At 71.1% G+C, this 41,401-nt stretch carries 41 protein-coding genes and 1 pseudogene (1 of these 42 only partly in view); 26 read left to right on the forward strand and 16 right to left on the reverse strand.

Translation table 11 applies throughout. The annotated features are described in order from the left end of the window. A protein-coding gene (locus tag AB0M59_RS40875) for a kelch repeat-containing protein (protein WP_364626615.1) crosses the window boundary here: on the reverse strand, positions 1-507 show its 5' portion. Its footprint begins 405 nt before the window's first position; the window shows 507 of its 912 coding nt (coding positions 1-507); its start codon is at positions 505-507; its stop codon lies beyond the left edge, outside the window. Between the two features lie 353 nt (positions 508-860). Between AB0M59_RS40875 and AB0M59_RS40880 the strand changes: the two genes are divergently transcribed. The 8 genes from AB0M59_RS40880 to AB0M59_RS40915 all read left to right on the forward strand — a co-directional run bounded on the left by AB0M59_RS40880 (position 861) and on the right by AB0M59_RS40915 (position 8,468). Then, complete coding sequence (locus AB0M59_RS40880; protein WP_364626618.1) at positions 861-1,835, forward strand: ABC transporter substrate-binding protein; 975 nt, start codon at positions 861-863, stop codon at positions 1,833-1,835. 276 nt (positions 1,836-2,111) lie between these two features. Further along, positions 2,112-2,918 carry an ABC transporter ATP-binding protein gene (locus tag AB0M59_RS40885; protein ID WP_364626620.1) on the forward strand — a complete coding sequence of 269 codons (807 nt, stop codon included), beginning with the start codon at positions 2,112-2,114 and terminating at the stop codon, positions 2,916-2,918. Further along, a complete protein-coding gene (locus AB0M59_RS40890; protein ID WP_364626623.1) occupies positions 2,911-3,618 on the forward strand; it encodes an ABC transporter ATP-binding protein in 708 nt (235 codons plus the stop codon). The genes AB0M59_RS40885 and AB0M59_RS40890 overlap by 8 nt, the downstream gene beginning before the upstream one ends. Positions 3,619-3,649: 31 nt before the next feature. After that, entirely contained in the window at positions 3,650-4,501 is an 852-nt protein-coding gene (locus AB0M59_RS40895) for a branched-chain amino acid ABC transporter permease (RefSeq protein WP_364626626.1), read from the forward strand. Then, positions 4,498-5,568, forward strand: a complete 1,071-nt coding sequence (locus AB0M59_RS40900; protein WP_364626629.1) for a branched-chain amino acid ABC transporter permease — start codon at positions 4,498-4,500, stop codon at positions 5,566-5,568. The genes AB0M59_RS40895 and AB0M59_RS40900 overlap by 4 nt, the downstream gene beginning before the upstream one ends. Next, positions 5,555-6,868, forward strand: a complete 1,314-nt coding sequence (locus tag AB0M59_RS40905; RefSeq protein WP_364626631.1) for an ABC transporter substrate-binding protein — start codon at positions 5,555-5,557, stop codon at positions 6,866-6,868. Before AB0M59_RS40900 ends, AB0M59_RS40905 begins: the two co-directional genes overlap by 14 nt. A gap of 61 nt (positions 6,869-6,929) precedes the next feature. After that, positions 6,930-7,496, forward strand: a complete 567-nt coding sequence (locus AB0M59_RS40910; protein ID WP_364626634.1) for a TetR/AcrR family transcriptional regulator — start codon at positions 6,930-6,932, stop codon at positions 7,494-7,496. Between the two features lie 21 nt (positions 7,497-7,517). After that, a complete protein-coding gene (locus AB0M59_RS40915; protein ID WP_364626637.1) occupies positions 7,518-8,468 on the forward strand; it encodes a helix-turn-helix domain-containing protein in 951 nt (316 codons plus the stop codon). 60 nt (positions 8,469-8,528) lie between these two features. Here the strand turns inward: AB0M59_RS40915 and AB0M59_RS40920 are convergent, their stop codons facing one another. Continuing rightward, the gene (locus tag AB0M59_RS40920; protein WP_364626640.1) at positions 8,529-9,011 is read right to left on the reverse strand and encodes a hypothetical protein; all 483 of its coding nucleotides are present in this window, start codon (positions 9,009-9,011) and stop codon (positions 8,529-8,531) included. Between the two features lie 191 nt (positions 9,012-9,202). Here AB0M59_RS40920 and AB0M59_RS40925 point away from each other — a divergent pair, with 191 nt between their 5' ends. Beyond that, positions 9,203-10,279 carry an MFS transporter gene (locus AB0M59_RS40925; protein WP_364626642.1) on the forward strand — a complete coding sequence of 359 codons (1,077 nt, stop codon included), beginning with the start codon at positions 9,203-9,205 and terminating at the stop codon, positions 10,277-10,279. Here the strand turns inward: AB0M59_RS40925 and AB0M59_RS40930 are convergent. From AB0M59_RS40930 to AB0M59_RS40940, 3 genes are all read right to left on the reverse strand, one after another. Beyond that, positions 10,209-10,400: a hypothetical protein gene (locus tag AB0M59_RS40930; protein WP_364626645.1), complete on the reverse strand. Its 192-nt coding sequence runs from the start codon at positions 10,398-10,400 to the stop codon at positions 10,209-10,211. The two genes, AB0M59_RS40925 and AB0M59_RS40930, sit on opposite strands and share 71 nt — an antisense overlap. Before the next feature lie 71 nt (positions 10,401-10,471). Continuing rightward, positions 10,472-11,128, reverse strand: coding sequence for a response regulator transcription factor (locus AB0M59_RS40935; protein ID WP_364626648.1), 657 nt, complete (start codon positions 11,126-11,128; stop codon positions 10,472-10,474). Continuing rightward, positions 11,116-12,315: a sensor histidine kinase gene (locus tag AB0M59_RS40940; RefSeq protein ID WP_364626651.1), complete on the reverse strand. Its 1,200-nt coding sequence runs from the start codon at positions 12,313-12,315 to the stop codon at positions 11,116-11,118. Before AB0M59_RS40940 ends, AB0M59_RS40935 begins: the two co-directional genes overlap by 13 nt. Before the next feature lie 125 nt (positions 12,316-12,440). On the opposite strand from AB0M59_RS40940, the gene AB0M59_RS40945 reads away from it, so the two are divergent. Together AB0M59_RS40945 and AB0M59_RS40950 are read left to right on the forward strand one after the other, a co-directional pair. Next, on the forward strand, positions 12,441-13,175 hold the full coding sequence (locus tag AB0M59_RS40945) for an ABC transporter ATP-binding protein (protein ID WP_364626654.1): 735 nt from the start codon (positions 12,441-12,443) through the stop codon (positions 13,173-13,175). Next, positions 13,169-15,706, forward strand: a complete 2,538-nt coding sequence (locus AB0M59_RS40950) for an ABC transporter permease (RefSeq protein ID WP_364626657.1) — start codon at positions 13,169-13,171, stop codon at positions 15,704-15,706. Before AB0M59_RS40945 ends, AB0M59_RS40950 begins: the two co-directional genes overlap by 7 nt. Before the next feature lie 35 nt (positions 15,707-15,741). On the opposite strand, the gene AB0M59_RS40955 is transcribed toward AB0M59_RS40950, so the two are convergent. Then, a complete protein-coding gene (locus AB0M59_RS40955; RefSeq protein ID WP_364626660.1) occupies positions 15,742-16,071 on the reverse strand; it encodes a hypothetical protein in 330 nt (109 codons plus the stop codon). An 86-nt stretch (positions 16,072-16,157) separates the two neighbouring features. Next, positions 16,158-16,925 (reverse strand): hypothetical protein, encoded by a 768-nt coding sequence (locus AB0M59_RS40960; protein WP_364626663.1) that lies wholly within the window; start codon positions 16,923-16,925, stop codon positions 16,158-16,160. Positions 16,926-17,103: 178 nt separating this feature from the next. On the opposite strand from AB0M59_RS40960, the gene AB0M59_RS40965 reads away from it, so the two are divergent. After that, positions 17,104-17,763, forward strand: a complete 660-nt coding sequence (locus tag AB0M59_RS40965; protein WP_364626666.1) for a glycoside hydrolase family 11 protein — start codon at positions 17,104-17,106, stop codon at positions 17,761-17,763. Positions 17,764-17,765: 2 nt separating this feature from the next. After that, on the forward strand, positions 17,766-18,419 hold the full coding sequence (locus tag AB0M59_RS40970) for a polysaccharide deacetylase family protein (protein WP_364626669.1): 654 nt from the start codon (positions 17,766-17,768) through the stop codon (positions 18,417-18,419). On the opposite strand, the gene AB0M59_RS40975 is transcribed toward AB0M59_RS40970, so the two are convergent. Beyond that, complete coding sequence (locus AB0M59_RS40975) at positions 18,416-19,096, reverse strand: hypothetical protein (protein ID WP_364626672.1); 681 nt, start codon at positions 19,094-19,096, stop codon at positions 18,416-18,418. The two genes, AB0M59_RS40970 and AB0M59_RS40975, sit on opposite strands and share 4 nt — an antisense overlap. Before the next feature lie 50 nt (positions 19,097-19,146). Here AB0M59_RS40975 and AB0M59_RS40980 point away from each other — a divergent pair, with 50 nt between their 5' ends. Then, entirely contained in the window at positions 19,147-19,818 is a 672-nt protein-coding gene (locus AB0M59_RS40980; RefSeq protein WP_364626674.1) for a response regulator transcription factor, read from the forward strand. Between the two features lie 41 nt (positions 19,819-19,859). On the opposite strand, the gene AB0M59_RS40985 is transcribed toward AB0M59_RS40980, so the two are convergent. Further along, positions 19,860-20,045, reverse strand: a complete 186-nt coding sequence (locus AB0M59_RS40985) for a hypothetical protein (RefSeq protein WP_364626677.1) — start codon at positions 20,043-20,045, stop codon at positions 19,860-19,862. Between the two features lie 286 nt (positions 20,046-20,331). Here AB0M59_RS40985 and AB0M59_RS40990 point away from each other — a divergent pair, with 286 nt between their 5' ends. The 3 genes from AB0M59_RS40990 to AB0M59_RS41000 are packed head-to-tail and all read left to right on the forward strand — an operon-like array spanning position 20,332 to position 25,345. Beyond that, a complete protein-coding gene (locus AB0M59_RS40990) occupies positions 20,332-21,261 on the forward strand; it encodes an ABC transporter ATP-binding protein (RefSeq protein ID WP_364626680.1) in 930 nt (309 codons plus the stop codon). Then, entirely contained in the window at positions 21,258-22,598 is a 1,341-nt protein-coding gene (locus AB0M59_RS40995; RefSeq protein WP_364626683.1) for an ABC transporter permease, read from the forward strand. The genes AB0M59_RS40990 and AB0M59_RS40995 overlap by 4 nt, the downstream gene beginning before the upstream one ends. A 5-nt stretch (positions 22,599-22,603) precedes the next feature. Beyond that, positions 22,604-25,345 (forward strand): alkaline phosphatase family protein, encoded by a 2,742-nt coding sequence (locus AB0M59_RS41000; RefSeq protein ID WP_364626685.1) that lies wholly within the window; start codon positions 22,604-22,606, stop codon positions 25,343-25,345. 43 nt (positions 25,346-25,388) lie between these two features. Here AB0M59_RS41000 and AB0M59_RS41005 read toward each other — a convergent pair whose 3' ends face one another. Together AB0M59_RS41005 and AB0M59_RS41010 are read right to left on the reverse strand one after the other, a co-directional pair. Further along, positions 25,389-26,759, reverse strand: a complete 1,371-nt coding sequence (locus AB0M59_RS41005; RefSeq protein ID WP_364626687.1) for an FAD-linked oxidase C-terminal domain-containing protein — start codon at positions 26,757-26,759, stop codon at positions 25,389-25,391. Positions 26,760-26,840: 81 nt separating this feature from the next. Further along, positions 26,841-28,220: an FAD-dependent oxidoreductase gene (locus AB0M59_RS41010; RefSeq protein ID WP_364626688.1), complete on the reverse strand. Its 1,380-nt coding sequence runs from the start codon at positions 28,218-28,220 to the stop codon at positions 26,841-26,843. A gap of 24 nt (positions 28,221-28,244) precedes the next feature. Between AB0M59_RS41010 and AB0M59_RS41015 the strand changes: the two genes are divergently transcribed. The 3 genes and pseudogenes from AB0M59_RS41015 to AB0M59_RS41025 form a co-directional block, all read left to right on the forward strand. Then, a complete protein-coding gene (locus tag AB0M59_RS41015; RefSeq protein ID WP_364626690.1) occupies positions 28,245-29,201 on the forward strand; it encodes an AraC family transcriptional regulator in 957 nt (318 codons plus the stop codon). 156 nt (positions 29,202-29,357) lie between these two features. After that, on the forward strand, positions 29,358-29,732 hold the full coding sequence (locus AB0M59_RS41020) for an STAS domain-containing protein (protein WP_364626692.1): 375 nt from the start codon (positions 29,358-29,360) through the stop codon (positions 29,730-29,732). 19 nt (positions 29,733-29,751) lie between these two features. Beyond that, positions 29,752-30,708 (forward strand): annotated as a pseudogene (locus AB0M59_RS41025) (DUF222 domain-containing protein); the annotation flags it as partial. A 349-nt stretch (positions 30,709-31,057) separates the two neighbouring features. On the opposite strand, the gene AB0M59_RS41030 reads toward AB0M59_RS41025, so the two are convergent. Beyond that, a complete protein-coding gene (locus AB0M59_RS41030; RefSeq protein ID WP_364626694.1) occupies positions 31,058-31,459 on the reverse strand; it encodes an ATP-binding protein in 402 nt (133 codons plus the stop codon). Between the two features lie 177 nt (positions 31,460-31,636). Here AB0M59_RS41030 and AB0M59_RS41035 point away from each other — a divergent pair, with 177 nt between their 5' ends. Genes AB0M59_RS41035 through AB0M59_RS41045 form a run of 3 tightly spaced genes read left to right on the forward strand, consistent with a single transcriptional unit; the run spans position 31,637 to position 34,153 of the window. Next, positions 31,637-32,398: an alpha/beta fold hydrolase gene (locus AB0M59_RS41035; RefSeq protein WP_364626696.1), complete on the forward strand. Its 762-nt coding sequence runs from the start codon at positions 31,637-31,639 to the stop codon at positions 32,396-32,398. Positions 32,399-32,447: 49 nt separating this feature from the next. Beyond that, positions 32,448-33,971, forward strand: a complete 1,524-nt coding sequence (locus tag AB0M59_RS41040) for an acyl-CoA carboxylase subunit beta (RefSeq protein ID WP_364626713.1) — start codon at positions 32,448-32,450, stop codon at positions 33,969-33,971. Continuing rightward, positions 33,971-34,153 (forward strand): acyl-CoA carboxylase epsilon subunit, encoded by a 183-nt coding sequence (locus AB0M59_RS41045; protein WP_364626698.1) that lies wholly within the window; start codon positions 33,971-33,973, stop codon positions 34,151-34,153. Before AB0M59_RS41040 ends, AB0M59_RS41045 begins: the two co-directional genes overlap by 1 nt. Positions 34,154-34,209: 56 nt before the next feature. Here the strand turns inward: AB0M59_RS41045 and AB0M59_RS41050 are convergent, their stop codons facing one another. Genes AB0M59_RS41050 through AB0M59_RS41060 form a run of 3 tightly spaced genes read right to left on the reverse strand, consistent with a single transcriptional unit; the run spans position 34,210 to position 37,258 of the window. Continuing rightward, on the reverse strand, positions 34,210-34,863 hold the full coding sequence (locus AB0M59_RS41050; protein WP_364626699.1) for a response regulator transcription factor: 654 nt from the start codon (positions 34,861-34,863) through the stop codon (positions 34,210-34,212). Between the two features lie 17 nt (positions 34,864-34,880). Beyond that, positions 34,881-36,005, reverse strand: coding sequence for a sensor domain-containing protein (locus tag AB0M59_RS41055; protein WP_364626700.1), 1,125 nt, complete (start codon positions 36,003-36,005; stop codon positions 34,881-34,883). Further along, a complete protein-coding gene (locus AB0M59_RS41060; RefSeq protein WP_364626702.1) occupies positions 35,996-37,258 on the reverse strand; it encodes a nucleotide disphospho-sugar-binding domain-containing protein in 1,263 nt (420 codons plus the stop codon). Before AB0M59_RS41060 ends, AB0M59_RS41055 begins: the two co-directional genes overlap by 10 nt. 281 nt (positions 37,259-37,539) lie before the next feature. On the opposite strand from AB0M59_RS41060, the gene AB0M59_RS41065 reads away from it, so the two are divergent. Together AB0M59_RS41065 and AB0M59_RS41070 are read left to right on the forward strand one after the other, a co-directional pair. After that, the gene (locus AB0M59_RS41065) at positions 37,540-38,490 is read left to right on the forward strand and encodes a proline iminopeptidase-family hydrolase (protein ID WP_364626704.1); all 951 of its coding nucleotides are present in this window, start codon (positions 37,540-37,542) and stop codon (positions 38,488-38,490) included. Next, positions 38,483-39,442, forward strand: a complete 960-nt coding sequence (locus AB0M59_RS41070; RefSeq protein ID WP_364626706.1) for an ACP S-malonyltransferase — start codon at positions 38,483-38,485, stop codon at positions 39,440-39,442. The genes AB0M59_RS41065 and AB0M59_RS41070 overlap by 8 nt, the downstream gene beginning before the upstream one ends. Here the strand turns inward: AB0M59_RS41070 and AB0M59_RS41075 are convergent. Continuing rightward, entirely contained in the window at positions 39,435-39,680 is a 246-nt protein-coding gene (locus AB0M59_RS41075) for a phosphopantetheine-binding protein (protein WP_364626708.1), read from the reverse strand. The two genes, AB0M59_RS41070 and AB0M59_RS41075, sit on opposite strands and share 8 nt — an antisense overlap. A gap of 130 nt (positions 39,681-39,810) precedes the next feature. Here AB0M59_RS41075 and AB0M59_RS41080 point away from each other — a divergent pair, with 130 nt between their 5' ends. Then, positions 39,811-41,286, forward strand: a complete 1,476-nt coding sequence (locus AB0M59_RS41080) for an AMP-binding protein (protein WP_364626710.1) — start codon at positions 39,811-39,813, stop codon at positions 41,284-41,286. Positions 41,287-41,401: the final 115 nt, after the last annotated feature.

Below are 41,401 nucleotides of genomic sequence, written 5' to 3' on the forward strand. Positions count from 1 at the left end.
GATGAGCCGGAACCGGGCCCGCGGGGTGAGCATCGGGGCCACCGGCGCCCAGTGCCGCCCGGCCGGGTCGAAGACGAACACCGCGTCCGTGGCGTGTTCCTCGACATCGCTGTCCCCGACGAAACCGCCTGCCACGTAGAGCTTTCCGCCCAGTCCGGCCGCCGAGGCCGCGCCGAGCGGCACGGGCAGCGGCGGGCTCGGCCGCCATTCGTCGGCCGCCGGGTCGTACACCTCGACGACGTCGGTGGTCCGCTCGTCCGCGGTGATCCCGGCGGCGGCGTAGACCAGCCCGCCGACCACCCCGGCCGCGTGGTTCCCGCGCGGGGTCGGCATCGGGCTCACGTAGCGCCAGGCGCCGCTGCCCGTGAGCTTGCGGGTCTCCACCGAGCCGAAGCCCACGTTCCCGTCGGTGCCGCCGAGCACGAAGACGTCGTCCCCCACGGTCGCCACCTCGTGGGCGAACCTGGGCGACAGCATCGGCGGCCGGTACTTCCACGACACGTTCATCGTCACCCCTCCATTCCGCTCCGCCAGAGTCTCCGAAGACGATCTGTTTGTTACTGCTCCGGCCGAAATCGGTTTTTCGCCACCCACGGCCCGCGGGCGATGCCTTTCCCGATGGGTCATCCGCTGTAGTGCGCTCGGCTGAATGGCGTAGGTTGATCACGCTGTGTACCGGCGTCTCGTGGGTTTGTTTCCCCTGGTGATCACCGCGCGGTCAGTGGATTACCCGTTTGAACAGCGTTCAGGCTTTCCCGAATCGATATTTGCGGACGCGGAAATCGTCATCTACAGTCCGGCGCATCGCGGCTGAACGAGCCGGATTTCCGTGGTTTGTAGATTCTTCTGCGAGGAGTGGCATGCCCAAACGCGCCTCGACCCGCCGGTTCGCCGTGCTCGCGCTCGTCCTCGCGCTGGTGAGCGCGTGCAGCCAGCGCGGCGGGTCCGGATCCGGCGGCGCCGTCGAAAAGCCGGCGATCCGGGTCGCGATCTTCTCCGCCGTCGACCTCGCCACCTTCTGGCTGGCGCAGGAAGGCGGCTACTTCAAGGTCGAAGGGCTCGACGTGCAGGCCGACGCCGGGGCCAGCGGCCAGGAGGCGCTGACCCGGATGACGAACGGCCAGGACGACCTCGCGCTGTCCACCTACACCCTGTTCTTCCTGGCGAAGAACAACGGCGCCGACCTGAAGCTGATCGCGGACGCCACCTCGGCGAGCCCGCGCAGCAACGAGCTGGTCACCGTGCCGAACTCGCCGGTCAAGACGGTGACCGACCTGAACGGCAAGCGGATCGCCATCAGCTCGAAGAACGCCGCCTCGGACGTGCTGACCCGGTCGGTGCTGCGCGACCACGGGGTCGGCTTCGACAAGGTGCAGTGGGTGCCGATGCCGTTGCCGGACATGGGGACCGCGCTGGCGCAGGGGCGCATCGACGCCGCCTACCAGCCGGAACCGTTCCTCACCCAGTCGGCCAAGGTCGCCGGCGCGTACCCGGTCATCGACGCCGCCAGCGGCAGCACGCAGTCCTTCCCGCTCACCGGCTTCGGCGCGACGGCGAAGTGGGTCCAGGCCCACCCGAAGACGATGCTCGCGTTCCAGCGCGCGATGCTCAACGCCACGCGCGCCGCGGTCGACCGCGCGCGGATCGAACCGCTCGTCGTCCGCAACGCCAAAGTGGACCAGGACATCGCGAGCCTGATGGTGATGCCCGCGTTCGGGTCCACCCTGGACGCTCGCCGCATCCAGCGGGTGCCGGACCTGTTGCAGCAGCTGGGCGTCGTCCAGACGAAGCTCGACGCTTCCTCGATGATCGCGCCGCAGGCCAGCACGGGCTGACGCGGGACGACCGCTGGGGCTGAAGGGGCCTTTCCTCGCATCTGGTGCGAGGAAAGGCCCCTTCGCTGCGTGAGATGAGACGAAGGTGCCCTTCAGCGCGTCGGTGACCATTCCCCTGGCGTGCGGGTTTCGCGAAATTCACGGACCGGTCACGAAGATCCGGTTTCCGGTGGTTCGCACCTTGACACGACCGGCGCCGCGCCCCACCCTCTTCATACCGACCGCGCGGTACGGCCTGGTCCACATGGTGGGACGGGAGAGACGGGAGAGTCGACGATGACACTTCTTGATGAAGCTCTGCCCGGTGAGGACCTGCTCGTGGTCGACGGCCTCACCGTGCGGTTCGGCGGGCTCACCGCGCTCAACGACGTCCGGATGAGCGTCGACGCCGGCACCGTCGTCGGGGTCATCGGGCCCAACGGCGCCGGGAAGACCACGCTGTTCAACGTCATCTGCGGCTTCGTCCGGCCCCAGTCCGGCCGGGTGCTGTGGCGCGGTGAACCCCTGGTCCGGCAGCGTCCCGAACACCTCGCCGGTCTCGGGATCGTCCGCACCCTGCAGGGCCTCGGCCTCTTCGCCGGGCTGACCGTCCTGGAAAACGTGATGGCCGGGGCGGGCCGGCACGCCAAGACGGGCCTGCTCCCCGCGCTCGTCGGCGCCGGGCGTTCGGCGCGTGACGAAGACGGTCTCGCGCACCGGGCGCGCGAGACGCTCGGCGAGCTCGGGATCGCCGACCTCGCCGACCGGCTGCCCGGCGTTCTGCCTTACGGCGTGCGAAAACGCGTCGCCCTCGCCCGGGCGCTGGTGGCCGAGCCCGACCTCCTGCTGCTCGACGAACCCGCCAGTGGGCTCTCGGCCGCCGAGCTCGTCGAGCTCTCGACGTTGATCCTCTCGCTGCGGCGGCACATGGCGGTCGTGCTCGTCGAGCACCACATGGACCTCGTCATGCAGGTCTGCGATCGCGTCGTGGTGCTCAACTTCGGCGAGGTGATCGCGGCGGGCGCCCCGGCCGAGATCCAGGCCGACCCCCGCGTCACCGAGGCCTACCTCGGCGACCCCGCCGAGGAGGCGCCCGGTGCTTGAGATCGACGAGCTGTCCGTGGCCTACGGCGCCGTCCGCGCGCTCGACGGCGTCGGCCTGGAGGTCGAACGCGGCGGGATCACCGCCGTGCTCGGCGCGAACGGTGCCGGCAAGACGACGCTGCTGCGCACGATCAGCGGCCTGCAACCGGCCCGCGGCGGCCGGATCACCTGGGACGGCAAGGAACTCACCGGCCGGGCGCCCGACCGCATCGCCCGCGGCGGGGTCGCGCACGTGCCCGAAGGCGGTGGGGTGATCACCGAGCTGACCGTCGACGAGAACCTCCGGCTGGGCGCGCTGTGGCGCCGCGACCGCGCCGACCGCGAGGCCGCGCGCAAGGAGATGTACGAGCTCTTCCCGCCGCTGGAAGAACGTTCGGCGAAACCCGCCGCGACGCTGTCCGGCGGCGAGCGGCAGATGCTCGCCATCGGCCGCGCCCTGATGAGCCGGCCGGAACTGCTGCTGCTGGACGAGCCGTCGCTCGGCCTCGCGCCGCTGATCACCGCCCGGATCATGGGCATCCTGCGGGACCTGCGGACCTCGACCGGGCTCACCGTGGTGCTCGTCGAGCAGAACGCGCACAGCGCGCTGTCCATCGCGGACAACGGTTACGTCCTCGCGCTCGGCAGCGTGGTGGCGGTCGACACCGCCGCGGAGCTGCTGGCCGACGACGGTCTCCGCCACGCCTACCTCGGCTTCTGAAGACCGTAATCATGGAGGTGAACGGTCCGGTATGCAGGAATTCCTCGACCTGACCCTCGGCGGGATCTCCGCCGGCGCGGTCTACGCGGCGCTCGGGCTCGCGCTGGTCATCATCTACCGGGCCACCCGGGTGGTGAACTTCGCGCAGCCCGCGCTCGCCCTGATCTCGACGTACCTCGCGTACTCGGTGACGAAGGCGACGGGCAGCTACTGGCTCGGTTTCGCCGTCGCGATCGTGGCCGGGACGCTGCTGGGCGTCGCCACCGAACGGCTGCTGATCCGGCCGCTGCGGCACCGCTCCGAGCTGAGCTCGATCATCGTCACCCTCGGGCTTCTCCTGGTGCTGCAGGCGATCGCGGGCATGATCTGGTCCAACGAGCCGCTGGCGTTCCCGTACGCCTTCGACTTCGTCGGCCGGTTCTCCGCCAACGACCTGTTCGTGGTGCTGGTGGTGCTCGTGATCGCCGCGCTCGTGCTGGTGGTGTTCAAGTACACGCCGCTGGGCCTGCGGATGCGGGCCGCCGCGTTCGCCCCGGAGGTGGCTCGGACGCTCGGCGTGCGGGTCGGGCTGATGCTCACCGTCGGCTGGGGCCTGGCGGCGGCGGTCGGCTCGCTGGCCGGGCTGCTCGCCACCCCGCCGTTCCTCTTTCCGAACGTGCTGGACGGCGTCTTCGTCTACGCCCTCACCGCCGCGGTGCTCGGCGGCCTGGACAACCCCTTGGGCACGATCGCCGGCGGGTTCGTCCTCGGCGTCGGGCTGTCCTACGTGTCCGGCTACCTGGGTCCGGAGATGGTGACGATCGCCGCGCTGGCGATCCTCGTCGTCGTGCTGATCGTGCGTCCCAGCGGGTTGTTCGGCCGCGCGAAGGTGAGGCGGGTATGACCGTGCGCACGAGTCTTCCGGAAACGCCGGTGAAAACGGCGACGAAGAAGCGGACACTGCCGCCGCTGCTGCTCCACGCCCTGGCCGGGCTGGCCGCCTTCGCCGTCATCGTCCTGCTGACCCTGGTCACCGACGAGTTCACCAACCTGCGGATCGCGACGATCGGCTACTACCTGATCGCGGTCGCCGGGCTGACCCTGCTGACCGGCCTCACCGGGCAGGTTTCGCTGGGCCACGGCGCGTTCATGTTCATCGGCGCGTACACGGTGGCGCTGCTGGTGCGCCGGGTGCCGTCGTTCCCGCTGTGGGCCGACCTGCTGCTCGCGTCGGTCGCGGGCGGACTCGCCGGGCTGCTGGCCGGGGCCGCCGCGGCCCGGTTGCGCGGCCCGTACCTCGCCGGGGCGACGCTCGCGCTGGCCGTCGGCCTGCCCGCGCTGACCCGCCGGTTCCAGGACTTCCTGGGCGGCAGCAACGGACTCAGCTTCACCGTCCACAGCAGACCGTCCGGGGTAGCCGTCCCCGAACTGCGCTGGCAGACCTGGATCGTCTGGCTGAGCGTGCTGATCGCGCTGGTGCTGGTGGTCAACGTCGTGCGCGGCCGGCTCGGGCGCGACTTCCGCGCGGTCCGCGACGACGAGGTCGCCGCGTCGCTGAGCGGGATCGCCGTCGGTCGCACGAAGATCCTCGCGTTCCTGATCAGCGCGGTGTGCGGCGGTCTGGCCGGTGGCCTGCAGGCGTTCCTGCTCGGCACCGCCGCACCCGGCTCGTTCACGCCCGCGCTGTCGCTGAGCCTGCTGGCGGCCGTGGTGCTGGGCGGGCTGGGCTCCCTGTGGGGCGCGCTGTGGGGCGCGGTCGCGCTCGTCTACTTCCAGGCCTGGTCCGAGGACCTCGCCGACGTCCTGCACCTGAACACCGACGTGGCCAACAACCTCCCGCTCGCGGTGTACGGCGTGATCCTCATCGTCGTCGTGCTCGCCTTCCCCCGCGGCATCCAGGGTGGTTTCCAACGGCTGCGTGGACTTCTCCGCCGACCCGCCGAAAAGAAGGAGAACCATGAGAACCACTAGGTACGGCGCGGGTTTCCTCGCCCTCGCCTTGACGCTGACCGCGTGCGGAGGTGCGGGGGAGAGCGACGGCGGCGGCCAGCAGGCCGCCGACTCGGCCGTCGGCGTCACGAAGGACTCCGTCGTGATCGGCAGCCACCAGCCGCTGACCGGGCCGGCCGCGCCCGGGTACAGCAAGATCTCCGTCGGCGCCCGCGCGGTGTACCAGTCGATCAACGACGGCGGCGGGATCAACGGCCGCAAGATCGACTACAAGGTCGAGGACGACGGCTACAACCCGACGAAGACCGTCGAGGTCGTGAAGAAGCTCGTCCTGCAGGACAAGGTGTTCGCGATCGTCGGGGGTCTCGGGACGCCGACGCACTCGAAGGTCGTCGACTACCTGAACACCGAAGGCGTGCCGGACCTGCTGGTCTCCTCCGGCGCGCTGGCGTGGGACAACCCGCAGAAGGCGCCGATGACCTTCGGCTACCAGGTGGACTACACCCGCGAGGGCAAGATCCAGGGCAAGTACATCAAGGACACCTTCGCCGGCAAGAAGATCGGGTACTTCACGCAGAACGACGACGTCGGCCGCGACACCCAGGCCGGGCTCGACCAGTTCGTCAAGGACCAGACCGTCGCGCGGCAGGGCTACGACAGCGCCAACACCGACGTCACGCCGCAGCTGTCCGCGCTCAAGGCGGCGGGCGCCGAGATCGTCGTCTGCGAGTGCATCCCGGCGTTCACCGCGCTGTCGATACTGGCCGCGGCGAAGATCGGCTACAAGCCGCAGTTCGTCGTCAGCAGCATCGGCGCGGACCCGGCGACGCTGTCCGGGCTGCTGCAGGACTTCGCCAAGCGCGGCGGGGCGAGCGTTTCGAGCGCGCAGCTGCTGTCCGGGCTGATCGGCACCGGCTACCTGCCCGACGTCGCGCAGACGTCCGACCCGTGGGTCGCCTACTTCAAGGGCATCCACGACAAGTACATCCCGAAGGAGGCGTTCACCAACACGCTGTTCTACGGGATGGTGCAGGCGTACACGTTCGGCCAGGCGCTGAAGGCCGCCGGGCCGGACCCCACGCGGCAGAAGATCGTCGAGGCGATGAGCTCGGGGGCGTTGAAGGGCCCGGGTCTCACGCCGTTCGGGTTCTCGAAGGACTCGCACTCCGGCTACACCGGGGCGTACGTGTTCAAGATCAACCCGGACACCACGACGACGGTGATCCAGCCACCGTCGGTCACCGACCGGAGCACCGGGGCGATCACGCCGTACACCGGTGAACGCGCCACTCCGGAGCAGGTGAACCTGCTGGGCAAGTGATGGATCGGGCCGGTCCGCAGCGCCGTGCGGACCGGCCCGCCCGCTCACATAGGGTGGCGAGATGAACGTGCGGGAGAAGGTCGTGCGGGCGGCGGTCCGCCTGTTCGCCGAGAAGGGGTTCGAGGCCACGACGGTCCGCGAGATCGTCGAAGAGGCCGGCGTCACCAAAGGTGGGCTGTACCACTACTTCGAGTCCAAGGACGACCTGCTCTTCGAGATCTACACGGCGATGCTGCGGATGCAGACGCGCCGGATGGTGACGATCGCCGAGTCGGACCTGCCGCTGCCGGAACGGCTGCACGCGATCATCGCCGACGTCGTCGTCACGAGCATCGCCGACCTCGACGCGGCGACGGTGTTCTTCCAGTCGTTCCCGCTGCTGGAGAAGTCCAAGCAGGTTCAGGTGCGGGCCGAGCGGCGCACCTACCACGAGCGCGTGCGGGACCTGGTCTCCGAAGGCCAGCGCGCGGGTGTCTTCCGCGACGACGTGCCCGCCGACCTGGTGATGAACTACCACTACGGCGCCATCCACCGCCTCGGCATGTGGTACCACGCGGACGGCTCACTGTCGGGCGAGCAGGTCGGGGAGCACTTCGCGAACCTGATGCTGCGCAGCCTCCGTCCTTAGTGGACGCTCTATCCTGAGGGCATGCACATCGTGGCGGTCCTCGCGCTGGACCAGGTCGTCCCGTTCGACCTGGCGACGCCCATCGAGGTCTTCTCGCGGACCCTCCTGCCGGGCGGGCGCCCGGCCTACGAGGTCCGGATCTGCGGCCCCGAACCCGAGCTGGACGCGGGGATGTTCACGTTGCGGCCGCCGTGGGACCTGCGTGGCCTGTCGGACGCGGACACGATCATCGTGCCGGGCCGGGCTTCGAACCCGCCGCTGCCGCCCGCGGTGATCGCGGCGTTGCGGGACGCGGCGGCGCGGGGCACGCGGATCGCGTCGATCTGCTCGGGGGCGTTCGTGCTGGCCGAGACGGGTCTGCTGGACGGCCTCCGCGCGACGACCCACTGGGCGGCCGCGCCGGAGCTGGCCCGGCTGTACCCGGCGGTCGACGTCGACCCGGACGTGCTGTACGTCGACAACGGGCAGCTGCTGAGTTCGGCGGGCGCGGCGGCCGGGCTCGACCTGTGCCTGCACCTGATCCGCCGCGACCACGGTTCGGCGGTGGCGGCCGACGCGGCCCGGCTGTCGGTGATGCCGTTGGAGCGCGAGGGCGGCCAGGCCCAGTTCATCGCGCACGACACCCCGCCGACGCCGCGCGGGTCCGAGCTGGAGCCGGTGCTGGCGTGGATGGAGGAGAACTGCGCCGCTGAGCTGACGCTGTCCGGCGTCGCGGCGCAGGTGGGGATGAGCACCCGGACGTTGAACCGCCGCTTCCGCGAGCAGACGGGGACGACGCCGTTGCAGTGGCTGCTGCGGGCCCGGGTGCGCCGGGCGCAGCACCTTCTCGAGGCGACGGGCGAGCCGGTGGACCGGATCGCGGGTCTGGTGGGGTTCGGGTCGCCGGGGGCGTTCCGGGAGCGGTTCAAGCGGGTGGTGGGGACGAGTCCGCAGGCCTACCGGGCGAGTTTCCGGGGCGCGGCGATGTCATGAAAGGGTCGTTCACCGCGCCGGACGACCTGAACGAGTCGTTCATGACACCCCGGCCCTGACCTACCCGGCTGCGCGCAGCAGCAAATCCCGCATCGAGCCCATGCCGTACTTGTCCACCGTGCTCGACAGCTCCGCGACTTCGCGCAGCAGCGGCCCGATGTCCACCCCCGCCGCACGCGCCTCGGCGTGGATCGCGTTCAGGGTCAGGATTTCGTCGCGGGTGTCGCGGCCGTGGTCGCGGGCCGAAAGGTGCAGGAGCCGGGTGCGGAAATCGGCTCCCGGGAGGTGGGCGGCCCAGCAGAACGACGAGTGGCGGTCGAACACCGCGCGGACGGCGGCTCGCGTCTCGTCGTCTCCGTGCTCGTAGCGGTCGAGCAACGCCCGCAGCGCTTCCTCGGTTTCGGCCCGGACGCCGGCTTCGTCCAGTGGCTCGGAGGTACGCAGTTTCTCCGCCCACGCCGGGTCGGAAAGGTCGACCGGGCGCTTCGCGATCGGTTCCAGGCACAGGTCCAGGAGCGCGACCGTTTCCTCGAGTTCCTCCACAGCTCACCGTAGCCGGTAAGGTCGGGTCCATGTCGAGCCCCGAAGCGTCCAGGGCCGGGCTGTCGGTCTTCCCGGCAGCCCGGTAACTTCCGCTCGCCTCCGGGCCCCCGGGAGACCACGAATCGCCAGCCGACTTCGTGATCCCTGGAGCTTCTCGTGTCTCTGTACTTCCTCGCCCTGGGCGTGTTCGCATGGGCACGTCCGAATTCATGCTCGCCGGGCTCGTCCCCGGTATCGCGCAAACGCTCGACGTCTCCCTCGCGCGGGCCGGCTACCTGACCGCCGCCTTCGCCGCCGGGATGGTCGTGGGCGCGCCACTGATGGCCGCGCTCTCGCGAACCTGGCGACGACGCACTGCGCTGCGCGCCTTCTTGGTCCTCTTCATCGCCGCGCACATCGCCGGTGGGCTGACGACGTCCTTCGCCGTCCTGCTCGCGACGCGGGTGGTCGCGGCCGTCGCCTACGCCGGGTTCCTCGCCGTCGCCCTGACCGCGGCGGCCGGGCTCGTGCCGCCGGACCGCACCGGCCGCGCGCTCGCCGTCCTCCTCGGCGGGACGACGCTGGCGTGCGTCGCCGGCATCCCCGGCGGGGCTCTCCTCGACGCCGCTTTCGGCTGGCGCGCGGCCTTCTGGGTCGTCGCGCTGCTGTGCCTGCCCGCCTTCGCCGCGGTGTCGCGCGTCGCCGACACCCCGGCCGGCGGCGTGACCGACCTGCGGGCCGAACTCCGGGAACTCCGTCACCTGGCCGGTGCGCTCCTGCTCGCCGCGCTCGTGAACGCCGCGACCTTCGGCGTCTTCACCTACCTGGCACCGGTCGCCGCGGGCGTCGCGCCGGTGCCGGTCGTGCTCGCCGCGTTCGGCTTCGGGTGCTTCGCCGGCATCACCGCGGCGGGCCGGCTCGCGGACCGGTGGCCCGGCCACGTCGTCGCGATCGGTGGTTCGCTGCTGCTCACCGGCTGGATCGTGCTGGCCCTGGTCCCCGGGGCGCTCGTCTTCCTCGTCTTCACGCAGGGCGCGTTGTCCTTCGCGGTGGGCGGCACGCTGATCACACGGATCCTGCGCCAGGCCACCGGCGCGCCCACGATGGCGGGGTCGTACGCCACCGCGGCGCTCAACGTCGGCGCGACGGCGGGCCCGGTGCTCGCCGGCGCGATGAACCCGTTCCGGGTGGCCGCGGCCCTGGTCGCGGTGGCCCTGGTCAGCGCCGTCGCCGGACGTAGTGGACGACCAGCAGGACCAGGGCGACCGTCGCGATCGCGCCGGCGGTGATCCGGAACGGGTCGGCCAGTCCGGTGAAGGAGCCCACGGCGTTGACCGCGGCGCTGACGATGAGGACCGCCCAAAGGACCGGGGCGGCTGCGGTGCGGGTGGGTGCGATGTCGTTGTTCATGCCGGGAACACTACGAACGCGGCGCCGCCGGATCGATGCCGTGCGCACCCGGATCCGGGGTGGTGCCTGCGCTACCCCGCGTCCCGGCCGAGGTAGGCCAGCACCGCCAGCACGCGGCGGTGGCCGCCGCCTTCGTCCGACGGCAGGCCGAGCTTCGCGAAGATGTTGCGGATGTGCTTGAGCACCGCGCCGTCGCTGACGACGAGCAGCTCGGCGATCGTGCCGTTGTTGTAGCCCTCGGCCATCAGCGCCAGCACTTCGCGTTCGCGCGCGGTCAACGCGTCGAGCGGGTCCTTCGCGCTGCGGCGGGACATCAGCTGGCCGATGACCTCCGGGTCCATCGCCGTGCCGCCCTTCGCGACCCGCTCGAGCGCGTCGACGAACCGCTCGACCTTGCCGACCCGCTCCTTGAGCAGGTAACCGACCGCGCCGACGCCGTCGGCGAGCAGCTCGACCGCGTAGCTCGTCTCGACGTGGGCGGAGAGCACCAGCACCGGCAATCCCGGGTGGATCTCGCGGGCCCGCACGGCCGCGCGCAGGCCCTCGTCGCGGTGGGTCGGCGGCATCCGGACGTCCATCACGACGGCGTCCGGCCGGTCGCCTTCGACGAACGTCAGGAAGTCCTCGGCGTTGTCGAAGGTGGCGGCGACCTCGATGCCCGCCGTCTTCAGCAGCAGCGCGAGGCCTTCGCGCAGCAACGCGTCGTCCTCGGCGATCACGACCCGCATGGCAGCTCCACTCGCAGCACGGTCGGCCCACCGGGTGGGCTGGTCAGGGTGAGGGTTCCGTCGAAGGCTTCGGCGCGGCGCCGGATCCCGGTGAGCCCGCTGCCGCGCCTCTCGTCGGCGCCGCCGCGGCCGTCGTCGCGGATCTCCAAGCGCAGCAGGCTCCCCGTGCCGCCGAGCGTGATGTCCACTTGGGACGCGTCGGCGTGCTTGGTGACGTTGGCCAGCACCTCGGCGACGACGAAGTACGCGGCGGCCTCGACCGCGGCGGGGCGGCCGGTTTCGTACTCGACGGTGACCGCCGTCGGCACCGGGGTGCGTTCGGCGAGCGCGCGCACCGCCCCGGCGAGACCACGCTCGCTCAGCAGCGGCGGGTAGATGCTGCGCACGACCGTCCGCAGCTCGGCCAGCGCGTCGGTCGCGGTGTCCTGCGCCTTGACCAGCAGGTCGCGCACCGTGGCGGGGTCGCGGTCGTAGAGCTGGCCGGCGATGCCGAGCTGCAGCACGACCGCGGCGATCCGCGCCTGGGTGCCGTCGTGCAGGTCACGCTCGATGCGGCGCAGCTCGGCGCCGTGCGCCTCCAGCGCGGCCGCCCGCGTCGCGGTCAGTTCGGCGACCCGGTCGGCCAGCACGACGCCGGGGGCGGGGCGGAGCAGCTTTTGCGCGGTGCGGGCCTGCCAGCGCGCGGCGCGCGGCAGCAAGAACGTCGCCGCGGCCATCGCGAGGGCGACCAGGAGATCCAGCCCCGCCCGCGGCCACGAGTCCACCATGATGCCGAGGGAGCCTTCGATCCCGCCGGGCACCGCCGGCCAGACGAAGACCGTCACGACCTGCTGAACCGCGCCGAGCGGCAGACCGACCGCGAGGCTGCCGAGGAGCAGGCCGGTCGCGGCGTGGATCGCGAGCCACGCGAGGTCGCGGCGGGTCGCCGGGTCCTTCAGCGGCGAGCCGTCCCGGTACGGCTCCGGGATGGCCTCGCCGAGCCTGCGCGCGGCCCGGCGGCGGTCGACCCCGACCGGCCACCGCGCCAGCTTGATCGCGGGGGCCAGCGACGGGATGCCGACGCCGAACGGGCACAGCAGCAGCACGGCGAAGAGCCCGGCGAGGGCGAAGATCGACAACAGCGACGTGCCGGCGCCGACCACGAGGTAACGAGCCGCCGACCAGCACTCGCGCAGGCGGGTCGTCACGCCGACAGTGTCCCACCCCACCCTGGTGGTGGTGCTGGCGCTACCCCGGATCCACCCCTCCACAGGATCGAAGCCGCGGCCCCGCCGCCCTAGTTTTCCTTACGAGAGAACGAAGGGGATCACTGATGACGACAGCGAATGCGCTGGAACTGGCCGGGGTGCGGAAGGTGTACGGCTCCGGCGACGGCGCCGTCACCGCGCTGGACGGCGTGACGGCGGACGTGCGACGGGGGACGTTCACCGCCGTGATGGGCCCGTCGGGCTCGGGCAAGAGCACCTTCCTGCACTGCGCGGCCGGCCTCGACCGGCCGACCTCGGGGAAGGTGCTGCTCGGCGGCACCGAGATCGGGCGGCTGAAGGAGAACGAGCTGACGCGGCTGCGGCGCACCCGCGTCGGGTTCGTGTTCCAGGCCTACAACCTGATGCCGTCGCTGAACGTGCTGCAGAACATCACGCTCCCGCTGCGGCTGGCCGGCACGAAGCCGGACCCGCAGTGGCTGCGCGAGATCGTCGAAGGCGTCGGGATGGCGAAGCGGCTGGAGCACCGTCCGGCGGAGCTGTCCGGCGGGCAGCAGCAGCGCGTCGCGATCGCCCGGGCGCTCATCGCCCGGCCCGACGTCGTGCTGGCCGACGAGCCGACCGGCGCGCTCGACACCCGCACCGCGCGGCAGGTCCTCGACCTGCTCCGCGCCGTCGTCGACGGCATGGGCCAGACCGTGCTGATGGTGACCCACGACCCGGTCGCCGCCTCGGCCGCGCACGGCGTGCTGTTCCTCGCCGACGGCCGGCTCGCCGGGCACCTCCCGCACCCCACGCCCGAGCGCGTGGCGGAGCGCATGACGCACCTCGGGGAGTGGTGACCTTGCTGTCCCTCGCTTGGCAGACGATCCGGACGCGGCTCGGCGGGTTCGCCGGCGCGTTCATCGCGATCCTGTGCGGTACCGCCCTGGTGGCGGGCTGCGGGGTCCTCATGGAGTCCGGCCTGCGCGCCGGCGTCCCCACCCAGCGTTACGCCGCCGCGGCCGTTGTCGTCGGCGGTGCCCAATCCGTCCGGCCGCCGGGGGCCGACGCCTTGTCGTCTGAGCAGGTCGGCGAGCAGCCGTCGGTCCCGGAGGCCCTGGCCGGCCGGATCGCCTCGGTGCCCGGCGTCCGGGCGGCGGTCGCCGAGCAGAGCTTCCCGGCGCAGGTCGTGACGGCGTCCGGTGAGGTCCTCGGCGGTCCGCAGTCGCTGGGCCACAACTGGGACGCGGCTGTGCTGGCACCGTTCACCCTGCGTGCGGGTGCCGCGCCCGCCGCTCCCGACGACGTCGTGCTGGACGCCGACCTCGCTCAGCAGGCCGGTGTCGGCGTCGGCGGGCAGGTACGGATCACGACCCGGTCGGTGCCGCGGACGTTCCGGGTCAGCGGCGTCGTCAACGCCCTGTCGCGGCAGTCGGCGCTGTTCTTCACGCCGCAGCGGGCCGCGGAGCTGACCGGGCAGCCCGGCCAGGCGCACGCGATCGGCGTCCTGGCCGAGCCCGGGGTGGCAGTGGAGACGCTCGCCGAGCGGATCGGCGCGGTCGCGGGCGGCGCCGAGGTCACCACCGGCGTCGAGCGCAGCACGATCGAGTTCCTCGACGTCAGCCAGACGCGGACGCTCCTGTTGGCCGTCGCCGGCTCGTTCGGCGGCTTCGCCCTGCTGGTGGCCGTGTTCGTGGTGGCGAGCACGCTCGCGCTGACGATCAACCAGCGGCGCCGGGAGTTCGCGTTGCTGCGCGCGGTCGCGGCGACCCCCCGGCAGATCCGCAAGCTCATCGGCACCGAAACGACGTTGGTCGCGCTCGTCGCCGGTGTCCTCGGCGGCGCGCTGGGCCTGGCGGTGGCGGCCGGGCTGCGCGACGCGTTCGCCGCGATCGGGGTGATCCCGGCCGACTTCGGGCTGGCGATCAGCCCGCTGCCGTCGCTCGCCGCGCTGCTGCTCGGCTTGGGCGCGGCCCGGCTGGCGGCGTGGGCGGCGTCGCGGCGGCCGTCGACGATCCGGCCGGTCGAAGCGCTCGGCGAGGCGGCGGTCGAACGCCGTGAGCTGGGCCGCGGCCGCCTGATCACCGGCTGGAGCCTGGTGCTGGTGGGCTTCGGGGGCGCGCTGGTGCCGCTGTTCCTGCGCGGCGAGATCGGGACCGCGGTCTCGACGATGGCGACGCTGGTCATCGTCATCGGGCTGGCCGTGGTCGGCCCGCAGGTGACCGGGCTGGTGACGCGGGTGCTCGCGCCGGTGCTGGGGCGGGTCTGGCGGATCAGCGGGTACCTGGCCGGCGCGAACGCCCAGGCCAACACCCGGCGGCTGGCGGCGGCGGTGACCCCGCTGATGCTGTCGGTCGCGTTCGCCCTGGCGACGTTCTACAGCCAGACGTCTTCGACGGCGGCCGCGGCGGAGGAAACGGCCCGCTCGACGACGGCCGACTACGTGCTGAGCGGCCCGGCCGGCGTCTCCCCGGAGGTCGCCGCGGCTTTGGCCAAGGTGCCGGGAGTCGCGACGGCGACACCGGTCGTGCGGACGTCGGTGATCACGGCGTCGACGGTGGGCGACGGCGTGGAAGTGCAGCGGAAGCCCGCGCAGGGCCTGGCGGGCGATCAAGTGCGCGGTGCCCTGGAGCTGGGTGTCGACACCGGGCGGCTCGCGGACCTGAGCGGTGACACGGTGGCGTTGAGCCGGTCGGAGGCCGACTGGCTGGACAAGAAGATCGGCGACGAGGTGACGTTCTACTTCGGCGACGGCGTCCCGGCGAAGCTGCGCCTGGTGGCGACGTACACGCACGACCTGGCGTTCGGCGACTTCGTCCTGCCGGTGGCACTGGCCCGCGAACACAACGGCGGCCGGCTGGACGACTCGGTGCTGGTCCGGCGCTCGCCGGACGCCGATCCTTTGTCGGTCGCTTCGGCGCTTCGCTCGTTGCCGTACCCGGGGTTGACGGTGGCTTCTCCGGCACCGGCCGCTTCGGAAGGTGGGGAGCGTCAGGCGCAGTTCTACCTGAACCTGGTCGCGGTGGGCGTCATCGTCGGGTACCTGGCGATTTCGGTGGCCAACACGCTGGTCCTGACGACGGCGCAGCGGTCGCGGGAGTTCGCGCTGCTGCGGCTGGTCGGCACGACCCGCCGCCAGGTGACCCGCATGATGCGCCTCGAGGCCCTGGCGACGGTCGGGATCGCGGTGGTCATCGGGACGGTGGTCGCGGTGGTGCCACTGGGTTTGCTGAACGTGGGACTGCGCGGGACCCCGCTGCCGTCGGGCCCGTGGTCCGTCTACTTCGGAATCATCGGCGGCGCGGCGCTGCTGGGGTTGGTGGCGATGGGGCTGTCGACGTGGGTGGCGCTGCGGGCCCGGCCCATCGACGCGATCGGCCTCCGGGAGTAGGGGCGAGCCGGGCTTCGGCTCACCCCCGCCCGGTTTCAGCAGCCCGCGCCGGTGTCTTCGCCGGTGTAGGAGAGGACACGCCAGTCGGTGGTTCCGCCCAGCGGGACCACCGCATCGGCGACGACGCACTTTTCGCCGATCAGGGTTTTGAAGGCGCCGCCGTAGGTCAGGGAGTAGACCTTGATCTTCGTGGCGGACGTGCCACAGTTGCCCCACTGGTAGTCGCGCGCGTCCGGGCCGGAGGTGCCTTGGGTCCACTGGGTGCCGCAGGTGACGGTTGCGGTCTCCGCAGACGCGGTACCGGCGACGACCGGCAGAGCCGCTATGCCGAGCGCGAGAGCGACGGCCGCGGGAATGCGTTTCATGTGCTTGACCCCCTGCTTTTGGAAAACAGTTCGGGGGTCAAGCTAACGGGGAAACTGCGGGAATTTCCCTAGCACCGGTCGACGGTTCAGGGCTCACTGTCCTTGTCGCGATTGAGGACGAGCGCGGCGTCGTCGAGGTACACCATCGCCAGCGCCGCGTGCTCGGCCAGAACGCGAGCGGTCTTGCGCCGGAGGGACAGCTCCTGCGCGACATCACCGGTGACGATCGTGGCCGACGTCGCGACGGCCATGCCGACGACGCCTCCGTGGTGGAGGTGCTCGGCCAGTAGATCGTGGACCCGCTGGCTCGTCTGCTGTGTCGGACCCGGGCGGCGGTAGTGCCCGGTCCGGCGAGACAGGTTCTCGGACTCGCCGACGTAAATCTTCGGCCGGTCCTGACCTGGTGCGCCGGACAAAATGAGCCGGTAGACGCCGGAAGTGCGCGGCAGCACCGGGAACAGGAGCCGTCCGGTCTCGTCGAGCGTCACGGCGGCGGGCAGTTGCCAGCGCATGCGCACCCGCACGTCGAGTTCTGCCGGGTCGAACTCGGCGGGCGGCACGGGCGCGGTTTCGCCCTTTGCCGGTCGCCGGCCACGTGCGAGGTAGCTGCCACCCACCTTGCCGCGCGCGAACCGGACGCGCCGGCCGTCGAAGCTCACCATCTCGACGTGCCAGTCCGCCTGTCGCCACGCTTCGGCCTGGGTCAGGCTGCTGTTGGCCCACCATTGCCGGGAGCCGTAGGCCGAGGCGGGGAGTCCGTGCACCAACTCCGCGATTTCCGCGAAGGTGAGTTCCACCGAGGAACCGTCGCGCGCGGCGAGGTGCTGCCGCAGGGGTTCGTACTTGCCGCTCACGGTTGCTCAGTCGCGATGGTGGACTCAGCCGTTTCACGTGGCCGCGGCAGGAACGAGCCGCGGCGCTGGTGACCGGGAAAGCCTGCCGTACTCCCGAAACTTTCCGAAAGTTATTGCCCCACCACCAACCCCGATCACATGCTTTCCCCATCCTGGCCAGCCTCGACGAGGAGGAAGCATGCTCACCAAGAACCGCTTCAGGGTGTTCGTGACCGGGGCCGCAGTCGCGCTGGTCGCGACGCTCGTGCCCGGCGTCGCCCGGGCCGATACCGTCATCAGCACCAGTCAGACCGGGAACAACGGTGGGTACTACTACTCCTTCTGGACCGACGGTGGTGGCTCGGTGCAGATGACGCTCGGCTCCGGCGGGAACTACCGGATGAACTGGAGCAACGTCGGGAACTTCGTCGGGGGCAAGGGGTGGAGCAACGGGAGCCGGCGGACCGTGCACTACTCCGGCAGCTTCAACCCCTCCGGTAACGGCTACCTCGCCCTCTACGGCTGGACGTCCAACCCGCTCGTCGAGTACTACATCGTCGACAACTGGGGCACCTACCGGCCGACCGGGACCTACAAGGGCACCGTCACCAGCGACGGCGGCACCTACGACATCTACCAGACCACGCGGTACAACGCGCCGTCCGTCGAGGGGACCAAGACCTTCAACCAGTACTGGTCCGTGCGGCAGCAGAAGAAGACCGGCGGCACCATCACCACCGCCAACCACTTCGACGCCTGGGCGCGCTACGGCATGCGGCTCGGGAGCTTCAACTACTACATGATCCTCGCCACCGAGGGCTACCAGAGCAGCGGCAACTCCAACCTGACGGTGAGCTGACCATGCGTCCTTGGATCCTGGCGGCCGCGTTGGCCGTGACGACTGCGGTGGCCGTGACCCCGGCGCACGCCGCCGCCTGTGGCGGGTACGTCGGCCTCACCTTCGACGACGGACCGTCGAACGCGCACACGCCCGCGCTGCTGAACGCGTTGCGGCAGAACGGGTTGCGGGCGACGATGTTCAACGAGGGCCAGTACGCCGCCGCCTACCCGGCGCAGGTGCGGGCTCAGGTGAGCGCGGGCATGTGGGTCGGGAACCACAGCTACACCCACCCGCACCTCACGCAGCAGAGCCAGTCCCAAATGGACTCCGAGATTTCCCGGACACAGCAGGCGATCGCGGCGGCCGGCGGTGGCACGCCGAGACTGTTCCGCCCGCCGTACGGGGAAACGAACGGGACGCTGCAGGCCGTCGAAGCGAAGTACGGTCTCCGGCAGATCATCTGGGACGTCGATTCGCAGGACTGGAACGGCGCGAGCGTGGACGCGATCGTCCAGGCCAACGGCCGCCTCGGCAACGGCCAGGTCATCCTGATGCACGAGTGGCCGGGCAACACCCTGGCCGCGATCCCGCGGATCGCGCAGACCCTGGCGAGCCGCGGGCTGTGCGCGGGGATGATCTCGCCGCAGACCGGCCGGGCGGTCGCCCCCGGCTAGTTCGCGTACCACTCCACGTGGACGGCGTCCGGCGAAAGCGTGCTCAGCTCGACGCAGATCGTGTGGGTCACGACGATCCCGGTGCTCCGGCAGAAGCGCGGAGCACCGGTGATCGGACCCGCCGGCGCCGGGGAATAGCCGTGCGACGTGAGGTGGTCGCGCCACGCCTGCGGAGCCCGGTCGCCGGTGGATCCCAGGGTGCGCCAGCACCCACCCGAGGCGCACTCCTGCTGTTGCGCGATCGGCAGGCCCGCGGGCCCGGGCAGGACCCCTTCGTCGCCGGGCGCGGCCTCCAGTCCCGCGAACCACGCCCCGCCGGTGACGACGAACCCGGCGATGACCAGCAGGAACAGCCGGACGAACCCGCGCCGGGCGCCGATCGCGCAGATCACCGCCGCGAGCGCCGTGTGCAGCCAGTACAGCTCGATCGGGGCCGGCACCCACGGCCCGGCGAGGCCCAGCGCGTTCGGCAGCACGAACCACGCGAGCAGCGCCAGCAGCACCAGCCCGACGACCACCCCGCTGCGGGGCGAGGGCGCCAGCCAGGTCCAGAACAGGATCGGGAGCAGGCCGAACAGCCCGGCGAACGGGCTCGCCGAGAAGCACGTCACGGCCACCGCCGCGACCACGAGCGCGACGCGCCACCAGTGGGTCTTCACCCGCTCGGAGATCAGCACCTCGTCATTCTCCCGGCGGGCGCGGGCCGGGATACGGCAGACTGCCGATCATGGGTGAGCCGCGGACGATCAAGGTGATGGTGGTGGACGACCAGCAGGTCGTGCGCGAAGGCCTGGTCGCCCTGATGGGACTCCTCGAGGACGTCGACGTCGTCGGCTCGGCGGCCGACGGCGCCAAGGCGCTCGAACTGGCCGAAGAACTCGGCCACCTCGACGTCGTGCTGATGGACCTCAACATGCCCGTCCTGAGCGGGGTGGAGGCGACCCGGCGCCTCACGCGGGAGCACCCGGGCGTCGCCGTCCTCGTCCTCACGACGTACTCGGACGACGAGTCGATCGCCGGGGCGCTCGCCGCGGGGGCGAAGGGCTACCTGACGAAGGACGCCGGCCGGCACGAGATCGGCGCCGCGCTGCGGGCCGTCATCGCCGGGCAGCTGACCTTCGGGGCGGACGTCTCGCGGCAGGTCGCCGGGGCATTGTCCGGGGCCGTGAAACCCATACCGCGCAAGGAAAGCCTGCCGGACGGGCTCACCGCGCGCGAGGCCGAGGTGCTCGGGTGGATCGCCGCCGGGCTGAGCAACGGCGAGATCGCGGCCGAGCTGGTCATCGGCGAGACGACGGTGAAGACGCACATCAACAACGCGTTCGCCAAGATCGGCGTGGTCAACCGCGTCGAGGCGCTGCGCTACGCCGAGCGGCACGGGCTGGAACGCCGGCGGTGACCACGGCGCTGCCCCCCCTCGGCAGCGCCGCGCACACCCCGTCAGTCCCGCTTCCGGCGCTTGTCCAGCCGGTCGCGCACCATCGGCTCCACGAACCGCTTCGCCTGGTCGTACCGGCCCGCCTTCTTCAGCGCGATCGCGAGTACGCCGACCAGCAGCACCAGCAGCAGGACGCCGCCGCCGATGATGGCGAACCGGAGCAGCATGAACTGGACGACTTCACCCATGACCGATTTCCTCCCTGTGTTCCGACGGGGAGAACGCTAGGGCGCGACCCGGGTGGAGCAGGACCTCCGCCGGGTGGAGATCCGGGTGGAGATCACCGTAGATCCACTGTGGACAGACAAGGTGTCGGTTAACTCGGCGTAAGACTGTGCCTTAACTCGGACATTTCACCACGTCGGCGGCCGTCGGTCGGCTGCCGTTCGGTCTGCGTTCACCCCGCTCGCCCGCCGCCGTAATTTGCGGTGCCTAAGTTTCTCGCTCGAGCCGAGGAACGAAAGTAAGGGACCCATGGACGCACCCCTGGCAGTGAGAGCGCGCGGGATCACCAAGTGCTTCGGTGACGTCGTCGCCCTCGACGGCATCGACTTCGACGTGGCGCCGGGGCAGATCCACGGCCTGGTCGGCCCGAACGGCGCGGGCAAGACGACGCTGCTCGGCCTGCTGCTGAGCCTGGCCGTCGCCGACGAGGGCCGGCTCGAAATCCTCGGCACGCCGGTCGGCAAGACCCTCGGCGGCGTCGCCGGGTTCGTCGACGGCCCCGGCCTCTACCCCTCGCTCACCGCCCGGCAGAACCTCGCCGCGCTGGCCGCCCTCCGCGGCGGTGACCGGCGGACCGCGAAGATCGACGACGTCCTCGGCGAGGTCGGGCTCACCGATGTCGCCGACGACCGCGTACGCGGCTTCTCCCTCGGCATGCGCCAGCGGCTCGGCCTGGCCGCGGCCCTGCTCACCGAGCCGCGCCTGCTGGTGCTCGACGAACCGGCCAACGGCCTGGACCCGGCCGGCAAGAAGCACGTGCACGGCGTCCTGGACCGGCTCGCCGCCGACGGCACGACCGTGGTGCTGTCCAGCCACCGGATGGACGACCTCGAGGCGTTGTGTTCCGAGGTCACCATCCTGTCGACCGGCCGGGTCGTCTTCACCGGGCCGCTGGCCAAGCTCTCGGCCGAGAACGGCGAACTCGGTTACCGGCTGCGGACTTCCGACCCGCGGGCCGCGCGACCCCTGGTCGCCGGCGCGCCGGGAATCCGCCTCACCGCGGGGGACGCCGACGCGTTCGTGGTCCACGCGCTGGTGCCCGCGCTCGACGAACTGGTGCTGCGGCTGGCGAAGGAGGGCATCGCGGTGCGCGAGCTCGCGCCGGTCATGTCGCCGCTGGAAGCCGCTTTCCTCACCCTCACCGAAGCCCTCACCGAACAGCCGGAGGCTGCCCGATGACCGCCGTCGCAGAGGCTGCCCGGCCCGTTCCCGTGACCCGCGGCTACCGCTTCGAACTCGTCAAGCTGTTCGCCGCCTGGCGCATCCGCCTGCTGGTGCTGGCCTGCTGGCTCGCGCCGGCGTTGTTCGTCGCCGTGGTGAGCGAGCAGAGTTCGCTGCCCGTCGACACGCTGTTCGGCCGGTGGATGAACGCCACCGGCTGGGCCGGGCCGCTGGTGATGCTCGGGTTCGCGGGCACGTACGCGCTTCCGCTGCTGACGTCCGTCGTCGCCGGGGACGTCTTCGCCTCCGAAGACCGGCTCGGGACCTGGCGTCACCTGCTCGTCGCGGTCCGGTCCACCCGGCGGATCTTCGTCGCGAAAGCGCTTGCCAGCCTCACCGTGATCTTCGTCCTGGTGGCCGGGATGGCCGTTTCCAGTGCGGTGGGCGGGGTCCTGGCCGCCGGGAACCGGCCGCTGGTCGGACTGGACGGCGACCTGCTGACGCCCGGCGACGCCGCGGTGCGGGTGCTGCTCGCGTGGGTCTGCGTGCTCGCCCCGACGCTGGCCCTCGGCGCGATCGGGCTGCTCGGCTCGGTCGTCTGGGGCCGCTCGCCGATGGGCCTGCTGCTGCCCGCCGTCGTCGCGCTCGTGATGGCGCTCGCCCAGCTGCTGCCGCTGCCCGTCGCCGTGCGCCTCGCCCTGCCCAGCTACGCCTTCATCGCGTGGAACGGCCTGTTCACGGACCCGGCCCAGCTCGGCCCGCTGCTGATCGCGGTCGGCGTCAGCCTGGCGTGGGCCGTCCTCGCGACCGCGCTCGCTTACCTGCTCTTCGTGCGCCGCGACTTCACCAACCCGGCCCACGACGGCTCGGGTCGTCGCGCCCTCGTCGTCGGTGTCGTGCCGCTGGCCGCGCTGCTCGCCGTCACGGCCGGGATCGTTGCCGTCGCCACGCCGGCCACCGGGTCCGGGATCGACCTGGACAAGGTCCAGCGGTCGGTCGCCACCGCCTTCGCCCACCTCTACCGCCTGCAGGCCGGGCAGCTCAACCGGCCCGACGTCACCGAGGCGCAGCTCGCGGCCACGGCCGCGTGCACCAAGGGCGACGGCCTGGTCGAGCCCGACGGCCCCGGCAACGACTGGCGGTGCGTCGTCTCCTGGCACCTGCCGGGCATCGAGGCGACGGGCTCGGCGATCTACCAGCTGGACATCACCTCGGACGGGCGGTACGTCGCCGACGGCGACGGACCGAAGGAAGTGAACGGCTACTTCCAGGTGCGGACCCCCGCGGGGGACCAACCCAACCCGCTCTGGCAGTTCGACGGGAACGTCGAGCTGCTCACCACCACGAAGGGATAACCCCGATGCAGGTAACACGCCGCAGACGGCGTGCCGGGAAAAGCCGGCGCAGCAGCCATCGGCTGCGCTACGCGACGGCCGGCTCCGCCACGCTCGTGCTCGTCGCCACCGGCACCGGCGTCGGTGTCGCGTCGACGCAGCAGTTCGGCGAGCAGCACGTCGGCCAGGTCACCGAGAACGGCCAGGTCGTCTCCGCCGACCAGTACATCAAGCCGATCGGTGACCGGCTGGTCGTGAACAACGGCAAGATCATGGCGTCCGCGGTCAGCCCCGACGGCGCCCACCTCGCCGCGCTGACCACCGACGGCGGGATCGCGCTGACCATCGTCGACCTGAAGAACTGGAAGGTGCAGCAGCTCGTCGGCAACTCCGCGACGGCGAACCTGCGCATCGCCGGCAACGACGTCGGTCAGGAAGGACCGACGTACTCCCCGGACGGCAAGAGCCTGTGGCTGGCGCAGACCGACGGCTACACCAAGTTCACGGTGAACCCGGACGGCACGGTCGCCGCGCCGGCGTCGGTCAAGATCCCGGCGGACGGCGCCAAGCACGCGCTGGTCGCCCAGGCCGTGTTCTCACCCGACGGCACGACCGTGTACTCGGCGGTCAACGGCCAGAACCGCGTCGTCGCCCTCGACGCGGCCACCGGCGCGATCAAGCAGAGCTGGGCCGTCGGCAACGCGCCGCGTGACCTGGTCCGCGTCGGCAACCGGCTGTACGTCAGCAACGAAGGCGGCCGCCCGGCCAAGCCCGGCGAGCCGACGCTGAACTCGTACAACACCCAGGTGCCGGCGAGCCCGGTCACCGGCGCCACGACCAGCGGCACGGTCAGCGTCATCGACCTGGCGAACACGGCCGCGCCGAAGAGCATCGACGTCGGCCTGCACCCGACCGCGGTGTACTCCAAGAACGGTGCGGTGTTCGTCACGAACACCGCGAGCAACACCGTTTCCGTCATCGACACCGGCCGCGACAAGGTCGTCCAGACCATCGCGACCCAGCCGTGGCCCCAGGCCTCGGTCGGGTACGAGCCGGATGGGGTGACCCTCACCGACGACGGCCACCTGCTGGTTACCCTCGGCCGCGCGAACGCGGTCGCCGTCTACCGCTACCAGCGGGCGCAGGAGCCGGTGAGCTACGTCGGCCTGCTGCCGACGGACTACTTCCCGACGGCGATCACCACCGTCGGCAAGGACGTCGTGGTCTCCAACACCCGCGGCATCGACGCCCTCCGCCCGACGACGGCGGCCGGGCACGGTACGCACGACACGACGTCGAGCGTCCAGAAGTTCCGGCTGCCGGACGACCGCGCGATCCGCGGCTACACCGGCCAGGTCTTCAAGCAGAACGGCTGGACGGACGACTCGGTGCAGGTGGCGCACGACAACGGCCACCGCAGCCCGGTCCCGGTGCCGGCGCGGCTGGGTGACCCGTCGACGATCAAGCACGTCTTCCTGCTGGTCAAGGAGAACCGCACCTACGACCAGCTTTTCGGCGACGACGCGCGCGGCAACGGCGACCCGGCCGTGACGCAGTTCGGCGAGAACGTGACGCCGAACCAGCACGCGCTGGAGCGGCAGTTCGGGTTGTACGACAACACCTACGACATCGGCACGAACTCCGCCGAGGGGCACAACTGGCTGATGCAGGCCGACAACCCGGAGTACACCGAGTCGTCGGCGGGGGAGTACCTGCGCAGCTACGACACCGAGGACGACGCCCTCGGCCACCAGAGCTCCGGGTTCCTGTGGACCGGCGCGCAGGCGGCCGGCAAGTCGGTGCGCGACTTCGGCGAGTTCCAGCAGTTCCTGACCAAGCCCGCCGCGGCGAGCTGGCAGAACCTGTACTGCGACGCCAAGAACATGGCGGCGACCGGCGAGCCTTCGGCGTATCCGCTCGTGTCGTCGTCGCCGATCCCGTCGCTGAACGACGTGTCGGTGCCGGGCTTCCCGAAGTTCGACACCTCGGTGCCGGACCAGTACCGTTACCAGATCTGGAAGGACGACTTCGAGAAGCACGGGCCGGCCAACCTCAACATGTTCTGGCTGTCGAGCGACCACACCGGCGGCCCGCCGAACGCGGCCGCCCAGGTCGCCGACAACGACCTCGCCGTCGGCAAGATCGTCGACGAGATCTCGCACAGCCAGTACTGGAAGGACTCGGCGATCTTCGTCGTCGAGGACGACTCCCAGGCCGGGCTCGACCACGTCGACGGCCACCGGGCACCGGTGCAGATCATCAGCCCGTACGCCCAGCACGGCGTCGTCGACAGCCACTACTACTCGCAGATCACGATGATCCGGACGATCGAGCAGATCCTCGGGGTCAAGCCGATGAACCAGAAGGACAGCGCGGCGACGCCGATGAGTGCGGCCTTCACGAAGAAGCCGGACTACACGCCGTTCACCGCGGTGCCCAACCGCACGTCGCTGACGGGCGGCCTGGCGACCCAGCCGTCCTGCGGCCCGGACACCCCGGCGCCGCCCAATCCGGCCGCGGCCCCGGTGCCGTCGTCGGCGGTGCCGGCGGACAAGCGGCAGGTCGCGGCGCAGTGGCAGGAGTGGACGACGCACCAGCGTCTCACCGGCCCGAACGCCGTCGCCGACTACGCCAATCCCGCGCAGATGAACCACTTCACGTGGTACCAGACGCACGGCTGGCAGCAGCCCTACCCGGGTGAGAACCAGGTGTTCGCGCCCGACCAGGTGCCGGGCGCGTACATCCCCTCGGCCGAGTCGGACGGCTAAGAAGGTCGTGAGTGAGAAACAGTGTTAGAACACTGTTTCTCACTCACGAGGGGAACACCTTGCCGGGGTTGAGGATGTGCTGCGGATCGAGGGCGTTCTTGACCGCGCGGTGCATCTCGAGGACGCCCTCGCCGAGCTCGCGCGCCAGGCCGGGCTGCTTGAGCAGGCCGACGCCGTGCTCGCCGGTGACGGTGCCGCCGAGGTCGAGGGCGTCGGAGATGATGTCGTCGAAGGCGGCCTGGGCGTTCTTGCGGGCGGCCTCGTCGCCGGCCGGCGTGACCAGCAGCGGGTGCAGGTTGCCGTCGCCGATGTGCGCGACGTTGGCGATGTGTACGCCGTGACGCTGTCCCGCCGCGTCGATGCGGGCGAGCATCTCGGGCACGGCCTGCGTCGGGACGCAGACGTCCTCGGTGAGCAGCGGGCCGAGCCGTTCCAGGGCGGGGTAGGCGAGGCGGCGGGCGGCGAACAGCGCGTCGGCCTCGGCCTGGTCGGTCGACTGCGCGGCCCACGTCGCTCCGGATTGCTCGAAGCAGTCGAGGATCTCCGCGGCTTCGTGCTCGCCGAGGGCGCCGGGGGAGTCGGTGCGGGCGAGCAAAACGACGTTCGCGTCGGCGCTCAGGCCCATGTTCTTCCACTGGTCGACCGCGGCGAGGCAGTGCCGGTCGACGAGTTCGAGCGCCGAGGGCAGCACGCCCCGGGCCGCGATCGCCGCGGCGGCCTGCCCGGCGGCGACGGTGGTGTCGAAGTACCCGGCGACCGTGCGTTCGGCGGCGCGGGCGGGCCGCAGGCGGACGGTGACCTCGGTGATCACGCCGAGCGTGCCCTCCGACCCGACCATCAGCCCGGTCAGGTCGTAGCCGGCGACGCCCTTGGCGGTGCGGCGCCCGAGCCGGACGAGCTCGCCGGTGCCGGTGACGACCTGCAGGCCCAGGACGTAGTCGCGGGTGACGCCGTACTTGACGCAGCAGACGCCGCCGGCGTTGGTGGCGACGTTGCCGCCGATCGTCGACCACGGCGAGCTGGCCGGGTCGGGCGGGTACCAGAGCCCGCGTTCGGCGCAGGCGGCGCGCAGGTCGTCGTTGACCACGCCGGGCTCGACGACGGCGTACCGCTCCCGCTCGTCGATCTCCTTGACCGCGGTGAGCCGGTCGGTGACGAGCACGACGCAGCCGCCGACGGCGTTCGCCCCGCCGGAGAGGCCGGTGCCGGCCCCGCGCGTGACGAGCGGGGTCCGGTTCGCCAGGCAGGCCTTGACCACGGCCTGGACTTCCTCGGCCGTGTGCGGCCGGACGACCACGGCAGGCTGCGCGTAGGGCGCCCACTCGGCCTCGTCGTGGGCGAAGCTCGCCACGACGTCCGGGTCACGGACCAGCCGGTCCGCCGGCAGTCCGGCGGTCAGGTCGTCGATCAGCATTCGGGGGAACCTCCTCGTCACCGGGTTCCACGCTAGGGCGGCGGCGCCGGTCTGGCCACGGGGAAGTCCCACCTGTGCGTTCTACCCGCCGACCACCTTGCCGAAGACCTCGTTGAAGGCTTCGGTCGAACTCGGGTGCGTGTAGATCGAGGTGCGCAGTTCGGTCGCGGTGATGTTGTGGCGGATGGCCAGCGCGACGGTGTTGACGACTTCCTGCGCGTCGATGCTGAGCAGCGCCGCGCCGAGGATCAGGTCGGTGTCGGCGTCGACGATGAACTTCATGACCCCGCGCGTCTCCTCGACCGTGTAGGCCCGGGGCATGGCGACGATGTCGGCGACCTTTTCCCGCGCCACCTTGATGTTCAGGCCCTGCTCGCGCGCTTCGCGCTCGGTCAGGCCGACGGTCGCCAGCGGCGGGGTGATGAAGAGCGTGTGCGGCACGGCGACCCGGTCGGTCGTGGTGCGCTTGCCCTCGCCGAGCAGCTGGTCCAGCACGATCCGGGCGTCGTCGAGGGCCACGTAGGTGAACTGCGGGCCGCCGTTGACGTCGCCGACGGCGAAGATGTGCTGCTGGCTGGTGCGCAGGTACTCGTCGACCTCGACAGCGCCATTCGGCGTGGTCCGGACGCCCGCCGCGTCGAGCCGCAGGCCGTCGGTGACGGGACGGCGGCCGGTGGCCGGCAGGAGGGCACTGGCCTCGACTTCGAGCGTCCGGCCGTCCTTTTCGTACATGACCTTCGCGACGGCGCCGCTGTCCTCGACCTTCGTGATCTTCGCGCCGGTGATGATCCGGATGCCGTCGCCTTCGAGGATTTCCCTCGCGGTCCCGGCGATGTCCTCGTCCTCACGGGGCAGCAGTCGCTCTGCACCTTCGAGGACGGTGACGTGCGTGCCGAAGTGCTGGTAGATCGACGCGAACTCGAGCCCGAGGTAGCCGCCGCCGACGACGATCAGGCGCTCGGGCAGGGTCGCCGCCTGCGTGAGCTCGGTGCTGCTGACCAGGTGTTTGCTGGTGGCCAGGCCCGGGATCGGCGCGACGACCGGCGCGGAGCCGGTGCTGAGGATGATCGTCGGCGCGGTGACGGTGATCCGGTCGTCCCCTTCGCCGACGGCGACCGTGTGCGGGTCGACGAACCGGGCGGTGCCGGTGATGACGGTCGCGGTGTCCTTCCCGTCGAGCGACGCGAAGTTGCCCGCGCGGAAGGCGCTGGTCAGGGCGCGGACGCCGGCGATCGAGTGTGCGAAGAACTCCTGCGCGTCGTCCTCGAGGCGCCGGGCGTTCGAGTAGTGGACGAGCATCTTGGTCGGCACGCAGCCGACGTTCGGGCAGGTGCCGCCGTACATGTTTTCGGACTGCTCGACGAGGACGACGCGCTTGCCGGCGTCGCTGAGGGTGTGTGCGGCGGTCTTCCCGCCCTTGCCGAAGCCGATGACCAGGACGTCTGCGGTGAGCTTTTCCATGCCGTCGAGTCTGCGTCGGTCTTGATGAGACGACCAGGCTTGCCAGTATCAGTTTTCTGCCCGAAAGTATCAGGGGTGGATACCGTCAGCCGCTTGCTGCGCAGGGCCGATCTCGGGGCGACGCTCGAGAAGCACTGCCTGCTCGGGGCGGGCACGCGCATGGACGTCGCCCGGTACGGCGAGCTGGAGGTGCCGTTCCACGTCCTGCTGGAGGGGGAGTGCCGGCTGCACGTCGGCCACCAGGTGTTCGAGCTGCGCCCCGGCGACGTCGTGCTGATCCCGAGCGGCACCGAGCACCGGGTGGTGACGGCCGGGCCGGGCCGGCCGCGGGGCATCGTCGACGTGGGCGGCGACGCGTTCGTCACGACGCGCAGCGAACGCGGCGGCGACCCGGTGATCGACCTGTTCTGCGGACACTTCACGGTCAACGCGGGGGCGGGCGCGCTGCTGTTCCGGAGCCTGCCGGGCGCGGTCCACGTGGCGTTCGGGCCCTCCGACGAGGTCCTGCGCGGCTTGAGCGTGCTGATGCGCGGGGAGGCGGGCCGTGAGGGGGCCGGAACCGCGGCGATCCTGTCGGCCCTGTGCACGGTGCTGCTGGCGATGGTGCTGCGGACGGCCCGCGGCCCGGCCACGGCGGACGTGCTGTGGACGGCCGCGACCGACCCGGGGATCGCCTCGGCGGTGTCCGGCATCCTGGACGACCCCGGGGAGGAGTGGACGATCGAGCGGCTCAGCCGTCAGGTGGCGATGTCGCGCGCGACGTTCCTGCGTCGATTCGTCCGGGAGACGGGGATGACGGCGGGCGCGTTCCTCACCCGCGCGCGGATGATGGCGGCGGCCGAGCTGCTGTCCACATCCGACGCGACGGTGGCTTCCGTAGCTGGTCAAGTCGGCTACCAGTCGGAATCCGCGTTTTCCCGGGCGTTCCGGGCCGAGCTGGGGACGACCCCGGCCCGGTTCCGCCGCGGTGATCGTCGCTGAGTCAATGCTGCATCGTTTTGGCATCGGTTGTAGGGTGGTGACTCAGCGGTTCAACCTGCAGCCGTCGTGCCTCGATCCCGCAGCCCCCACCCGGGCTGACGTGGGTCCGGACCGGCGTCCGGCCTCACGGTGTTCTTCGCCAAGGAGGCCTTCGCGATGCTCATCCCCGCCCCGCGCACCCGCCGGTCCACGACGTTCGAAGTGACGACGACGTCCGAAGCGACCGTGGTGACCGCGACCGGCGACCTCGACCTCGCCGTCACGGGCCGTCTCGGCGCGCTGCTGAACCGGGAGCTCCAGCTGGCTCCGCCGGCGTTGGTGTTCGACGCTTCGGCGGTGACGTTCTGCAGTGCGCGCGTGCTGACGATCCTGTTGGACGCGGCTTCGGCGGGGGTGCCCTTCGCGGTCGCCGGGCGGTGCCGGTCGTTGCTGCGGCCGATTGTCGCGCTTGGTCTGGACGAGTTGCTGGCGGTGCATTGGAGTGTCGATGAGGCGTTGGCTTGGTTGAAGCTGGTGCCGCAGTTGCCTTAGGGCGCCCGGTTCAGGTACGGCCTCGGGGGTTTGCGGCGCTGCCGCGTTGGACGGTCGGTTGAGCACCCCGATGATCGACACCATCGTCGGCGTCATGATCCAGGTTCCGCCCGAGCACTGCGCTGACGTCGAGCAGAACCTGCTGACCTTCGCCTCCGAGGCCGGACACAAACAGGTCGCGGCCCTGGGCGACCGGACCCTGGCCCACCTCGACCCCGATGGCGCCGCACCCGACTCCGCCGAACCGGCCACCCCCAGCCGCGAACTCTCGTTGCGCCGCAAAAGAACCGGGATCTGGGAACTGCAGGGCCGGTTCGACGATGAAACCGGTGCCCGGGCCGGCGCCCTCTTGGATTCTCTCGCGCAACGCCGCGCCACCGACGAAGGCCCGGACTTGCGTTCCCCTCAGGAACGTTACGGCGATGCCTTCTCCGACGCGATCGACCTGGCACTCAACTCCCCGGATTTGCCGCTGCAGGCCGGTGAACGAGCCCACGTCATGGTCGCGGTGTCGTTGGAGGACTTGAAGTCCGGTGTCGGCCGGGCAATTTTCGGCGACCTGGGCACAATGTCGGCGGCCGAAGCCCGGATCCACGCGTGCGACTGCATGCTGATTCCCACGGTCCTGGGCGGCAAGAGCGAACCCCTCGACCTCGGGCGCCGGCGACGCTTGGTCTCCACGCCGCTGCGCCACGCGTTGTACCTGCGCGACCGTGGCTGCGCCTTCCTCGGCTGCCATCGCCCACCCCGGCACTGTCAGGGTCGCCACGTCCGGCATTGGGCCGACGGCGGCCCGACCGAGTTGGGCAACCTGGTCCTGATGTGCGCCCACCACCATCGGCTGTTGCACCGTTCCGGGTGGCAAGTCCGCATAGCTGCCGACGGGTTGCCCGAGTTCCTGCCACCGGTCTTTTTGGACAAGCGCCGGAAACCCAGGCGCAACAACCTGCACCAGCCGCTGTCGTTCGCGGCGTGAACAGTCGGATAAGGGGATAGGCCCGCAGCCACCGGCTACGGGCCTACACCCACTCCCCGACAAGCCGCGGGCGCCCGGCGCAACAGCCGGCCGGACAAAGCGGTCTCGGGCAGGCAACCGCTGGTTGGTCGCAACTGCCGACAGCCACCTCATGAGCAGCCGCTGGGCATCCACCGAAGCGGCGCAGCCGAGGAGCATCCCTGCCCGACCACGCGAGGGCTGTCCGGCTCGTAGCCGCGACCAGGTTTCACAGCCGATTCGCTTCACCGCATCCAGCCGGCATGCCCGGCCGGACAAAGCGGGTTTCACAAGCGAAGAAGCCAGCCGCGCCGGCGCAGGGCCCGCAGACCTACCCCTCCGAGCACCCCACCCGAGCCCAGACCAGCTTCCCATCGTCATGATGGCTCACACCCCAGTTCAAGCAAAGCTGGTCAACCAGCAGCAACCCCCGCCCACCCCCGTGGTCAGGCGCCCGCATCCGAGGCTCGCCGTCCCCGACGTCGGCCACCGCCACCGTCACCTCGCAGGGATTGTGCGCGTGGTGGAGCCGCAGCTGCCGCGGCCCTCCGCCGTGGACATACGCGTTCTCCAATAGCTCGCCCACGATGATCAGGGTGTCGATCAGGTCCGTCTCCCGGAGCGTGCCCAGCTTGGCCTCGGCCCACTGGCGGGCGGCAGTCAGGCCGGGCGGGTCGAGGCCCGCGACGTCCAGCACGTGCCACCCTGCCTGGTCGGCTCCACTCCAGCTCACGCGCACTGTGCGACTCCTCCGGCCACCGCGCTTCCCCCGGCCGCGGCTCTCCTTGAGGCGTACCCGGCGAGAGCCGCTTTTACCCATGGCGTTAGGGGGCCTTAGGGGTCGTTGGCCGCCGCGTCCGCTGGCTAGCTTGGCGGGAGGAGCCTCCGACACCGAAGGGCGGTGGACGACATGGTCGCCCCCGTGGACAACGCCCAGGAGAACTGGTTCCGCCGGTTCGCCGCGTCACCCGAGGCGAAAGCGCGGCTCGTCTGCCTGCCGCACGCCGGTGGGTCGGCACCCTTCTACTTCCCCGTGGCCAAGGCGCTCGCGCCGGACATCGAAGTCCTCGCCGTCCAGTATCCCGGGCGGCAGGACCGGCGGCACGAACCCTTCCTGACCAGCGTCGACGCCATGGCCGACCGGGTCGCCGAACTACTGGACGACCACACCGACCGGCCGCTCGCCCTCTTCGGCCACAGCATGGGCGCCATGGTCGCCTACGAAACGGCCCGCAGGCTCGAGCGGGCCGGGACGGAAGTCGCCGCCCTGTTCGTCTCCGGGCGGCGCGCTCCCTCGCGGGTGCGGGACGAGAGCGTGCACACCCGGACCGACGACGGCGTCATCGCCGAACTGCGGCGGCTGAGCGGCACCGAGGCGGACCTGCTGGGCGACGACGACGTCGTCCGCATGATCCTGCCCGTCGTGCGCAACGACTACCGGGCCGTCGAGACCTACCGGTACACCCCGGGCGCTCCCCTGAACGCGCCGATCGTGGCCTTCACCGGCTCCGACGACCCGATGGCCACCGTCGACGAGGTCGCCTCCTGGGCGGACCACACCGCCGGTGGCTTCGAGCTGGTCGAGCTGGCCGGCGGGCACTTCTTCCTCACCCGCCACCAGGGCGTCATCCTGCGGCGCCTCGCCGACGAGCTGGGAGGCGTCCGTGTCTGAGGCAGTCTTGTCCGAAGCACCGGCCGCGTTCGCCAACCGGCTCGTCGAACTGCGGGAAACCAAGGACGCCGCGCGCCGCGGGCCCGACGACGCCGCGACACAGCGCCAGCACGACCGCGGCAAGCTGACCGCGCACGAACGGATCGAGCTGCTCCTCGACCCGGGCTCGTTCACCGAGCTCGAGGCCCTGCGGCGGCACCGGGCCACCGGGTTCGGCCTCGAGCAGCGCCGCCCGCACTCCGACGGCGTCGTCTGCGGCTGGGGCACGGTGGACGGCCGGACGGTGTTCGTCTACGCCCACGACTTCCGGATCTTCGGCGGCGCGCTCGGCGAGGCGCACGCGCAGAAGATCCACAAAGTGATGGACCTCGCCGAGGCCGCGGGCGCGCCGCTCGTGTCGCTCAACGACGGCGCCGGGGCCCGGATCCAAGAGGGCGTCACGGCGCTCGCCGGTTACGGCGGCATCTTCCGGCGCAACACCCGCTGTTCCGGGGTCATCCCGCAGATCTCCGTGATGCTCGGCCCGTGCGCGGGCGGCGCGGCGTATTCGCCCGCGCTCACCGACTTCGTGTTCATGGTCCGCGAGACCTCGCAGATGTTCATCACCGGTCCCGACGTCGTGCAGGCGGTGACGGGCGAGGAGATCACGCAGAACGGCCTCGGCGGCGCCGACGTGCACGCGGAGACCTCCGGCGTCGCCGCGTTCGCCTACGACGACGAGGCGACCTGCCTGGCCGACGTCCGGTACCTGCTTTCCCTGCTGCCGGCCAACAACAACGAGACCCCGCCGCACGTGCCGGCCGCGGACTCGCCCGGCCGCCGCACCGACCGGCTGCTCGACGTCGTGCCCACGGACCCGGCGCGCGCCTACGACATGTGCGACGTGCTCGCGGAGATCGTCGACGACGGCGAGTTCCTGCAGGTGCACGCCGGCTGGGCGACCAACGTCGTGTGCGCGCTCGCCCGCCTGGACGGTCACGTAGCCGGCATCGTCGCGAACCAGCCCGCCGTCCTCGCCGGGGTGCTCGACATCGAGGCGAGCGAGAAGGCCGCGCGGTTCGTGCAGACCTGCGACGCGTTCAACATCCCGCTCGTGACGCTGGTGGACGTCCCCGGCTTCCTGCCCGGCGTCGACCAGGAGCACGGCGGCATCATCCGGCACGGCGCGAAGCTGCTCTACGCCTATTGCAACGCCACCGTGCCGCGGGTGCAGGTGATCCTGCGCAAGGCCTACGGCGGCGCGTACATCGTGATGGACTCGCGCTCGATCGGCACCGACGTCTCGCTGGCGTGGCCGACGAACGAGATCGCCGTGATGGGGGCCGAGGGCGCCGCGAACGTCATCTTCCGCCGCGAGATCAAGGCGGCCGACGACCCGGAAACCGTGCGGGCGCTGAAGATCAAGGAGTACCGCACCGAGCTGATGCACCCGTACTACGCGGCCGAGCGCGGCCTCGTGGACGACGTGATCGAGCCGGGCGAGACGCGCGAGCTGCTGATCCGCTCGCTCGCGATGCTCCGCACCAAGCACGCCGACATCCCGGCGCGCAAGCACGGGAACCCGCCGGTCTGATGGGCGACCCGGTGGTGCGGGTCCTGCGCGGCGCGCCCGACGAGACCGAGCTGGCGGCGCTGATGGCGGTCCTGGCCGCCGTCAGCACCCGTCCGGCCGAGCCCGCGGCGCCCCCAGCCCCGCGCCCGCGGCGCCGGCCGGCACCCTTCCGGCCGGCGACGAGCTGGCGCACCCGCCGCTGAGTGCAAGTGGTCGTGAGTGAGAAACAGGGTTAGAACACTGTTTCTCACTCACGACTTCAGGTGCGGACCGTCGTGCTGTCCAAATAGGTCAGGACCGCGCGGATGCGGCGGTTCTGGTCGCGGCTGGCTTCGAGGCCGAGCTTCGCGAAGATGTTGCTGATGTGGTTCTCCACCGCGCCCTGGGTGACGACCAGGTCCTTGGCGATGGCCGCGTTCGACAGGCCCTGCGCCATCAGCCCGAGCACCTCCAGCTCGCGGGCCGTCAGGCGTTCGAGGGGGTCGCGGTTGCGGGACAGCATCTGGGCGACGACGTCGGGGTCGATCGCCGAACCACCGCCCGCCACCCGCCGGACCGCCTCGAGGAAGTCGGCCACGTCGGCGACGCGCTCCTTCAGCAGGTAGCCCACACCGGACGTGCCTTCGGCGATCAGGTCGACCGCGTAGCTGCCCTCGACGTACTGCGACACCACCAGAACCGGCAGGCCCGGGACCTCCTTGCGCGCCGCGATCGCCGCGCGCAGGCCCTCGTCGGTGAACGTCGGGGGCATCCGGACGTCGGCGATGACGAGGTCCGGCTGGTGTTCCCGCACGGCGACCAGCAGGTCGTCGCCGTTGGACACCGCGGCCGCCGTCTCGATGCCGACGTCGGCGAGCAGGCTCTGCACGCCGGCCCGCAGCAGGACCGAATCTTCGGCGATGACCACACGCATTTCGCACTCCCGGGAGTTCACCAGCGGACAGGCAGGTCGGCGCGCACCACCGTGGGGCCGCCCACGGGGCTGACCACGGTGAGCACGCCGTCGATGGTCGCGGCCCGGTCGGCGAGCCCGGCCAGGCCGCCACCGGGACGGACGGAAGCGCCGCCGTGACCGTTGTCGAGGATCTCGACGACCACGGTCTCGTCGTCGCGGGTCACGCGCACCGACGCGCGGTCGGCGCCGGCGTGCTTGGTGATGTTCGTCAGCGTCTCGCTGACGATGAAGTACGTCGTGGTCTCCACCGGCGCGGGCGGCCGTGGATCGACGGTCACCTCGACGTCGATCGGGATCGGCATCCGCGCGGTCAGCGACGACAGCGCCGCGTCGAGGCCGCGGTCCTGCAGCACCGGCGGGTAGATCCCGCGGGCGAGGTCGCGCAGCTCGGACACCGCGAGCTTGGCGTCCGCGTGCGCGGCGCCGATCAGCTCTCGCACGGCTGCGGTATCCGCAGGATCGTTTACGTCGAGCTTCAGCTGCGCCCGGCCCAGGCTCATCGCGACGGCCACCAGCCGCTGCTGCGCGCCGTCGTGCAGGTCGCGTTCGATGCGCCGGCGCTCGGCCTCGACGGCGTCGACGCCGCGGGCGCGCGAGTCCGTCAGCTGCCGCGTCCGGGCCTCGAGCTGCGCCGTCCGGTCCGGTCCCAGCATCGACGCCGTCAGCGCGGCGTGCAGGGCGCCGATCCGCGGCGCCACGAAGATCCCGAACGGCGGCACGGCGACCGAGACGATCCCGGCGATGAACTCCACGATGCCCAGCGGGAACGCGAGCAGCACGTAGTTCACCTCGCGCCAGGTGGCCTGGTCCACCAGCCGGGTCTGCCACGTCTGCAGCAGCCCGGGGCCGTGTTCGCGCCGCCGCGGCGGCGGGACGTCGACGCCGAGCATGGTGTGCACCCAGCGGCGTTCCAGGTTGGCGAAGTTCTGGACCAGGGAGGTGGCGGTGATGAGGATCGGGATGCCGACCCACAGCATGGTGGTGGCGATGCCGAGCAGCATGGTGACGAGCACTAGCACGAAGGCCGCGATCCGCATCGGCAGGCTCCCGATGAGGAACCCGATCGTGCGCACCACCTTCGGCCGTCCGGTCACCGGCATCGCGCGATCCGTTCCAGCTCCGGTACGAGGTCGTCGAGCGTCGGCGTCGCGAGCATTTCGTCCCGGACCTCGAGCGCGCAGTCCCGGAAGGACGGTTCCTCCAGCAGCCGGTTCAGTCCGCTTCGGACAGATTGCGGCGTGACGTCCTCGAGATCCAGCACCAAGCCGTTGCCGCGCTTCTCCTGCGCGACGGCGGAGACCCGCTCGCTCCAGGTGGTGCCGGGGATGACGAGCTGCGGGACGCCGTTGACGACCGCGTTGCCGATGGTCGCGCCGCCGCCCTGGTGGATGATGGCCGAGCAGCTCGCGAGGAGCTCGTTCATCGGCACGAAGTCCACCGCGCGCACGTTGTCCGGGATCTTCTTCACCGACGCGAGCTGGGCCTCGTTGAGCGTCGCGATCACCTCGACGTCGAGGTCCGCGAGGCCGTCGAGCAGGTCGGCCACCGACGTCTCCTCGACGCCGAGCACCTGCCGGTTCGAGATGCCGAGGGTCAGCATCACCCGGCGGCGCTCGGGCTTCTCCAGCACCCACCGCGGGATCGCCATCGGCTTGTTCTGCGGGATGAACCGCGCCGGCACGTAGTCGACGCCGACGCCGTCGTAGCGCAGGTAGGACGGGTGGCAGTCGAGGGTCTTGACGCCGTGGCGCAGGGCCTCGTCGTAGGACGCGCCGAACCGGCCCACCGCGGCGGTCATCCACTCGACGAACGGGTCGGGCGCGGTGTCTTCCGGGTGGTTCGCGCGCAGGTCCCGGTACTGCGCGGCGATCCGCGCCGTCTGGTCCGCCGCGTACATCATCCGCAGGTGCGGGACGCCGAGGGCGTGCGCGACGATCGGGGCGGCGTAGATCATCGGGTCCCACACGACCAGGTCCGGCCGCCAGCCCTTCGCGAACCGCACCAGCTCGTCGAGCAGCGAGTCCGGGGTGGTCCAGCGGAAGACCTCGACCCAGTGCTCGTAGACGGTGCGGACGTACTCCTCGGTGTAGCGCTCCGGCCGGCTCTCGGAGATGCGGAAGCCGCCCTGCATGGCGTTGTCGCCGTCCACCTGGAGCTGCCGGTGGCGGGCGATGTCGAGCTCGTCGCCGAACCACATCGCGTCGAGGCCGGTTTCGGCGAAGGACGCCACCTCGCGTGGGTTGCGCTGACCGACGAAGCGCACCTCGTGCCCGGCCGCGGCGAGCGCCCAGCCCACCGGGGCCATGCTGTAGACGTGCGTCCTCGTCGGGAACACCATCATCATGACGCGCATCGACGCACTCTCCGAACTCGGGGGCGGAACACCGCTACCGAACAAAAGGTAGTGGCGCGGCGCCGCCAGGCCGACCCGGCAACGCGGCGGTAGGGGTCGCGAACCCCTGTTCCGGTAGGGATTCCTTCCGCGACGCGCCGCTGTGCGCTAGGCAGGTCGAGCAAGCTTAGAGCGGCTTTAGATGCCCCTTAGGGGCTGGTTCCGACGGGCTCGCGGCGACTAGACAGGAACGTGGGTCCGGCCGCCTGCGCCGGGGTGAGGGAAACGAAGAGGTGATGAGCATGGCCGTGGCACCCATCGCGAAGGGCTGGGTTCCCTTCGGCGGGTACCGCACCTGGTACCGGGTCACCGGCACCGCCGGGGGCGAGCTGCCCGCCGTCGTCGTGGTGCACGGCGGGCCGGGGAGCACACACGACTACCTGCTGAACCTCTGCTCGCTCGCCGAGCACGGGTTCCCGGTCGTGCACTACGACCAGCTGGGCAGCGGCGGTTCGACGCGGCTGCCGGGCCAGGACGCGGACTTCTGGACGCCCGAGCTGTTCGGTGACGAGCTGGACAACCTGGTGCAGCACCTGGGCATCGAGGACAACTACGTCCTCTTCGGACAGTCATGGGGCGGCCTGGTCGTCGCGCGGCACGCCGCGCAGCGCCCGGACGGCCTGCGCGGGCTGGTGATCGCCGACTCGCCGGCGTCGTACCCGCTGTGGCGCCAGGAGATGGACGTGCTGCGCGCCCAGCTGCCGCCGGGCGTCGACGACCAGCTGCGGGCGCACGAAGCCGCCGGCACCACCGGCGCGCCGGAGTACTTCGAGCTGATGCGCGCGTTCTACGACCGGCACGTCTGCCGCGTGCTGCCGTGGCCGGCCGACTACCTCGCCTCGTTCATGGAGATGGCCGACGACAACACCGTCTACGCCACGATGAACGGCCCGAGCGAGTTCACCGTCACCGGCACGCTCAAGGACTACTCGGTGATCGAGCACCTCGACGACATCGAGGTGCCGACGCTGCTCGTGTCCGGGCGTCACGACGAAGCCACCCCCGTCACGATCCAGCCGTACTTCGACCGGATCCACGACGTGCGCTGGGAGATCTTCGAGGACTCCAGCCACGTCCCGCACCTCGAGGAACCCGAACGGTTCCGCGAAGTCCTGCTGGGATTCCTGCAGGACATCCAGCCCACCGCACCCGCGAGCCGGGTCGCCGAACGAGAGGTCGCCAGCCATGGATGAGGCCACCCGGCCGGGATCGGCGGTCGTCTTCCCCGGCATGAGCCCGTGCCGCTTCGCCGACTTCGGCAAGTTCCTGCTCATCAACCCCTTCGCGCGCAAGCTGATTTCGGAAGCGAACGACCGGCTCGGCTACTCGCTGGTCGACCGCTTCCGGGAGACCGAGGGCGACTACTCGGCGTACGCGCAGGTCGGGTTCATGCTCACCTGCGTCGCCCTGGCCCAGTGGGCCGAGGAAGAGCAGGGGATGAGTCCCGACTACTGCGCCGGCCCGAGCTTCGGCGAGAAGCCGGCGAGCGTATACGCCGGGTCGCTCACCTTCCCGGACGCCGTGTGGATGACGGCGGAGCTCGCCCGTTGCCTCACCGAGTTCTTCGCGACCGAGTACACCGACGTCGTGACGCACTCGTTCGTCCGCACCCCGGAGGAAAAGCTGACGGACGCCCTGTCCCAGCTGGAGGGGAAGGGTGAGTGGTTCGACATCTCGTGCTACATCGATCATGACTTCTACATGGTTTCCCTGCGCGAGCGGAACCTCGACTGGCTCAAGCAGACGGTCCGGAGCATGGGCGGTCTCTCCCTCTACACGATGCGGCCGCCGTTGCACTCGCGGGCGTTCGGTGCGCTGCGCCGCAAGGCGGAGGACGAGGTGCTCGGCGACCTGGACTTCCACGACCCGCTGCTGCCGATCGTCGCCGACCAGGATGGTGAGATCCTGCGCAGCGGCGAGCAGGTGCGCACCATGCTGCTCGACAGCATCGTGAAACCGCTGCGCTGGCCGGACGTCGTCTCGACGCTGGCGGAAAACGGGGTGGGCAAGCTCTGGGTCGCGGGGCCGGACACGCTGTTCGGGCGCGTCCGCGTCACCACGAGCCGCTTCGAGGTCGTCACGGTGAACCCGCGCCTGGCCCTGCAACCCCGCCGCCGGGGTGCAGGACCGTCGCGCGTCAGCTAGTGGGCTGCAGCCCGGCCAGCGTGCTCCACAGCCGGCCGGGGTTCTCGAACGTCTCCAGGTTCAGGGCTTCGTCCTCGAACCGCACGTTGTAGCTCTGCTCGAGCACGGAGAGCAGCTCCACGGTGGCGAGCGAGTCCAGCCCGTACTCCCGCAGCGGCGTCTCGGCGGTCAACGCCTCCTCGGCGGGCAGGAACGGGAGGTACGAGCGCAGCGTCTCGTCGAAAGTGCTGTCCCACATGGCTACTCCGGATCGCTAGGTTGGGATCTACCGAGAGGAAACCGACCGCCCGGTTCGGTTTTGGACTCTACCGCGCGTCACCGTCCCGGATCGACGCATCGGCACCCCTATTCACACGCGGAGGACGACGATGGACACGGGTCTTACAGGCGGACCGCACACGCGGTTCCTGCGCGGCCTCGAACGCTCCGGCGGCGGCGTGGCCGTCCACGTCGGTGACCAGGCACTCACCTACGAACGGCTCCACGAGCTGGCGCTGCTGTGGGGCGGCGCGCTGGCCGAGGCGGGCGCCCGCACCGTAGGGGTGCTGGCGGGCAAGGGGGTCACGGCGTACGCGGGCATCCTCGCCGGGCTGTACGCCGGCGCGACGATCGTCCCGCTGCGGCCGGACTTCCCGGCGGCGCGGACCGCCCAGATGGTCGAGGCGGCCGGGATCGACGTCATCGTCGCGGACGAGCGGGGTCGCGCGGTGGCCCCCGAGGGCGTTCCGGTGCTCGGCGAGCCGCGTGCTTCGCAAGCCTTATCGGCACCGCTGGCGCCGACGTCCGATACCGCATACGTGCTGTTCACGTCGGGCTCGACCGGGCGTCCCAAGGGCGTGCGGATCGGGCGCGCGGCGCTCGACCACTACTTCGGCCTGCTGGACGAGCGGTACGACTTCACTCCGGACGACGTCTTCTCGCAGACGTTCGACCTGAACTTCGACTGCGCGATGTTCGACCTGTTCTGCGCGTGGGGCGCGGGCGCGCCGGCGGTCGTGCTGCCGGGCGGGGCGTACCGGAACCTGCCGCGGTTCGCGGCCGAGCGCGGTCTCACCGTGTGGTTCTCGACGCCGAGCGCGATCGACCTGGTCCGCCGCACCGGCGGCCTGACCCCGGGCGCGTTGCCCGGGCTGCGGTGGAGCTTCTTCGCGGGAGAGGCGCTGACGGTCCGTGACACGGCCGACTGGCGGGCCGCGGCGTCGTCGTCGCTGGTCGAGAACCTGTACGGGCCCACCGAACTGACGGTGACGGTGTCGGGGTACCGCTGGGACGACGTCGAGACGCCGCGGGTCGCGGTCAACGGCGTGGTGCCGATCGGCGAGGTGCACGCGGGGCACGACTACCTGCTCCTGGACGAAGACGCCGGCGAAGGCGAGCTGTGCATCGCCGGACCGCAGATGACCCCGGGCTACCTCGACCCGGCCGACGAGCAGGGCCGGTTCCTGGACCGCGACGGGAAGCGCTTCTACCGCACGGGCGATCGCGTCCGCCGGCTCGCCGACGGTCTCGCCTACCTCGGGCGGCTCGACTCCCAGGTCCAGGTGCTGGGCTGGCGTGTAGAGCTGACCGAAGTCGAGCACGCCCTGCGCGACTGCGGGGTCGGGGACGTGGTGGTTCTGGGAGTCGCCGGAGACGTCGGGACCGAGCTGTTCGTGTTCTACACCGGTGGCGAACGGCCGGTGCTGGAGATGGTGCGTGCGCTGCGGGCCGTGCTGCCGGAAGGCGTGATCCCGCGGCACTACCGGCACGTGGACGAGTTCCCGCTGAACTCCAACCGCAAGATCGACCGCAAGACCCTCGCGGCCCGCGCCGCCGAGCTCCTGGCGCCCGCGCCCGTGGGCTGAGCAGTCTGCCGCGGCCGGTCGTGAGTGGGAAACAGGGGGTGCCGCAACGGCACCGAGGTCATGGACGGCGCCGCGGTGGCCATCTGCTCCGGCGTCCCGGCCGCGGAGATCGCCC

The sequence above is a fragment of the Amycolatopsis sp. NPDC051371 genome, from assembly GCF_040682155.1.
Lineage (GTDB): Bacteria > Actinomycetota > Actinomycetes > Mycobacteriales > Pseudonocardiaceae > Amycolatopsis.

Excerpts from the sequence above, each read along its gene's own strand:
- AB0M59_RS40880 (WP_364626618.1), top strand. The coding sequence starts at position 861 with ATGCCCAAACGCGCCTCGACCCGCCGGTTCGCCGTGCTCGCGCTCGTC.
- AB0M59_RS40885 (WP_364626620.1), top strand. The coding sequence starts at position 2,112 with ATGACACTTCTTGATGAAGCTCTGCCCGGTGAGGACCTGCTCGTGGTC.
- AB0M59_RS40895 (WP_364626626.1), top strand. The coding sequence starts at position 3,650 with ATGCAGGAATTCCTCGACCTGACCCTCGGCGGGATCTCCGCCGGCGCG.
- AB0M59_RS40900 (WP_364626629.1), top strand. The coding sequence starts at position 4,498 with ATGACCGTGCGCACGAGTCTTCCGGAAACGCCGGTGAAAACGGCGACG.
- AB0M59_RS40905 (WP_364626631.1), top strand. The coding sequence starts at position 5,555 with ATGAGAACCACTAGGTACGGCGCGGGTTTCCTCGCCCTCGCCTTGACG.
- AB0M59_RS40910 (WP_364626634.1), top strand. The coding sequence starts at position 6,930 with ATGAACGTGCGGGAGAAGGTCGTGCGGGCGGCGGTCCGCCTGTTCGCC.
- AB0M59_RS40915 (WP_364626637.1), top strand. The coding sequence starts at position 7,518 with ATGCACATCGTGGCGGTCCTCGCGCTGGACCAGGTCGTCCCGTTCGAC.
- AB0M59_RS40925 (WP_364626642.1), top strand. The coding sequence starts at position 9,203 with ATGGGCACGTCCGAATTCATGCTCGCCGGGCTCGTCCCCGGTATCGCG.
- AB0M59_RS40930 (WP_364626645.1), bottom strand. The coding sequence starts at position 10,400 with ATGAACAACGACATCGCACCCACCCGCACCGCAGCCGCCCCGGTCCTT.
- AB0M59_RS40935 (WP_364626648.1), bottom strand. The coding sequence starts at position 11,128 with ATGCGGGTCGTGATCGCCGAGGACGACGCGTTGCTGCGCGAAGGCCTC.
- AB0M59_RS40945 (WP_364626654.1), top strand. The coding sequence starts at position 12,441 with ATGACGACAGCGAATGCGCTGGAACTGGCCGGGGTGCGGAAGGTGTAC.
- AB0M59_RS40955 (WP_364626660.1), bottom strand. The coding sequence starts at position 16,071 with ATGAAACGCATTCCCGCGGCCGTCGCTCTCGCGCTCGGCATAGCGGCT.
- AB0M59_RS40965 (WP_364626666.1), top strand. The coding sequence starts at position 17,104 with ATGCTCACCAAGAACCGCTTCAGGGTGTTCGTGACCGGGGCCGCAGTC.
- AB0M59_RS40970 (WP_364626669.1), top strand. The coding sequence starts at position 17,766 with ATGCGTCCTTGGATCCTGGCGGCCGCGTTGGCCGTGACGACTGCGGTG.
- AB0M59_RS40980 (WP_364626674.1), top strand. The coding sequence starts at position 19,147 with ATGGGTGAGCCGCGGACGATCAAGGTGATGGTGGTGGACGACCAGCAG.
- AB0M59_RS40985 (WP_364626677.1), bottom strand. The coding sequence starts at position 20,045 with ATGGGTGAAGTCGTCCAGTTCATGCTGCTCCGGTTCGCCATCATCGGC.
- AB0M59_RS40990 (WP_364626680.1), top strand. The coding sequence starts at position 20,332 with ATGGACGCACCCCTGGCAGTGAGAGCGCGCGGGATCACCAAGTGCTTC.
- AB0M59_RS40995 (WP_364626683.1), top strand. The coding sequence starts at position 21,258 with ATGACCGCCGTCGCAGAGGCTGCCCGGCCCGTTCCCGTGACCCGCGGC.
- AB0M59_RS41000 (WP_364626685.1), top strand. The coding sequence starts at position 22,604 with ATGCAGGTAACACGCCGCAGACGGCGTGCCGGGAAAAGCCGGCGCAGC.
- AB0M59_RS41005 (WP_364626687.1), bottom strand. The coding sequence starts at position 26,759 with ATGCTGATCGACGACCTGACCGCCGGACTGCCGGCGGACCGGCTGGTC.
- AB0M59_RS41010 (WP_364626688.1), bottom strand. The coding sequence starts at position 28,220 with ATGGAAAAGCTCACCGCAGACGTCCTGGTCATCGGCTTCGGCAAGGGC.
- AB0M59_RS41015 (WP_364626690.1), top strand. The coding sequence starts at position 28,245 with ATGAGACGACCAGGCTTGCCAGTATCAGTTTTCTGCCCGAAAGTATCA.
- AB0M59_RS41020 (WP_364626692.1), top strand. The coding sequence starts at position 29,358 with ATGCTCATCCCCGCCCCGCGCACCCGCCGGTCCACGACGTTCGAAGTG.
- AB0M59_RS41035 (WP_364626696.1), top strand. The coding sequence starts at position 31,637 with ATGGTCGCCCCCGTGGACAACGCCCAGGAGAACTGGTTCCGCCGGTTC.
- AB0M59_RS41045 (WP_364626698.1), top strand. The coding sequence starts at position 33,971 with ATGGGCGACCCGGTGGTGCGGGTCCTGCGCGGCGCGCCCGACGAGACC.
- AB0M59_RS41050 (WP_364626699.1), bottom strand. The coding sequence starts at position 34,863 with ATGCGTGTGGTCATCGCCGAAGATTCGGTCCTGCTGCGGGCCGGCGTG.
- AB0M59_RS41055 (WP_364626700.1), bottom strand. The coding sequence starts at position 36,005 with ATGCCGGTGACCGGACGGCCGAAGGTGGTGCGCACGATCGGGTTCCTC.
- AB0M59_RS41060 (WP_364626702.1), bottom strand. The coding sequence starts at position 37,258 with ATGCGCGTCATGATGATGGTGTTCCCGACGAGGACGCACGTCTACAGC.
- AB0M59_RS41065 (WP_364626704.1), top strand. The coding sequence starts at position 37,540 with ATGGCCGTGGCACCCATCGCGAAGGGCTGGGTTCCCTTCGGCGGGTAC.
- AB0M59_RS41070 (WP_364626706.1), top strand. The coding sequence starts at position 38,483 with ATGGATGAGGCCACCCGGCCGGGATCGGCGGTCGTCTTCCCCGGCATG.
- AB0M59_RS41075 (WP_364626708.1), bottom strand. The coding sequence starts at position 39,680 with ATGTGGGACAGCACTTTCGACGAGACGCTGCGCTCGTACCTCCCGTTC.
- AB0M59_RS41080 (WP_364626710.1), top strand. The coding sequence starts at position 39,811 with ATGGACACGGGTCTTACAGGCGGACCGCACACGCGGTTCCTGCGCGGC.